Annotated in this window: 51 protein-coding genes and 2 pseudogenes (2 of these 53 cut by a window edge); 20 read left to right on the top strand and 33 right to left on the bottom strand. The window is 72.2% G+C overall.

What is annotated here, in order from left to right:
* Nucleotides 1–1,036 carry the 3' portion of a S66 peptidase family protein gene (locus ACIBBD_RS22390; protein WP_399421236.1) on the top strand. Its footprint begins 11 nt before the window's first position, so only the last 1,036 of its 1,047 coding nucleotides appear in the window; the start codon falls outside the window, past its left edge; its stop codon occupies nt 1,034–1,036.
* Between the two features lie 69 nt (nt 1,037–1,105).
* Nucleotides 1,106–2,422, top strand: coding sequence for an MFS transporter (locus ACIBBD_RS22395; protein ID WP_399421237.1), 1,317 nt, complete (start codon nt 1,106–1,108; stop codon nt 2,420–2,422).
* A gap of 29 nt (nt 2,423–2,451) precedes the next feature.
* Here ACIBBD_RS22395 and ACIBBD_RS22400 read toward each other — a convergent pair whose 3' ends face one another.
* From ACIBBD_RS22400 to ACIBBD_RS22430, 7 genes are all read right to left on the bottom strand, one after another.
* The gene (locus ACIBBD_RS22400) at nt 2,452–3,552 is read right to left on the bottom strand and encodes a calcium:proton antiporter (RefSeq protein WP_399421238.1); all 1,101 of its coding nucleotides are present in this window, start codon (nt 3,550–3,552) and stop codon (nt 2,452–2,454) included.
* A 90-nt stretch (nt 3,553–3,642) separates the two neighbouring features.
* Nucleotides 3,643–3,957 (bottom strand): hypothetical protein, encoded by a 315-nt coding sequence (locus ACIBBD_RS22405; RefSeq protein WP_399421239.1) that lies wholly within the window; start codon nt 3,955–3,957, stop codon nt 3,643–3,645.
* Between the two features lie 126 nt (nt 3,958–4,083).
* A complete protein-coding gene (locus ACIBBD_RS22410; protein ID WP_399421240.1) occupies nt 4,084–5,073 on the bottom strand; it encodes a TerC family protein in 990 nt (329 codons plus the stop codon).
* A gap of 302 nt (nt 5,074–5,375) precedes the next feature.
* Nucleotides 5,376–7,430 carry a TerD family protein gene (locus ACIBBD_RS22415; RefSeq protein WP_399421241.1) on the bottom strand — a complete coding sequence of 685 codons (2,055 nt, stop codon included), beginning with the start codon at nt 7,428–7,430 and terminating at the stop codon, nt 5,376–5,378.
* A gap of 55 nt (nt 7,431–7,485) precedes the next feature.
* Nucleotides 7,486–8,064 (bottom strand): TerD family protein, encoded by a 579-nt coding sequence (locus tag ACIBBD_RS22420; RefSeq protein WP_399421242.1) that lies wholly within the window; start codon nt 8,062–8,064, stop codon nt 7,486–7,488.
* A 153-nt stretch (nt 8,065–8,217) separates the two neighbouring features.
* Nucleotides 8,218–10,368, bottom strand: coding sequence for an excinuclease ABC subunit UvrB (uvrB, locus tag ACIBBD_RS22425; protein WP_399421243.1), 2,151 nt, complete (start codon nt 10,366–10,368; stop codon nt 8,218–8,220).
* Nucleotides 10,369–10,408: 40 nt separating this feature from the next.
* A complete protein-coding gene (locus ACIBBD_RS22430) occupies nt 10,409–11,275 on the bottom strand; it encodes an MHYT domain-containing protein (protein ID WP_399421244.1) in 867 nt (288 codons plus the stop codon).
* Nucleotides 11,276–11,549: 274 nt separating this feature from the next.
* Here ACIBBD_RS22430 and ACIBBD_RS22435 point away from each other — a divergent pair, with 274 nt between their 5' ends.
* Together ACIBBD_RS22435 and ACIBBD_RS22440 are read left to right on the top strand one after the other, a co-directional pair.
* The gene (locus ACIBBD_RS22435) at nt 11,550–12,419 is read left to right on the top strand and encodes a glycerophosphodiester phosphodiesterase (RefSeq protein ID WP_399421245.1); all 870 of its coding nucleotides are present in this window, start codon (nt 11,550–11,552) and stop codon (nt 12,417–12,419) included.
* A 72-nt stretch (nt 12,420–12,491) separates the two neighbouring features.
* Complete coding sequence (locus ACIBBD_RS22440) at nt 12,492–13,046, top strand: methylated-DNA--[protein]-cysteine S-methyltransferase (protein ID WP_399421246.1); 555 nt, start codon at nt 12,492–12,494, stop codon at nt 13,044–13,046.
* Nucleotides 13,047–13,251: 205 nt separating this feature from the next.
* On the opposite strand, the gene ACIBBD_RS22445 is transcribed toward ACIBBD_RS22440, so the two are convergent.
* Nucleotides 13,252–13,680: a VOC family protein gene (locus ACIBBD_RS22445; protein WP_399421247.1), complete on the bottom strand. Its 429-nt coding sequence runs from the start codon at nt 13,678–13,680 to the stop codon at nt 13,252–13,254.
* 99 nt (nt 13,681–13,779) lie between these two features.
* Between ACIBBD_RS22445 and ACIBBD_RS22450 the strand changes: the two genes are divergently transcribed.
* The 3 genes from ACIBBD_RS22450 to ACIBBD_RS22460 all read left to right on the top strand — a co-directional run bounded on the left by ACIBBD_RS22450 (nt 13,780) and on the right by ACIBBD_RS22460 (nt 16,137).
* A complete protein-coding gene (locus tag ACIBBD_RS22450) occupies nt 13,780–14,688 on the top strand; it encodes a pseudouridine-5'-phosphate glycosidase (RefSeq protein WP_399421248.1) in 909 nt (302 codons plus the stop codon).
* A gap of 17 nt (nt 14,689–14,705) precedes the next feature.
* Nucleotides 14,706–15,731 carry a carbohydrate kinase family protein gene (locus tag ACIBBD_RS22455; protein ID WP_399421249.1) on the top strand — a complete coding sequence of 342 codons (1,026 nt, stop codon included), beginning with the start codon at nt 14,706–14,708 and terminating at the stop codon, nt 15,729–15,731.
* 181 nt (nt 15,732–15,912) lie between these two features.
* The gene (locus tag ACIBBD_RS22460) at nt 15,913–16,137 is read left to right on the top strand and encodes a hypothetical protein (RefSeq protein ID WP_399421251.1); all 225 of its coding nucleotides are present in this window, start codon (nt 15,913–15,915) and stop codon (nt 16,135–16,137) included.
* A gap of 85 nt (nt 16,138–16,222) precedes the next feature.
* On the opposite strand, the gene ACIBBD_RS22465 is transcribed toward ACIBBD_RS22460, so the two are convergent.
* Nucleotides 16,223–17,017 (bottom strand): methyltransferase domain-containing protein, encoded by a 795-nt coding sequence (locus ACIBBD_RS22465; protein ID WP_399421252.1) that lies wholly within the window; start codon nt 17,015–17,017, stop codon nt 16,223–16,225.
* A gap of 314 nt (nt 17,018–17,331) precedes the next feature.
* Here ACIBBD_RS22465 and ACIBBD_RS22470 point away from each other — a divergent pair, with 314 nt between their 5' ends.
* Nucleotides 17,332–18,459, top strand: a complete 1,128-nt coding sequence (locus ACIBBD_RS22470) for a magnesium and cobalt transport protein CorA (protein ID WP_399421253.1) — start codon at nt 17,332–17,334, stop codon at nt 18,457–18,459.
* 10 nt (nt 18,460–18,469) lie between these two features.
* Here ACIBBD_RS22470 and ACIBBD_RS22475 read toward each other — a convergent pair whose 3' ends face one another.
* The 3 genes from ACIBBD_RS22475 to ACIBBD_RS22485 form a co-directional block, all read right to left on the bottom strand.
* Nucleotides 18,470–18,904: a CBS domain-containing protein gene (locus ACIBBD_RS22475; RefSeq protein ID WP_399421254.1), complete on the bottom strand. Its 435-nt coding sequence runs from the start codon at nt 18,902–18,904 to the stop codon at nt 18,470–18,472.
* A 125-nt stretch (nt 18,905–19,029) separates the two neighbouring features.
* Complete coding sequence (locus tag ACIBBD_RS22480) at nt 19,030–19,443, bottom strand: PPOX class F420-dependent oxidoreductase (protein ID WP_399421255.1); 414 nt, start codon at nt 19,441–19,443, stop codon at nt 19,030–19,032.
* 65 nt (nt 19,444–19,508) lie between these two features.
* Nucleotides 19,509–20,150: a uridine kinase gene (locus ACIBBD_RS22485; protein WP_399421256.1), complete on the bottom strand. Its 642-nt coding sequence runs from the start codon at nt 20,148–20,150 to the stop codon at nt 19,509–19,511.
* Between the two features lie 435 nt (nt 20,151–20,585).
* Between ACIBBD_RS22485 and ACIBBD_RS22490 the strand changes: the two genes are divergently transcribed.
* The 3 genes from ACIBBD_RS22490 (at nt 20,586) to ACIBBD_RS22500 (ending at nt 23,603) form a co-directional block, all read left to right on the top strand.
* On the top strand, nt 20,586–21,290 hold the full coding sequence (locus ACIBBD_RS22490) for a DUF2293 domain-containing protein (RefSeq protein ID WP_399421257.1): 705 nt from the start codon (nt 20,586–20,588) through the stop codon (nt 21,288–21,290).
* 190 nt (nt 21,291–21,480) lie between these two features.
* A complete protein-coding gene (locus ACIBBD_RS22495; RefSeq protein ID WP_399421258.1) occupies nt 21,481–21,963 on the top strand; it encodes a DUF1772 domain-containing protein in 483 nt (160 codons plus the stop codon).
* A gap of 152 nt (nt 21,964–22,115) precedes the next feature.
* On the top strand, nt 22,116–23,603 hold the full coding sequence (locus tag ACIBBD_RS22500) for a glutamate synthase subunit beta (protein ID WP_399421259.1): 1,488 nt from the start codon (nt 22,116–22,118) through the stop codon (nt 23,601–23,603).
* 284 nt (nt 23,604–23,887) lie between these two features.
* Here the strand turns inward: ACIBBD_RS22500 and ACIBBD_RS22505 are convergent, their stop codons facing one another.
* Entirely contained in the window at nt 23,888–24,499 is a 612-nt protein-coding gene (locus ACIBBD_RS22505) for a carboxymuconolactone decarboxylase family protein (RefSeq protein ID WP_399421260.1), read from the bottom strand.
* Between the two features lie 47 nt (nt 24,500–24,546).
* On the opposite strand from ACIBBD_RS22505, the gene ACIBBD_RS22510 reads away from it, so the two are divergent.
* The gene (locus ACIBBD_RS22510) at nt 24,547–25,998 is read left to right on the top strand and encodes a PLP-dependent aminotransferase family protein (protein WP_399421261.1); all 1,452 of its coding nucleotides are present in this window, start codon (nt 24,547–24,549) and stop codon (nt 25,996–25,998) included.
* Between the two features lie 88 nt (nt 25,999–26,086).
* On the opposite strand, the gene ACIBBD_RS22515 is transcribed toward ACIBBD_RS22510, so the two are convergent.
* The 3 genes from ACIBBD_RS22515 to ACIBBD_RS22525 form a co-directional block, all read right to left on the bottom strand.
* On the bottom strand, nt 26,087–26,899 hold the full coding sequence (locus tag ACIBBD_RS22515; RefSeq protein ID WP_399421262.1) for an SAM-dependent methyltransferase: 813 nt from the start codon (nt 26,897–26,899) through the stop codon (nt 26,087–26,089).
* Nucleotides 26,900–27,004: 105 nt separating this feature from the next.
* Nucleotides 27,005–27,259 carry a DUF397 domain-containing protein gene (locus ACIBBD_RS22520; protein WP_057580268.1) on the bottom strand — a complete coding sequence of 85 codons (255 nt, stop codon included), beginning with the start codon at nt 27,257–27,259 and terminating at the stop codon, nt 27,005–27,007.
* Complete coding sequence (locus ACIBBD_RS22525; RefSeq protein WP_399421263.1) at nt 27,260–28,120, bottom strand: helix-turn-helix transcriptional regulator; 861 nt, start codon at nt 28,118–28,120, stop codon at nt 27,260–27,262. It abuts the gene before it with no gap.
* 230 nt (nt 28,121–28,350) lie between these two features.
* Between ACIBBD_RS22525 and ACIBBD_RS22530 the strand changes: the two are divergent.
* The 3 genes and pseudogenes from ACIBBD_RS22530 to ACIBBD_RS22540 all read left to right on the top strand — a co-directional run.
* Nucleotides 28,351–29,157, top strand: a pseudogene (locus ACIBBD_RS22530) (ATP-binding protein); the annotation flags it as partial.
* Between the two features lie 434 nt (nt 29,158–29,591).
* Nucleotides 29,592–30,029 (top strand): hypothetical protein, encoded by a 438-nt coding sequence (locus ACIBBD_RS22535; RefSeq protein WP_399421264.1) that lies wholly within the window; start codon nt 29,592–29,594, stop codon nt 30,027–30,029.
* 304 nt (nt 30,030–30,333) lie between these two features.
* Nucleotides 30,334–32,256, top strand: a complete 1,923-nt coding sequence (locus tag ACIBBD_RS22540; protein ID WP_399421311.1) for an ABC transporter ATP-binding protein — start codon at nt 30,334–30,336, stop codon at nt 32,254–32,256.
* Nucleotides 32,257–32,410: 154 nt separating this feature from the next.
* Here ACIBBD_RS22540 and ACIBBD_RS22545 read toward each other — a convergent pair whose 3' ends face one another.
* The 4 genes from ACIBBD_RS22545 to ACIBBD_RS22560 form a co-directional block, all read right to left on the bottom strand.
* The gene (locus ACIBBD_RS22545) at nt 32,411–32,584 is read right to left on the bottom strand and encodes a hypothetical protein (protein ID WP_399421314.1); all 174 of its coding nucleotides are present in this window, start codon (nt 32,582–32,584) and stop codon (nt 32,411–32,413) included.
* A gap of 323 nt (nt 32,585–32,907) precedes the next feature.
* On the bottom strand, nt 32,908–34,296 hold the full coding sequence (locus ACIBBD_RS22550; protein WP_399421265.1) for an amidohydrolase: 1,389 nt from the start codon (nt 34,294–34,296) through the stop codon (nt 32,908–32,910).
* Nucleotides 34,297–34,484: 188 nt separating this feature from the next.
* Nucleotides 34,485–36,365, bottom strand: coding sequence for an FUSC family protein (locus ACIBBD_RS22555; protein ID WP_399421266.1), 1,881 nt, complete (start codon nt 36,363–36,365; stop codon nt 34,485–34,487).
* Between the two features lie 235 nt (nt 36,366–36,600).
* Nucleotides 36,601–37,377, bottom strand: coding sequence for a nucleotidyltransferase domain-containing protein (locus ACIBBD_RS22560; protein ID WP_399421267.1), 777 nt, complete (start codon nt 37,375–37,377; stop codon nt 36,601–36,603).
* A gap of 384 nt (nt 37,378–37,761) precedes the next feature.
* On the opposite strand from ACIBBD_RS22560, the gene ACIBBD_RS22565 reads away from it, so the two are divergent.
* Nucleotides 37,762–38,538, top strand: a complete 777-nt coding sequence (locus ACIBBD_RS22565; protein ID WP_399421268.1) for a hypothetical protein — start codon at nt 37,762–37,764, stop codon at nt 38,536–38,538.
* 111 nt (nt 38,539–38,649) lie between these two features.
* Here the strand turns inward: ACIBBD_RS22565 and ACIBBD_RS22570 are convergent.
* Nucleotides 38,650–38,814, bottom strand: a pseudogene (locus ACIBBD_RS22570) (Asp/Glu/hydantoin racemase); the annotation flags it as partial.
* A gap of 282 nt (nt 38,815–39,096) precedes the next feature.
* Here ACIBBD_RS22570 and ACIBBD_RS22575 point away from each other — a divergent pair.
* A complete protein-coding gene (locus tag ACIBBD_RS22575) occupies nt 39,097–40,575 on the top strand; it encodes a LamG domain-containing protein (protein WP_399421269.1) in 1,479 nt (492 codons plus the stop codon).
* A 216-nt stretch (nt 40,576–40,791) separates the two neighbouring features.
* Here ACIBBD_RS22575 and ACIBBD_RS22580 read toward each other — a convergent pair whose 3' ends face one another.
* From ACIBBD_RS22580 to ACIBBD_RS22595, 4 genes are all read right to left on the bottom strand, one after another.
* A complete protein-coding gene (locus tag ACIBBD_RS22580) occupies nt 40,792–41,487 on the bottom strand; it encodes a uracil-DNA glycosylase (RefSeq protein ID WP_399421270.1) in 696 nt (231 codons plus the stop codon).
* A 149-nt stretch (nt 41,488–41,636) separates the two neighbouring features.
* The gene (locus ACIBBD_RS22585; protein WP_399421271.1) at nt 41,637–42,119 is read right to left on the bottom strand and encodes a DoxX family protein; all 483 of its coding nucleotides are present in this window, start codon (nt 42,117–42,119) and stop codon (nt 41,637–41,639) included.
* 157 nt (nt 42,120–42,276) lie between these two features.
* Entirely contained in the window at nt 42,277–42,960 is a 684-nt protein-coding gene (locus ACIBBD_RS22590) for a class I SAM-dependent methyltransferase (protein ID WP_399421272.1), read from the bottom strand.
* A gap of 229 nt (nt 42,961–43,189) precedes the next feature.
* Nucleotides 43,190–44,089 (bottom strand): acyltransferase domain-containing protein, encoded by a 900-nt coding sequence (locus ACIBBD_RS22595; RefSeq protein ID WP_399421273.1) that lies wholly within the window; start codon nt 44,087–44,089, stop codon nt 43,190–43,192.
* Nucleotides 44,090–44,186: 97 nt separating this feature from the next.
* Between ACIBBD_RS22595 and ACIBBD_RS22600 the strand changes: the two genes are divergently transcribed.
* Nucleotides 44,187–44,450 (top strand): DUF6343 family protein, encoded by a 264-nt coding sequence (locus tag ACIBBD_RS22600; RefSeq protein WP_399421274.1) that lies wholly within the window; start codon nt 44,187–44,189, stop codon nt 44,448–44,450.
* Nucleotides 44,451–44,467: 17 nt separating this feature from the next.
* Here the strand turns inward: ACIBBD_RS22600 and ACIBBD_RS22605 are convergent, their stop codons facing one another.
* The 5 genes from ACIBBD_RS22605 to rpsA form a co-directional block, all read right to left on the bottom strand.
* On the bottom strand, nt 44,468–44,848 hold the full coding sequence (locus ACIBBD_RS22605; RefSeq protein WP_399421275.1) for a tetratricopeptide repeat protein: 381 nt from the start codon (nt 44,846–44,848) through the stop codon (nt 44,468–44,470).
* Nucleotides 44,849–44,898: 50 nt separating this feature from the next.
* Complete coding sequence (gene coaE / locus ACIBBD_RS22610; protein WP_399421276.1) at nt 44,899–45,573, bottom strand: dephospho-CoA kinase; 675 nt, start codon at nt 45,571–45,573, stop codon at nt 44,899–44,901.
* A 155-nt stretch (nt 45,574–45,728) separates the two neighbouring features.
* Entirely contained in the window at nt 45,729–46,667 is a 939-nt protein-coding gene (locus ACIBBD_RS22615) for a PAC2 family protein (protein ID WP_399421277.1), read from the bottom strand.
* A 134-nt stretch (nt 46,668–46,801) separates the two neighbouring features.
* The gene (locus ACIBBD_RS22620; protein ID WP_399421312.1) at nt 46,802–48,328 is read right to left on the bottom strand and encodes a flavin monoamine oxidase family protein; all 1,527 of its coding nucleotides are present in this window, start codon (nt 48,326–48,328) and stop codon (nt 46,802–46,804) included.
* Between the two features lie 661 nt (nt 48,329–48,989).
* Complete coding sequence (gene rpsA / locus ACIBBD_RS22625; RefSeq protein WP_062142840.1) at nt 48,990–50,486, bottom strand: 30S ribosomal protein S1; 1,497 nt, start codon at nt 50,484–50,486, stop codon at nt 48,990–48,992.
* A 296-nt stretch (nt 50,487–50,782) separates the two neighbouring features.
* Here rpsA and ACIBBD_RS22630 point away from each other — a divergent pair, with 296 nt between their 5' ends.
* The gene (locus ACIBBD_RS22630; RefSeq protein ID WP_399421278.1) at nt 50,783–51,709 is read left to right on the top strand and encodes a class I SAM-dependent methyltransferase; all 927 of its coding nucleotides are present in this window, start codon (nt 50,783–50,785) and stop codon (nt 51,707–51,709) included.
* An 81-nt stretch (nt 51,710–51,790) separates the two neighbouring features.
* Nucleotides 51,791–54,367: an ATP-dependent helicase HrpB gene (gene hrpB / locus ACIBBD_RS22635; RefSeq protein ID WP_399421279.1), complete on the top strand. Its 2,577-nt coding sequence runs from the start codon at nt 51,791–51,793 to the stop codon at nt 54,365–54,367.
* Here the strand turns inward: hrpB and ACIBBD_RS22640 are convergent.
* The 3 genes from ACIBBD_RS22640 to ACIBBD_RS22650 form a co-directional block, all read right to left on the bottom strand.
* A complete protein-coding gene (locus ACIBBD_RS22640; protein ID WP_399421280.1) occupies nt 54,357–55,349 on the bottom strand; it encodes a DUF3068 domain-containing protein in 993 nt (330 codons plus the stop codon). The genes hrpB and ACIBBD_RS22640 overlap by 11 nt on opposite strands.
* Before the next feature lie 21 nt (nt 55,350–55,370).
* Entirely contained in the window at nt 55,371–55,505 is a 135-nt protein-coding gene (locus tag ACIBBD_RS22645; protein ID WP_399421281.1) for an SPW_0924 family protein, read from the bottom strand.
* Between the two features lie 148 nt (nt 55,506–55,653).
* A protein-coding gene (locus tag ACIBBD_RS22650) for a lytic transglycosylase domain-containing protein (protein ID WP_399421282.1) crosses the window boundary here: on the bottom strand, nt 55,654–56,180 show its 3' end. The gene runs 1,243 nt beyond the window's last position; 527 of the gene's 1,770 nt are visible here — the last part of the coding sequence; its start codon lies beyond the right edge, outside the window; it ends in the stop codon at nt 55,654–55,656.

Raw genomic sequence — 56,180 nt, forward strand, 5'->3', positions numbered from 1 at the left:
TTCGTACCCTCCCAAGCCCTCGCCCGGTGACCGCATAGCCGTCATCTCGCCCTCCGCGGGTCTGCCCGAGCTGTTCCCGCGCCCCTACGAACTGGGCCTGCGACGGCTGCGCGAGGAGTACGGCCTCGAACCGGTCGAGTATCCGACCACGCGGAAGATGGGCACGACACCGCAGGAGCGGGCCGACGACATCCACGCGGCCTTCTCCGACCCGGACGTGAAGGCGGTCATCGCGTCGATCGGCGGTGACGACCAGATCACCGTCCTGCCGTTGCTGGACCGTGAGGTGATCCGGGCCAACCCGAAGCCCTTCTTCGGAATGAGCGACAACACGAACCTCCTCGCCTACCTGTACAACACCGGCATCGTCGGCTACCACGGCGCGACGGTGATGGTCCAGCTCGGACGACCCGTGGCCATGGACCGGCTCACCGCCGACTCCCTGCGGGCGGCGCTGTTCACCTCGGGCGAGTACGAGCTGAAGCCCGCCGAGCGCTGGAACGACGTCGACCGCGACTGGGCCGATCCGGCGACCTTCGAGGCGGAGCCGGAGACCCGGCCCGGCACCGGATGGAGCTGGCTCAACGCCGACCGTGTGGTGGAGGGCCGCAGCTGGGGCGGCGAACTGGAGATCCTCTCCTGGCTGCTGATGGCCGACCGCGAGATCTCGCACGACCTGTCCGTGTACGACGGCGGCGTGCTGATCCTGGAGACCTCCGAGGAACTGCCCAGCGCCACGCAGGTCTTCCGGATCCTGCGCAGCATGGGCGAGCGCGGCCTGCTGCAGCGTTTCCCGGCGCTGCTGATGGGGCGTGCCAAGACCTGGTCCTTCGAACGCCCCCACAGCCCGCGGGAAGCCGCCCGTCACGCCTCCGAACAGCGTGAGGCGGTGCAGCGCGCGCTGCGGACGTACGCCCCCGACACCCTGGCCGTCTTCGACGTGGACTTCGGCCACACGGACCCCCAGCTCGTCCTTCCCTACGGCGGGACGATCCGCGTCGACGGCCCGGCACGGCGCATCACCGTCACCTACTGAGCCGACCGGCGCGACGCGCGCTGCCGCGCGCCCCCGTAACCGGTGGTCATGGTGGGTGGTTGAGGCGTCATGCACGACGCACACACCGTGAAGGCTCCCTCCATGCCACGGCTCGCGGCCGCCTCGCTCGCCGGCACCGCCATCGAGTTCTACGACTTCTTCGTCTACGGGACCGCGGCGGCGCTGGTCCTGGGGCCGCTGTTCTTCCCGACGTTCTCGCCTCTGGCGGGGACGCTGGCGGCCTTCGCGACGTTCGGCGTGGGGTTCGTCGCACGGCCGCTGGGGTCGGTGCTGTTCGGGCACATCGGGGACAGGCGCGGACGCCGGCCGGTCCTCGTCGTCTCCCTGCTGCTGACCGGCGCCTCGACGGTCGCCGTCGGATGCGTGCCGACGTACGACTCGATCGGGGTGACCGCTCCCCTGCTGCTGCTCGTGCTGCGGTTCCTGCAGGGGCTGGGGCTGGGCGGGGAGTGGGGCGGCGCGGTGTTGCTGACCGCGGAACACGCGCCCGCCGAGCGGCGCGGGCTGTGGTCGAGCTTCCCCCAGGTGGGGCCCTCGGTGGGCTTCGTCCTCGCCAACGGGGTGGTGCTGGCCCTCTCGGCGACGCTCACCGAGGCGCAGTTCGCGCAGTGGGGGTGGCGGGTGCCCTTCTGGGCGGCCGGGGTGCTGGCGGTGCTCGGACTGTGGCTGAGGTCGTCGCTTCCCGAGAGCCCGCGTTTCCTGGAGCTCGACGACCACGCGCGCGTGCCGCTCGCCGAGGTCGTGCGCTCCCACTGGCGGCTCGTCCTGCTGACCGCGGGCGCTCTCGCCGTCGGGTACGCGATCTTCTACGCCGTGACGACGTGGTCCCTGGCCTACGCCACGGAACGGCTCGGGGTGAACCGTACCGTCATGCTGACCTGCATCCTGGCCGCGGTGGTGGTGAAGGGGGCGCTGACGCCGCTGGCGGCCCTGCTCGGCGACCGGTTCGGCCGGCGGCCGCTGTGCCTCACCGGGTGCGCGGCGGCCGCCCTGTGGATGTTCCCGATGGTCGCGCTCCTGGCGACCGGCGAGCCGTTGCCGATGTTCGTGGGCTTCCTGGGAGCACTGGTCGCGTTCGTCACGATGTTCGCCGTGATCGCCGCGTACCTGCCCGAGCTGTACGAGCCGCGCGTGCGCTGCACGGGCGCGGCGGTCGGTTACAACCTCGGTGGTGTGCTCGGGGGCGCGCTGACGCCCATCGTGGCGACGGCCCTCGCGGAAGGCGCTGGGCGTGTGCCGTGGGGGGTGGGCGCCTATCTGACCGGCATCGCGCTGCTCAGCCTCGGGTGCTTCGCCCTGCTGCCGGAGACCTGCCCGGTGCCGGTGCCGGCAACGCAGGCCGAGGCGGAGACCGCCGCGGGGTGAGCACACTCGCGTAAGCGTTCACGCCGCCGCTAGGGATTGATCGCCAGCTCCAGATACGCCGCGAACAGCACCAGATGCACCCCACCCTGGAGCGGCGTGGCCCTCCCGGGCACCACCGTCAGCGAACTCACCACGACGGTCAGCGCGAGCAGCACCATGTGGGTGGGGCCGAGGCCGAGGACGAGGGGGCCGGAGAGCCAGAGGGAAGCCAGGGCGACGGCGGGAATGGTCAGGCCGATGCTGGCCATGGCGGAGCCCAGCGCGAGGTTGAGGCTGGTCTGCACCCGGTCACGGCGAGCGGAGCGCAGCGCGGCGATGGTCTCGGGGAGCAGCACCAGCAGCGCGATGACCACACCGACGACGGCATGGTGCAGCCCGGCCGCTTCCACGCCGGACTCGATCGTGGGTGAGACGCCCTTGGCGAGGCCGACCACGCCGATCAGGGCCAGGCCGAGCAGCCCGAGGCTGATCAGGGCGGTCCGGGAGGGCGGTGCGTCGGCGTGGATGTCCGCGGTGATCACCTCGCCCTGCCGGGTGATCGGCAGGAAGTAGTCACGGTGGCGGATGGTCTGTGTCGTCACGAACAAGCCGTAGAGGATCAGCGAGGACAGCGCGGCGAAGGTGAGTTGGACGGCGGAGAACTCCGGTCCCGGCTTGCTGGTGGTGAAGGTCGGCAGGACCAGGCTGAGCGTGGCCAGCGTCGCCACGGTCGCCAGGGCGGCGCCGGTGCCCTCCGGGTTGAAGATCGCCGTGCCGTGGCGCAGTGAGGCGACGAGGAGGCACAGGCCGACGATGCCGTTGCAGGTGATCATCACGGCGGCGAAGACCGTGTCCCTGGCGAGTGTCGAGCTCTTGGCGCCGCCGTCCGCCATCAGGGTGACGATCAGGGCGACCTCGATGATCGTCACGGCCACCGCGAGCACCAGGGAGCCGAACGGTTCGCCGACCCGGTGGGCGACGACCTCCGCGTGGTGGACGGCGGCGAGCACGGCCCCGGCGAGGACGACCGTCACCACGGCGACGACCACGCCGGGTAGGTCGCGCCCCCAGGTGAGAGCCAGCAGGACGACCGCGAACACCGGCACGAGGGACGTCCACCGGTTCGTGAGCGGCCTGAGCCGAGCGACCATGCAGCGATCGTCGCAGAGCGGCACGGACCGCGCATTTCGGTGTGCCCCGCCGTTCTCTCACCTGAGTCGGGGGCCTCGGCGCCGGGCCGCCTATCGGAGCCGGGTCGTCTCCTGGATGTCGCAGTCGGTGAAGGACGGCGGCCGGGTGCACAGCGCGGCCATCCGCTGCGCGAACTTGCCCGTCTCCGGATCGGCGCTGTTGCGCATGGCCTCCTCGTAGGAGTCGAACTCGACGAGCACGAGGTAGCGGTTCGGGTGGTTCCGGTCCTTGAGGACCATGCGGTGAGTGGGGCCGCCCTGGCGGTCCGCGAGACGCTGGTCCGTCTCCTCCGAGAGCGCCCGCAACTCCTCGATGCGGTCGGTTTCGAAATCGATGATCTGCACGAACTTCGTGGATGCGACCATGCTGAGCCTCCACCCGGTGACGGCGCCCCCGGCGGGAACGCTCAGCACCCAAGGAAGCACCGGAAGCGGTGACCGGCAATTCGCCGAGCACCGCTTCCGGGGAGGGCTGTCGCTACGTCGTCCGTGTCAGACGTCGATGCTGTCCTTCGGAGCGCCTTCGCTCTGCGACTGCGCCGCCTCGGCCTCCGCCTGCTTCCGAGAGGCCCGCAGGCTGGTGATCGTGGTGACGATCAGCACGGAGCAGATGACGCCGAGCGAGACCGGGATGCTGATCTCGGGGACGTGGACACCGGACTCGTGCAGCGCGTGCAGCACCAGCTTCACACCGATGAAGCCCAGGATGATCGACAGGCCGTAGCTCAGGTGGACCAGCCTCTTCAGCAGACCACCGATGAGGAAGTACAGCTGCCGCAGGCCCATCAGGGCGAACGCGTTGGCCGTGAAGACGATGTACGGGTCCTGCGTCAGGCCGAAGATCGCGGGGATCGAGTCGAGGGCGAAGAGCACGTCGGTGGTGCCGATCGCGAGCATCACGACCAGCATCGGGGTCATGACCCGCTTGCCGTTCTGCTGGATCCACAGCTTGGTGCCGTGGTAGCGGTCAGCGACACCGAACTTGCTCTCGACGGCCTTGAGCAGCTTGTTCTCCTCGTACTCCTCGTCCTCTTCGTGGGCCCGTGCCTCCTGGATGAGCTTCCAGGCGGTCCAGATCAAGAAGGCGCCAAAGAGGTAGAACACCCACGAGAAGCTGGCGAGGATCGCGGCGCCCGCGGCGATGAACACGGCCCGCAGGACCAGGGCTATGAGGACGCCGATGAGCAGGACCCGCTGCTGGTACTGCGACGGGACCGCGAACTTCGCCATGATCAGCACGAAGACGAAGAGGTTGTCGACACTGAGCGACTTCTCGGTGATGAAGCCCGCGAAGAACTCGCCGGCGGGCTGACCGCCGCCGAAGATCAACAGGCCGAGTCCGAAGAGTCCGGCGAGCACGATCCAGACGACGGTCCAGATACCGGCTTCCTTGATCGACACGTCGTGCGGCTTGCGGCCGATGAAGAAGTCGACCGCGATGAGGGCGGCAAGGCCCAAGACAGTCAGGACCCACAGGGTCATGGAAACATCCACTGCGCCTCCGGCAGTACGTAACGGCAGGTAATCAGCGTCGTCGCGCTGCCGGAGGTCTCTTCCACCCCGGGCCCCGGCACGCAGTACGCGCGTGGGGCCACACGGGCCGACGCCCCGGGATCTGGCCTGATCCGTATTGACGGGTACGCCGCAGCAGACAGGGAGTACTCCCCTCCGTACGAAAGACAGTACCCCAATCACCAAGGATTGGTAAAGAGGTTGGCAAAAGAAATGCCAAGTTACCTGGTCAGGGCCGCTTTACGTGTGCTTGGTGGAGGCTCGGGAGTGGGTCACCCGCGCCAAGGCCGACGGGCCGCGGCGACCTGGGTGAGGACCTGCTGGAGCACCTGGCTGCCGGGCGGCACGAGCCCCGGTTCGTAGGTCCAGGCATGTCCGACCCAGGGGTCGGCGAGGTGGTCGTCGGGCACCGGCGTGAGGCGCATCAGACCCCGCCAGAGCGGGTCCAGCAACGGTCCGTAACCGTCGGCGTCCTCGCGGTCGGCGACCATCATCAGGTGGACGCCGACGGCGGGGCCCTCGTCCGCCAGGTACCGCAGTTGGTTCACCGCGCGGTCGTCGAAGCCGTGCGGGAAGTCGTTGACGACCAGGAGTTGCTGGGAGGTGTCGAAGCCGGGCGGGAGCGAGTCGGCCGCGCCGCCACGCACGGCCATCTGCACGAGGTCGACGCGCTGGGTGAGCCGGCCCAGGACGTCGGCCACGCCGGCAGCGCCGACGGCGGGCGGGGCCGCGAGCACGCCGGTCTGCACCAGCGGTACGAGGGCCTGCGCACCCGAGCCCGCCGGGTCGATGACATGCACGGTGAACTCGCCCGCCGGATGCACCGCCAGCAGCCGGGCCGTGTGCGCCACGGCCGACTCCATGGCGAGGCGCCGCAGTTCGTGGGAGTCGGCGAAGGAGCCGTCGGACGACCCCGTCCGTCCGCTGTCGATCCACAGGCCGCGCTCCAGCGGGAGGCGGACCAGCAGTGGTATGCGCAGCCGGTCGCTCTCAGGCAGGTGCAGGTCGCCCAGGCGCAGGGCCATGGGCATCTCCATGGGAACGCGGTAGGCGTGCCAGGCGGGGTTGTCCCAGCGGGCGTACGCCGGCGGCAGAGCCGGCTCGACGACGTCGGCCTCGGCCGTGAGCTGGTCCAGGTCCCGGTCCAGGGCCTGCCGGGCCTGGTCGACGAGCTGGGTGTGCTTGGCGCGGGCCGACTCACGGGCGGCGTCGCCCTGGCCGCCGATACGGCTGCGCGGGTCGGACAGGACCTCGTCGAGCTCCCTCTCCATACGCGTGTCGGCGAAGTCCACGGCGCTGCGGTACGCGGCCGTGGTGCGGGCCAGGTCCTCGAACATGCCCCAGACCTGGTTGTAGAGCCGCTCCTCCATGGACCAACCGGTCGCGTCCCCGGCGACGGGCCGCGCGGGCTGCCCCGGCTGGGCCGGGGGTGCCGTGGGCGGGGGCGGGGGCGGCGGGGCCGTGTTCCGCCGGCGCGGGTGGCTGTAGTCGACCGGGCCGCCGGTGGCGGGCGCCGTCGGTACCGTCGGCTGAGTGGTGGCCGACGGGTCCGTCGGCGCGGAAGTCGAGGGGAAGCCCGCCCCGGAGTCCGGGGAGCCCGGCATGTGCGCCGCGGGGTCCTGCGCTCCCGCGTACGGGCCGGTGGCGGCCTGCGTGCCCTGTCCGCCGTACGGGGAGCCGCTCTGGTCCTGGCCGAGGGTGGACGCGGCCGCCTGCCGGGAGCGGTCCCCGTCCGCGTCCGTCGTACGGGGCGGTGGGGCGGGCACGGAGCGGGCCAGGCCCTGGGCCACGGCCTCGTTGACGCCGGCCGCGAGCTGGTGGGCCTGCGGCAGGCCCTGGTCGGTGAGGAGGGCGGCGAGGCCGTCGGCGTAGCCCTGGCCGACCGCACGCACCTTCCAGGCGCCCTGGCGCCGGTACAGCTCCAGGGCGACGACGGCTGACTCGGCGTCCAGGCCGGTGATGGTGTAGCTGGCGACCTCGGCGCCGTCGAGGCCGGTGACCGCGACGAAGGGGGCGGCGAGGGAGCCGAAGCCGGCCGGTCCCCCGACGCCCGTGGGCAGGGCCAGCAGGATGCTGACCCGGTGCACGGCCGCGGCGACGGCGTCCAGGTCCACCGCGAGGCGGTGCTCGGCGGCCGCCTGCCGCGAGACCTCGAGGCCGGGCAGGGTGGGTGCGCCCGGGTGGGCCACCCATTCCACGCCGGGGATCGTGCCGTTCTCGTCGCTGAGCGTGGCACCGGCCACGACCGGCGTGCCGGCCGAGATCCTGATCTCGAGGCGGACCTGGGAGAGCGGGTGGTTCTGCCCCCGCACCAGCTCGGCCGTCATCGCCTGTCGTCCCCCTGTGTCGCGTGTGGTGTCTGTGGCTATCCTCCGGCAGGCGTTACAGCGCCGGCAGGATGGCGGGCATCAGGTCCTGGAAGGTGCGGCCGTTGGCCGCGGTGCCCAGGGCCGTCATGTTCCAGCCGCTGCCCACGCGGTGCACCTTGGCCATGATCTGGGCCGTGTACGCGCCGCCACCCGCGAGCGTGTAGCGGGCGAGCTCCTGGCCGTTGGTCTCGTCGACCAGGCGGCAGAACGCGTTCTGCACCTCCTGGAACGTCTGGCCCGTGAAGGAGTTCACGGTGAAGACGATCTGGTCGATGTGGACCGGGACGCGGGCCAGGTCGACGAGGATCGCCTCGTCGTCGCCGCCCTGCCCGACGCCGCCGACGAGGTTGTCACCGGTGTGGCGGACGGACCCGTCGTCGCTCACCAGGTGGCGGAAGAAGACGACGTCGACCGGCTGCTTGTCCGCGAACAGGACGGCGGAGGCGTCGAGGTCGATCTCCCGGGTGCGGGAGCCGAACAGGCCGCGCCGGGGGGCCGCCTGCCAGCCGAGACCCATGCGCACCGCGGTCAGGCTGCCTCCGTCGTTCTTCTGCAGACTGATGGCCTGACCCTTGGTCATGTTGACGGTCACGCGCTGATTCCCCTCTCGAGCTGTCCCCTGTTGCCGCGGACCCCGCGGTTGACGAAAACCCTACGCAAGGGCACTGACAACGCCGTACCCGAGCCCGCACTTTGTGTCGTTCTTGCAACACAGTGCGTACGGCGCCTTGGCCCGCGTGGGCCGTCAGGCCAGGCCGGCCTCCTTCATCTGGCGCAGTTCCTTCTTCATCTCGGAGACCTCGTCGCGCAGCCGGGCGGCGACCTCGAACTGGAGGTCCGCCGCGGCGGCCCGCATGCGCGCCGTCATCTCCTCGATCTGCTCGGCGAGCTCGGCCGCGGGGCGATCGGTCGGGACGGCCTCCTTCGCCGCCTTCGCCTTCGCGGACTTGGCGGGCTTGACGCTCCTGGCCGCCTTGTCGCCGAGGGAGGGCACGGGCGCCTTGGTGCCGCGGCCGTCCTTCTTGGCACGGTAGCCCGAACCGAGGAGCTGCTCGGTGTCGACGTCCTCGCGGGCGATCTGCGCGACGATGTCGTTGATCTTCTTGCGCAGGGGCTGCGGGTCGATGCCGTTCGCCTTGTTGTAGGCGATCTGCTTCTCCCGGCGCCGGTTGGTCTCCTCGATGGCCCGCTCCATGCCCGGGGTGATCTTGTCCGCGTACATGTGGACCTGGCCGGAGACGTTGCGTGCGGCACGGCCGATGGTCTGGATCAGGGAGGTGCCGGAGCGCAGGAAGCCCTCCTTGTCGGCGTCGAGGATCGCCACCAGGGACACCTCGGGCAGGTCGAGGCCCTCGCGCAGCAGGTTGATGCCGACCAGCACGTCGAACTCGCCGGCGCGCAGCTCGCGCAGCAGCTCGATACGGCGCAGCGTGTCCACGTCGCTGTGCAGGTAGCGGACCTGGATGCCGAGTTCCAGGAAGTAGTCCGTGAGGTCCTCGGCCATCTTCTTGGTGAGCGTGGTGACCAGGACGCGCTCGTCCTTCTCGACCCGCTCACGGATCTCGTGCACAAGGTCGTCGATCTGGCCCTCGGTGGGCTTGACGACGACCTCGGGGTCGACCAGGCCGGTGGGCCGGATGATCTGCTCGACGACGCCGTCCCCGCGCGAGAGCTCGTACTTGCCGGGTGTTGCCGACAGGTAGACGGTCTGCCCGATGCGCTCCTGGAACTCCTCCCACTTCAGGGGGCGGTTGTCGAGGGCGGAGGGCAGGCGGAAGCCGTGGTCGACGAGGGTGCGCTTGCGGGAGGCATCGCCCTCGTACATGGCGCCGATCTGCGGCACCGTGACGTGCGACTCGTCGATGACGAGCAGGAAGTCGTCCGGGAAGTAGTCGAGCAGGGTGTTCGGCGGGGAGCCGGGCAGGCGGCCGTCGAAGTGCATCGAGTAGTTCTCCACACCGGAGCAGGTGCCGATCTGGCGGAGCATCTCGATGTCGTACGTGGTGCGCATGCGCAGGCGCTGGGCCTCCAGGAGCTTGCCCTGCTTCTCCAGCTCGGCCAGGCGCTCGCCCAGTTCCTTCTCGATGTCGTTGACGGCCCGCTCCATGCGCTCGGGGCCCGCGACGTAGTGGGAGGCCGGGAAGACGTACAGCTGCTCGTCGTCGCTGATGATCTCGCCGGTGAGCGGGTGGAGGGTGGACAGTGCCTCGATCTCGTCGCCGAACATCTCGATGCGGACGGCGAGCTCCTCGTAGACCGGGAAGATCTCGATGGTGTCGCCGCGCACCCGGAAGGTACCGCGGGTGAACGCCATGTCGTTGCGCGTGTACTGGATGTCCACGAAGCGGCGCAGCAGCTCGTCCCGGTCGATCTCCTCGCCGACCTTGAGGGGGACCATGCGGTCCACGTACTCCTGCGGAGTGCCGAGGCCGTAGATGCAGGAGACGGAGGCGACCACGACGACGTCGCGGCGGGTGAGCAGCGAGTTGGTCGCGGAGTGACGCAGACGCTCGACCTCCTCGTTGATCGAGGAGTCCTTCTCGATGTAGGTGTCCGACTGCGGGACGTACGCCTCGGGCTGGTAGTAGTCGTAGTACGAGACGAAGTACTCGACCGCGTTGTTCGGCAGCAGCTCGCGGAACTCGTTCGCCAGCTGGGCGGCCAGGGTCTTGTTCGGCGCCATCACGAGCGTGGGGCGCTGGAGCTTCTCGATCATCCACGCGGTGGTGGCGGACTTGCCGGTGCCGGTCGCGCCCAGGAGGACGACGTCCTTCTCACCGGCCTCGACGCGCTTGGCCAGCTCGGCGATGGCCGCCGGCTGGTCGCCGCTGGGCTGGTAGGGGCTGACGACCTCGAAGGGCGCCACCGTGCGTTCGATGTGGGAAACGGGCCGCATGCCATCCACCGTACGACCCCCCACTGACAACGGGGTCCGATCAGCGGTTCTGCGGGGTCCTGGTCTCGGGGTCGGCCACCTTGCGGCGGGTGCGCAGCGCGACCCGGCGGGCGGGCTGCGGGGCGTGGTGGTGGGCGGGGACGCCCGGTTTGTGCTGGTCGGGCGTCCAGTCGGGCTTGCCCATCACCATCAGCGGGTCGAACAGGACGACGACGCCGGCGAGGCAGAGGAAGGCGAGGGGGCCGATCAGCATCGGCGCGAGCAGGCCGGCGGGAGAGTCGCCCTGGGTCGGCGTGCCGGTGGCGTGCAGGTGGACGCTCACGGCGGCCATGCCCGTGTAGTGCATGCCGGACACGGCGAGGCCCATGATCAGACTCGCGCCGACGCTCCAGAGGAATCCCCTGACCTGTCCCGCGGCCCACAGGGCGGCGGTGGCGGCGGCCATGGCTATGGCGACGGACACGGCCACGGTGAGCGTGTTGTACTCCAGGTCGCCGTCGAGACGCAGCCCGGCCATGCCCAGGTAGTGCATGGAGGCGATGCCCAGGCCGGTGATGGTGCCCCCGGTGAACAGCGCGGTGCCGGTCGCTCCCCGGTAACCGACTATGAAGATCCCTACGCCCACCATGACGATGGCGACGCCCAGGCTGGCGTAGGTGGTCGGTTTGTCGTAGTGGATGGGGGCCCCTGCGACCGAGAAGCCCATCATCGCGATGAAGTGCATGGTCCAGATGCCGGAGCCGATGGCCGCGGAACCGAGGGCCAGCCATCCGGGGCGCCACGAGTGGGCGACGAGCAGGGCTCTGGTGGTGCATCGCAGGCCCAGGGCACCGCCGAGGCAGGCCATGAGGTAGGCCACCAGCGGGGTGACGATTCCGTAACTGAATCCGTCGACCGTGCCGTGCATGCGCGGTTGCCCTTCCGCCCTGTTGCTGGATTTCCCTGTAGCGCGCCCCCTCCCAGGACGGCGTGAGCGGCCAGGGGTGACGCAGAGAGTATGACTCCCACCGGAATGGTCGAACGATTTTCCGGCAAAGAAACACGCCCTTGCCCCACATGTGCGGCACTGGTGCGCGGCGCGGGTGCCTCCTTTCATTCTGTGGTCATCCCGCACTCCTCCGGTGGTGACGCTCTGCTGTCACAGTGGAGCCGTACGTAACCGTTCGATGCGAGGAGTACGCATGCACGCGCGCGCAGTTGCCGCCACGACCACCGCGCTTCTGGGCGCCTTCGCCCTTCTGCTTCTCGTCCACGACGCGCGGGGCATGGGTGCCCGTCCTGAGGTGATCGCCCATCGGGGTGCTTCGGCGCGAGCTCCCGAGAACACGCTGGCCGCAGTCGACGCGGCGGCCGACCTGGGCGTTCGTTGGGTGGAGACCGACGTCCAGCGCACCAGGGACGGCGAGCTCGTGGTGATCCACGACGACAGCCTCCGCCGGACGACCGACGTGGAGGAGGTCTTCCCCGGGCGTGCTCCCTGGCAGGTGAAGGACTTCACCGCGGCCGAGATCGCGCGGCTCGACGCGGGGAGCTGGTTCGGCTCCGCGTACGCGGGCGCGCGCGTGCCGACACTGAAGGAGTACCTCCGTCGTGTCGGGCATCACCATCAGAAGCTGCTTCTGGAGATCAAGAATCCCCAGCTGTATCCGCGGATCGAGGGGGAAACCCTGAAGGTGCTGAGCAACGAGGGCTGGCTCGACCGGCGGCACCTGGCGGGCCGGCTGATCGTGCAGAGTTTCAGCGCCGACAGCCTGCGGGCCGTCCACGATCTGCGGCCGGCGGTCACGACCGGGCTGCTGGGCAAGCCGTCCGAGGCGGACCTTCCCCGGTACGCGCGCTTCGCCGACCTGATCAACCCCTCGCACACGTCCGCCTCCCAGAGCTACGTCTCCGCCGTGCACGCGGTCCCGGGGCCGCACGGGAAACCGCTGAAGGTCTTCGTCTGGACCGTCGACGACGCCCCCGTCGCCTGCACTGTGGCCGGGTACGGCGTCGACGGCATCATCACCAACAGGCCCGACGTGGTGCGGCAGGCCCTGCTCCGCCCCTGACGTCCGGCCGCCCTCGGGCCGGTGTCCCCGCTGTCCGGGGGCGCTGTCAGTGGCAGGCCGTACGGTGGGCGCATGGACAGCCATGGGCAGAACGAGCAGCAGGTCGTGTGGACCGTCGTCGGCACCGACATTGGTCCGCTGCTGCTGGCCGCGACCCGCGAGGGTCTGGTCAACGTCGTGTTCCACGCCACCGCCGAGGTGCGCGACAAGGCACTCGGCCGCCTCGCGGACCGGCTGGGCGCGGTGCCGGTGGAGGCGCCCGGCTCCCCCTTGCTGGCCGAGGCGATACGTCAGGTCGAGGCCTACTTCTCGGGGACGCGGCGCGACTTCGAACTGCCCCTGGACTGGTCGCTGATCTCCGGCTTCAACCGGCAGGTCCTGCGCGAGCTCGCCTCCGGTGTCCCGTTCGGGGCGGTCGTCGGTTACGGCGATCTCGCGAAGCGGGTGGGGCAGCCGGGGGCCGCGCAGGCCGTGGGGATGGCGATGGGCGCCAATCCCCTGCCGGTGGTCGTGCCCTGCCATCGGGTCGTGGAGAGCGACGGCGGGATCGGCGGCTTCGGCGGCGGTCTGGAGGCCAAGCGGAAGCTGCTCGCCCTGGAAGGCGTCCTGCCCGAGCCGCTGTTCTGAACCGCTGCCCCGGGCCGCGGGTCCGCGGTCCGGGGCGGCGGCGCACCGGACCGCGGCCGCGGGGGACGGTTGGAGACGCCGAGCAGCAGCGCCCGGGCCCAGGTGCCGCTGGCGGGCTGCTCGAAGAGGTCCGGCCCCGGCATGAGCGGCAGCGTGGCCGGCCTGCTCACCTCGGACGAGCGGGCCGGGGCGCCGGTCCGGTGCGTCAGTCGTAGTGCCGTGCCTCGATGACATTGCCGTCGGGGTCGCGGAAGTAGAAGCTGCGGGTGGCCTTGCCACGGGCGCCGAAGGAGCCGTGCGAGACGTCCGAGACGGGGACGGAGCGGTCGCCCAGGCGAGCGATGAGCGCGTCGAAGGCCGTCTGGGGCAGGGCAAGACAGATGTGGTTCACGGGGTGTCCCGCGCTGTCCGCGGCGCCGGGGAGCACGGTCATGTGTTCCGCCGTGCTCAGCGGCATGAGGTCGAGAAGTGCCTCGTCGTTGACGCGTACGGAGGGGAACGGCACCTCGCCCGCCGCGAACTCGGCGACCCGTACGGCTTCCAGGCCGACCGTGTTCTCGTAGAAGTGGGCGGCGGCGAGCGGGTCGCGCACCCACAGGACGACGTGGTCGAGGCGTGTCGTGTTGTCCGTCATGCGTTCAAGGCTCGTGTCCTCCCCCACAGGCCGCAAGGGTTTGACCGGGTGCGCGGCCCGCCAGAGATGAGGGAGGACCGACGGACAGGAGGCGGGCACGTGGTGCTGGTGGTGTCGGAAGAGGTGCGGGAGGCGGTCGACGCGCGTCGCCCCGTGGTGGCCCTGGAGTCCACGATCATCGCCCATGGGTTGCCGCGCCCGCGCAACCTGCAGGTGGCGCTGGAGCTGGAGGCGGTCGTACGCGCGGAGGGCGCCGTACCGGCGACGATCGCCGTGCTGGACGGGCGGCCCCACGTCGGCCTGGACAAGGAGCAACTGGAGCGGATCGCCAACGAGGACGGGATCCGCAAGCTGGGCCACCGCGACCTGCCGCTCGCGGTCGCCGCGGGGGCGAGCGGGGCGACCACGGTCTCCGCGACCGCGCTGCTGGCGGCGTCGGCGGGGGTACGGGTGTTCGCGACGGGCGGGCTCGGCGGGGTGCACCGGGAGTGGACGGTGACCCAGGACGAGTCGGCCGACCTGGGTCTGCTGGCGCGCACCCGGATCACCGTGGTGTGCGCCGGGGTGAAGTCGATCCTGGACGTGCCGGCCACCCTGCAGCGGCTGGAGACACTGGGCGTCGCCGTGGCCGGGTACGGCACGGACCGCTTCCCCGGCTTCTACCTGTCAGACTCCGGGCATCCGGTGGACTGGACGCTCGACAGCCCGCAGCAGGTGGCGGACGTGATGCGCGCGCAGGACGCGCTGGGGGCGCCGGAGTCGGCACTGATCGTCGCCCATCCGGTCGCGGAGACGGAGCAGCTGGATCCGGAGCTGCACGCGCGCGTGCTCGCCGAAGCGCTGCACGCGTGCGAGGCGGAGGGGGTGACCGGTCAGGCCGTGACGCCGTTCCTGCTCGACTACCTGGTGCGGCACACCGACGGCGCGTCCCTGAGCGCCAATCTCGCGGCGGTGCGCGGCAACGTGCGGCTGGCGGGGCGGATCGCCGCGGCCTGGGCCGGGGCGTGACCGGGAGGCCGGGCGGGGTGGGTCGGCGTCGCGGCCCGGCGGCCGGTGGGTCCGGGGACGAGCGTCCAGGTGGTGGGGCGTTGCTGGTCGTCGGGGACGTCGTGACGGACGTCGTCGCGCGGCATCGAGGACCACTGGCTCCGGGGACGGACACGGCTGCCGTGATCCGCACCGTGCCGGGCGGGGCCGGCGCCAACGTGGCGTGCTGGGCGGCACGTTGGGGGTGTGCGGACGTGCGGCTGCTGGGCCGGGTGGGCGCGGACGCGGTGGCCTGGCACGAACGGGAGCTGATCGACTGCGGGGTGCGGCCCCGGCTCGTCGTCGATCCCGAGGCGACGACCGCGACGGTGATCTGCCTGGTCGACACGGCGGCGGCGGCCGAGCGGACGTTCCTCACCGACAGCGGCGCCTCCCTGAGGCTCGATCCCGGCGACTGGTCGGACACCCTGCTCAACGGGGTGGACCGGCTGCACCTGTCGGGGTACCTGCTGTTCTCCGCGTCCGGACGCGCGCTGGTGCGGACGGCGTTGACGTCGGCACGCGCGCGTGGGGTGCCGGTGAGCCTTGACCCGGCGTCGGCGGGGTTCCTGGCCGAGCTGGGGGCGGACCGCTTCCTGGCGCTCGTTCAGGGAGTGGACGTCCTGCTGCCCAGCCGTGACGAGGCCTGTCTGCTGACCGGGCTGGCCGACGGGGCGGACGCGGCGGTCGAACTGAGCCGTCACGTCCCGCTGGTGGTGGCCAAGCAGGGGGCGGACGGCGCGCTGGTGGCCCGGAACGGTGCCGTGACCGCCCGCGTCCCCGCCGTCCCCGCGACGCCCCGGGACACCACGGGTGCGGGCGACGCCTTCACGGGCGCTTTCCTCGCCGCCCTGCTGGCGGGTGCCGCGCCCGGCGACGCGGCGGCCGAGGGATGCAGAGCGGGCGCGCGTGCGGTGGAACGCGTGGGCGGCAGGCCTCCCTCACCCGGAGACGAATCGGCGGCGGACCCGTCCGCGCCGACCGGGATGACGGCGACCCGTCCGGCGACGTCCGGCGGCAGATGACGGTCCGCCACCGACGGTGAGCGGTGGCCGGACCGGATACGGATGCGGATGAACCGACGGTGAGCACCGGCCGGAACGGACCCGGATCAGGCGTGCCCCTGCCGGCACCGGCCAGGGTGGAAGAGCGGGCCACCGGCGGCCCGCCCACGCGGTCACCGAACAGCGCGGCGTCGGCCGCACGATGGACACCGGGTACGAGCCGACCGCACCACGGACACCGGGTATCGATGCCGCCGCACCACGGACACCGGACATCGACGCCGACCGCACCATGAGCGCCGGGTTCGGGCCGGCCGCGTGCCAGGCACCTGGTATCGACACCGACCGCACCACAAACACCGCGTTCGAGTCGGCCGCGTGCCAGGCACCTGGTATCGACACCGACCGCACCAAGGCCACCAGGTGACGGTGGCGGCCGCACGACGGACATCGGGCGTAGCGCGCCGCCCGGCAAGGGAAAGGCCCCAGCGCATGCTCCTGAGGCGGCCGGCCTATCCCTTCCGCCCCCACGCCGAGATCATCGGCGCCGTCGCCAGGTCCATGGCCCCGGAGGCGACGTTGGCCAAGTGCCGGTCGATGTCGTCGTCGGTGGCGAGGCCGGCGGTGACGAGGTCGTCGCGGATCTGACGGACCGTCGCGGACTCCAGGGCGGCGCAGGCGGCTGAGGTGAGCGGGAAGTAGGCGTCGGCCTCGACGCGGCGCAGCCCTGCCTCGCGGAACAGGCGCGGGAGTGTGCGGCCGTAGGAGAGGTCGGCGCCCCGGTCGGCGAGGAGCTTGCGGAAGCCGTGCCGGATCCGGTTCGCCAGTTGCTGTTCGGGGCCGTGTTCGTCGGGACAGACCAGGGGTTGCAGGGCGGGATCCGCGTCCTCGACCAGCAGCCGCCCGCCGGGGCGCAGGGCCCTGACCATCGACTGCAACGCCCGCTCCCTCTGCGGCACATGAACCAGGACCAGCCGGGCGTGCACCAGGTCGAAGCCCTCCGCCGGCGGCTGCTCGGCGCCTACGTCGTGGACACGTACCTCGACCGGCGGGCGGGCGGCCGGGGTCAGCCGCGAGGTGTCGATGTCGGTCGCGACCACCTTGCCGGTCGGCCCGACCTTCTTCGCCAGCCAGGAGACCACGGAAGTGCCGCCCGCCCCGACCTCCCAGCAGCGCCAGCCGGGTCCGACGCCCAGGTCCTCGAGGTGCCGGAACGTCGTGGGATCGAAGAGGGTGGCGAAGGCGTCGAAGCGTTCTCCCGCCTCGGTCCGCTGGTTGTCGAGGAGGTACCGGTCGGTTGGCGTCATGCGACGATCATCCCAGTTGTCCCGGTCGCCCGAGGGGGTCGACGCGGCCGGTATGCCCTGGCCGGCGGTGGCCGACAGTGGGCTTGAACGGGATGGGGAGGGCATACGGAGGGGGGCGGGGCAGGGGTGGGACATCCTGCCGCGGGCAGACCCTCAAGGGGCCGTCCACAGGATCCTCAAGGGGCCGTCCACAGGCGGGAACAAAGCGGAACCTCCCCTGTCCACAGGCTTACCCACGGCCCGCGCGGGCCTGGCAAACTGGCGCGCCAGGGCGCAGGAACGCGCCACGGGGAGATCCATGCGAGGAGATCCAGATGACCATGGCAGGGAATCTGCGGAAGGTCACCGGCCTGGGCACGGTCGGCGGCCTGCGGAAGATGGCACGGCTGGCCCGGCGGCGTACGCGGGTCGACCTGAGCCACCCCGCCCGGTCCCCGCTGGGCTCCTCGGTGGTGAACTGCGTGTCGTACCAGGACGGCGCTCGGGCGCCGGTCGCGGGCGACCTCGTCGACACCGTGGAGCGGGTGCGCAAGAGCGGCCACGGCTTCGTCTGGCTCGGCCTCCACGAGCCGACGAACGACGAGTTCGCGGGCATCGCCGAGCTGTTCGACCTGCATCCGCTGGCGGTCGAGGACGCGGTCGAGGCCCACCAGCGCCCGAAGGTGGAGCGGTACGACGAGACCCTGTTCGCGGTGTTCAAGACGGTCTGCTACGTGGAGCACGAGCAGCTCACGGCCACCAGTGAGGTGGTCGACACCGGCGAGATCATGGTGTTCGTCGGCCGTGACTTCGTCATCACCGTGCGGCACGGGCGGCACGGCTCGCTCGGTCCGCTGCGTGAGGAGCTGGAGTCCGACCCCGTCCAGCTCGCGAAGGGACCGTCGGCTGTCCTGCACGCGGTCGCGGACCATGTCGTCGACGAATATCTCAACGTCATCGACGCCGTGCAGGCGGACATCGACCATGTCGAGATGGACGTGTTCGCGGAGAACGGCGCGCGGGCCGACCCGGGGCGCATCTACCAGCTCAAGCGCGAACTCCTGGAGCTGAAGCGGGCGGTGGTGCCCCTCGGCCGGCCCCTGATGGACCTCTCGGACCGGCCGGTGCGGGTGGTGGACCCGGAGATACAGGCCTACTTCCGGGACGTCTCCGACCATCTCATGCGGGCCACGGAACAGATCGCCGCCTTCGACGAACTGCTCAACTCGATCCTCCAGGCGCACCTCGCGCAGGTCACGGTCGCGCAGAACGAGGACATGCGGAAGATCACCGCCTGGGCCGCGATCGTCGCCGTGCCGACGATGGTCTGCGGGATGTACGGCATGAACTTCGACCACATGCCGGAGCTGCACTGGAGGTACGGCTACGGCATGGTCATCGGGGTGATATCCCTCGCCTGTCTGGTGTTGTACCGCGGCTTCCGGCGCAACGGCTGGCTGTGAACGGCCGGCGTCAGTGCCGGGCGGGGCCGGTCCGGGCGTAGACGCTCTCGGCCCACGCGGCCATCTGATCCTCGGTCAGGTGCTCGGCGAGGTCGGCCTCGCTGATCATGCCCACCAGGCGCTTGTTCTCGATCACCGGCAGGCGGCGGATCTGGTGCTCCCGCATCTCCTGGAGCACCTCGCCGACGTCGGCTCCGGCGTCGATCCAGCGCGGGGTGCCCTGGGCCATCTGGCCGGCGGTGACCTTGGCGGGGTCGTGCCCCATGGCCACACAGCCCACGACGATGTCGCGGTCGGTGAGGATGCCGCAGAGCCGCTCGTTCTCGTCGCTGATGGGCAGCGCTCCGACGTTGAGCTCGCGCATCAGCTGGGCGGCGCGGTCGAGGGTCTCGTGGGCGGGGATCCACTGCGCTCCCCGGTGCATGATCTCTCCGGCGGTGGTCATGAGGTACCTCCCGGTGCCGGACGGCCGGCGCGACGCGGAACCGCGCCACTGTCCGGCGGTCTGCGATCTCGTATCCCGGCGCCCTCAATTTTCGCCGGGACGGAGGGTGGGCGCACCTTCGGCCCTCAGACCGAGAACCCCACGACCTTCCGCGGTACGACACGGACGATCACGCGCACCTCGTCGTCCCGCTCCGCCGGCGGATCGATGCCGAGGTACTTGTGGGAGAGCTCGTGCGGGAGCCGCTTGTCCACGTCCGGGAGGATCTCGGCGGTGCCGCGGATCTCGGCCGAGGTGTAGGGGTCGGCGAGGTCGAAGACCGTCAGGCTGATACGGGGGTCACGGCGGAGGTTGCGTACCTTCTGACGGCCGTCGGTGGAGGAGAAGAGGACGGTGTCGCCCTCCCGTTTGATCCAGACCACCGAGTTCTGCGGGGAGCCGTCGGGGCCGAGGGTGGCGACGGAGGCGAAGTTCCTGCCGTCGAGGAGGGCACGGACGGGGGCGTCGAAGGAGACGGGGGTCTGCGAGGAGATCGTCATGATGGCAGCCTAGTTACATGCACGTGCATTGAAAAGGGATTGGCCCGATCATCCTTGCGCGCGGCTCACCCGTTCCACGCCGGATGCCGGGGGTCGTCGGCCCGGACGAGGACGTCGGCCGTGGCCGCCGGGTCGGTCTCCTGGGCGTAACGCTCGAAGGCGGGCAGCGTCCAGTGGTCGCCCTCGGGGGTGCGACGGCGCAGGGCGGCCGGGGAGAGGAGGACGTGGACGGTCAGGTCGAAGGGGAACCAGTGACGCAGCAGGAGGGGGCCGTGGAGCAAGAGGACACCACCGGGCGGGAGTTGGACGTAGGGGCTGCGGGTTGCGCGGTCGGTGACGGGGTCGCGGAGGTCGGGGAGGATCCGGCCGTCGCCTCCGGGTTCGAGGGGGCCGAAGACCTCGCGCCACAGGGCGCCGGTGTCGAACCAGCCGTTGTAGTAGGCCTCGACGTCGTGGTGGCCGTACTCCAGGCGGAGCGAGGCGGGACGCAGGAAGCCGTGGGTGTCGACGACCCGGGAAGGGCGGCCACGTATGCGCAGGGCATCGGCGACGCGTTGGGCGAGGTCACCGGGGCGGGCCGCCGGAGCGCCGTCGAGGGCGACGCGCGGCCAGGGACTGCCGTCGTCGGGCGTCAGGTCGCGCAGCCGGTCGGCGAGGAGGTCGCCGAGCCGTTCCCAGGTGATCGCTTCGAGTCGCACACGGCCCATGATGCGCCAGACACCGATCCGGACGCGTCGCGCTCCCGGACAGGGCGGGCGGCGGACGGCCAGACGCCAGACGACGGACCGACGACCCCAGACCGACGACCGGACCGACAACCGCAGACCGCAGACCGCAGACCGCAGACCGACACCCGGGGCGTTCTCGGTTCGGCAGGCAGTGCGGCGAGGAGATACGGGGGCGAATCCCACCCCGGGCACGCGCGGCGACGAGCACATTCAGGAGGCGGACTTCACCCCGGGCACGCGCGTCGGCGCGGTCGGCGGGGAAGGACGGGTGGACAGAGAAGGGCAGGTAGGCAGAGACGAGCAGGTGGGCAGGGTGCGGAGGGGGAGACGTGGCGGGACGCGCGGTTCGGACAGTTCGTCGGCGGACGGGAAGGAGTACGTGGTGCCGGGCTCACCAGGGGGAATGAAGCCACTATGCCGGGCCTCGCAACTCCCCCGCCCCGTACCGGGCTTCTCGTCGTCCAGCCGCTGCGGCGCAGGCACTGTGCCGGGTGCCGCCGCGGGCCGCTGCCGATGCTCGTCCTGGAGGACGGCGCACCGCGCTGCCTCGACTGTGCCGACCTGGATCACCTGGTGTTCCTGCCGCGCGGCGACACGGCACTGACGCGCAGGTCACGGGAGGAGAGCACGCTGTCCGTGGTCGTCGTCCGGTTCAACCGGCGCAAGGGGCGTTACGAGCGGCAGGGCGTCCTCGTCGAGGAGGCGGGGCTGGCCCGCGCCGAGGCGCGGTGCCTGGTGGACGCCGAGGCGAGACGGCGGCGCCGGGCGCGGGACGCGCGGCGGCGGGCGACTCAGGACGCGCGGTTCACGGAAGCCTTCGCGGCGGAGATCCTCCGGCTGTTCCCCGGCTGCCCCGCGGAACGGGCCCGCGTGATCGCCGCGCACGCGTCGGAGCGGGGCAGCGGGCGGGTGGGGCGCAGCGCGGCCGGCCGGGCGTTGTCCGAGGGGGCCGTCGTCTCCGCGGTCGTGGCGTCCGTACGGCATAGGGACACGCCGTACGACCGGTTGCTGATGAGCGGGGTGCCGCGGCGTGAGGCACGTCTGCGGATCATGGCGGGGGTGGAGACGGTGCTGCGGGAGTGGGGGTGGGGGGCGCGGATCGGTTCCGTCGCGTCGTGAGGTGCCGAGCCTCCGGCGGAGTCGCCGTCTGGACGCTCGCGTATGTTTCCGAGGCTTGTGGCGATGGCCTCCGTCCGCGCCCGGGAATTCACTGGTGATGTCGTCCGGTGCCGGGCGGTCCCCTTGATCGACGCGGGACTCGGCAGGGGACGCGTAGGACTCGGCGCAGAACTCGACGTGGGAGTTGACCTTGACGATCGATGGACCGTACTTCGCGCTGACGGTGCTTGGGGTGCTCGGGACCGGGCTGGTCGCGGGTACCTTCTGCGGGTTCTCGACCTTCGTGATGAGGGGGCTGGCCTCGCTGCCGCCCGCCCAGGGTGTGGCGGCGATGAACGCGATCAATGTGAGCGCGGTGACTCCGGCGTTCATGATCGTGTTCCTCGGCTCGGCGGTGGTGTGCGCGGTGATCGCTGTGGTGACGTTCGTGCTGTGGCCGGACGAGGGAACGGTGGAACTGCTGCTGGGCAGCGCGCTGTATCTGTTCGGGTCGTTCGGGGTGACGGCGATCGCGAACGTGCCGCGCAACAACGCCCTGCTCAAGCTGGCCCCGGGCACCGCGGAGGCGGCTTCGTACTGGCCGACGTACGTGCGCGGATGGACGGCGTGGAACCACGTCCGCACGGTCGCGTCGGCCGCCGCCGCCGTCCTGTACGTACTGGCTCTCACCTGACGCCCCCGTCCCACCCAGGTCCCACCCAGGTCCCACCCAGCGAGAATGCGCTGCCCGAGCTCTGCGCAAGTGACCGGCCGGACGTATCGTGGCCGAAAGAGTGCCGCCCGATGACGCACGGCCCGCCGCCCGCGTACGCAAGGAACACGGCCATGGCCGATCCCAAGGGATTCATGACCACCCCCCGCCAGGACTGGCCCCGCCGGCCGGTCGAGGAACGGGTTCGGGACTGGGACGAGGTGTACGTCCCCGGAGCACTGCTGCCGATCATCAGCAAGCAGGCGGACCGCTGTATGGACTGCGGCATCCCCTTCTGTCACGACGCCTGCCCGCTCGGCAACCTGATTCCCGAATGGAACGACCTCGTGTCGCGGGAGGACTGGCGGACGGCGAGCGACCGGCTGCACGCGACCAACAACTTCCCCGAGTTCACCGGCCGGTTGTGTCCGGCGCCCTGTGAGGCCGGGTGCGTGCTCGCCATCAACCAGCCCGCCGTCACCATCAAGAACGTGGAGGCCGCCATCGCCGACCGGGCCTGGGAGGAGGGGTTCACACCGCCGCGGCCGCCGGAGCGGCTGTCCGGGCGGACGGTCGCGGTGATCGGCTCCGGGCCCACCGGCCTGGCCGCGGCGCAGCAGCTCACCCGGGCCGGACACACGGTCGCCGTCTACGAGAAGGACGACCGGATCGGCGGCCTGATGCGGTACGGCATTCCCGAGTTCAAGATGGAGAAGCGCCACCTGGAACGGCGGATCGAGCAGATGCGGGCCGAGGGGACCAAGTTCCGTGCGTCGACGCAGGTCGGGCGGGACGTCATGGCGGCCGATCTGCGGGCACGCTACGACGCCGTGGTGATCGCCACCGGGGCGACGGCGTGGCGTGAACTGCACGTGCCCGGACGGGAGCTGACCGGGATCCATCAGGCGATGGAGTACCTGCCACTGGCCAACCGGGTGTGCGAGGGGGATCTGGAGGCCTCGCCGATGTCCGCCGCCGGCAAGCACGTGGTGATCGTGGGCGGCGGCGACACCGGGGCGGACTGTCTGGGGACGGCCGTACGGGAGGGTGCCGCGTCCGTGACCCAGCTGGACATCTACGCCCAGCCGGGCGCGGAGCGCGACGAGGACACGGATCCCTGGCCGACGTACCCGAAGATCTACCGGCTGTCGGCCGCGCACGAAGAGGCGCGCGATCTTCGGACGGCGCCGGCGGCGGACGCCGACGCGCGGCTCTTCGCGGCGTCCACGCTCCGCTTCACCGGCGACGAGAGCGGCCACGTCCGCGCCCTGCACCTCGTCGAGGTGGACGCGCAGCGGCGGCCGGTCGCGGACACCGGGCGGGCGCTCCCCGCCGACCTCGTCCTGCTCGCCCTCGGCTTCTCCGGACCCGACCGGGAGGACGGGCTCGTCGAGCAGCTGGAGCTGGCGCTGGAGCCGCGCGGCACGATCGCGCGGGACGCGGACTTCGCGACGAACGTGCCGGGCGTGTTCGTCGCGGGGGACGCGGCGCGCGGGCAGTCGCTGATCGTGTGGGCGATCGCGGAGGGACGAGCGGTGGCGGCGGCCGTCGACCGCCATCTGACGGGCAGTTCCCGGCTGCCGGCACCTGTCGGGCCGAACGACCGGCCCATGAGCGCGTAGGGCCGGCTTGCCGCGGGGACTGGGGGTATGGGCAGGCCTCGTGGCAGCCGGTGCGGCAGCCACGGGGCCTGTCACGGTCTCGCGGCCTCAGCGGCGAGTCAACCGGGCAGCCCGGGAACCGAGGAACCCCCGAGACCGCAGGGATCCTAGCGACCGCTGGGACCGCTGAAACCGCAGGGACCGCAGGGGATCGCAGGGGATCACAGGGACCCCAGTGACCAGACCGCAGGGATCGCAGCGACCGCAGAGGCCCCAGAGATCGCAGGGAGGGCAGAGACCGCAGGTCAGCGGCGCACGTCCGTCCCCGCGACCTTGGCCGTCGCGAGGGCCACGCGGTTCCACGTGTTGATCGTGCAGATCAGAGCCAGGACCTGGGCGAGTTCCGCGTCGTCGAAGTGGGCCGCGGCCTCGGCGTAGACCTGGTCCGGGACGCCTCCGTCGGCCACCAGCGTGACCGCCTCCGTCAGGGCCAGGGCGGCCTGCTCCTTCTCGGTGAAGAAGTGCCGGGCCTCGCGCCAGACGGCGACCATGTGCAGGCGGTCCTCGCTCTCGCCGGCCTTGCGGGCGTCGTTGGTGTGCATGTGGAGGCAGTACGCGCAGTGGTTGAGGTGGGAGGCGCGGATCTGGATCAGTTCGACGAGGGCGGGGTCGAGGCCCTCGCGGGCGGCGGCGTCGAAGCCGACGAGGGCGCGGAAGGCCTTGCGGGCGGACCGGGCGAAGTCGAGGCGGGTGCGGGCGGCCCCGGCGGCGGCGATCGCGGCGGAGGAGGCGACGGGGACCGCAGAGGCGCCGGTGGCGTCGCCCGCGCCACCGGCGCCGATGGCCGTCGAGTCGCCGGCCGTCGCGCCGGTGGCCGTAGTGCCGATGGTCGTCGTGTCGATCGTGTGCGTCGTCATGTCACTCAACCTACGGGCCGGAAAGACCCCCGGTAGGGTGCATTTCCATGGGGGAATCGTGGGTCAATTCCGCGGAGCGGATCGGCGCCGACCTGCACCTGGAGCTGTCCGGGCCGGGCGGGCGGCGGGCCGCGCTGATCCGGGCGCTGCGGGAGGCCGTGCGCAGCGGGCGGCTCGCGCCGGGGACCCGGCTGCCGCCGTACCGTTCGCTCGCCGCCGACCTCGGGGTCGCGCGCAACACGGTGGCCGACGCGTACGCGGAGCTGGTGGCGGAGGGCTGGCTGACCGCGCGTCAAGGTTCCGGTACGCGGGTCGCCGAGCGGGCGGAACCGCTGCGACACGCCGTACGCCTCCCCAGAAAGGCACCTCCACGCGCGCGTGGCCCGCTGCACGACCTCAGGCAGGGCACTCCGGACGCGTCGGCGTTCCCGCGCACGGCCTGGCTGGCCTCCTATCGGCGGGCCCTGCAGCAGGCGCCCAACGAGGTGTTCGGGCCCGGTGACCCGGCCGGCCGCCGTGAACTGCGCGAGGCGCTCACCGAGTACCTGGCACGCGCGCGTGGGGTGCGTACCGAGCCCGAACGCATCGTGATCTGCTCGGGTTTCGCGCACGCGGTGCGCCTGCTGTTCGGGCAGGGCGGGGGCGGGGTGCTGCGCGGTCCGCTGGCCGTGGAGGCGTACGGGCTCGGCTTCCACCGCGACCTGCTGGCGGCGGCGGGCGTGCGGACGGTTCCGCTCCCCCTCGACGAGGCCGGCGCGCGGGTCGGCCTGCTGGAGCGGGAGCGGGGCGTACTGCTCACGCCGGCGCACCAGTTCCCGACCGGCGGTCCGCTGCACGCGTCACGCCGGACGGCCGTGATCGACTGGGCACGCGCGCGTGGCGCGGTGGTGCTGGAGGACGACTACGACGGCGAGTTCCGCTACGACCGCAAGCCCGTCGGCGCCCTCCAGGGCCTCGACCCCGAGCGGGTGATCCACATCGGTTCGGTCAGCAAAAGCCTGTCACCGGCCCTGCGGCTGGGCTGGATGGTGCTGCCGGAGCGGTACGTCGACGACGTCCTCGCGGCCAAGGGCGAGCGGGAGGCCTGGGCGAGCGTCCTCGACCAGCTGGGCCTCGCCGACTTCATCGTCAGCGGGGCGTACGACCGTCATGTGCGGCGCATGCGGCAGCGGTACCGCCGGCGCCGGGACCGGCTGGTCGAGGCGCTCGCCGAGCACGCGCCGCACGTCGAGGTCACCGGCGTCGCGGCCGGCCTGCACGCGGTGCTGCGGCTGCCGCCGGGCACCGAGCGCTCCACGCTCAAGGCGGCCGCCTGGCAGGGCATCGCCCTGGACGGCCTGGCCGCCTTCCGCCACCCGGAGACCGCCATGGAGGCGGGGGACGGACTCGTGGTCGGCCAGGCGACCCCGTCGGAGCACGCGTACGGCGCGGCGCTGGAGGCGTTGTGCGGGGTGCTGACACCCCCGCCGGACACCCGGCGCGGCCCGACCGCCGAGTGAGGCACCACGCCGACGGCCGAGGCCGCCGAGTGAGGCACCACGCCGACGGCCGAGGCCGCTGCTTAGATCCCGAGCGCCTGCCGAGGCGTCAGGGCTTCCGTCCCACCGCCCCGTAGCCCGGGATCACGCCGTCGTCCTGGCCCGGGACCGGGTCGCCCAGTTCAGGATGCCAGTCGGGGACGACGGCGACGCCGGGGTCGACCAGGTCCAGGCCGTCGAAGAAGCGCGTGACCTCCTCGCGGGAGCGCAGCGCCAGGGTGACGCCGGCGGCCTTCAGTTTCGCCGTGGCCGCCGCGGACTCCTCCGGGGTGAAGTCGGCGGTGGCGTGAGTCATGACCAGGTAGCTGCCGTACGGGAGTTCGGCGAGCAGCCGGTCCACCAGTTCGTGCGCGCCGTCCTCGTCGGAGATGAAGTGCAGCAGCGCGACCAGTGACAGGGCGACCGGCCGGTCGAAGTCCAGGATCTTCCTGGCCCCTTCGAGGATGGTGGCCGGGTCGCGGACGTCCGCCTGCAGGTACTCCGTGACGCCCTCGGGCGTGCTGCGCAGCAGGGCGGCCGCGTGGGCCAGCACGATCGGGTCGTTGTCGCAGTAGACCACGCGCGCGTCGGGCGCGATCTGCTGGGCGACCTGGTGGAGGTTGGGTTCGGTCGGGATGCCCGTGCCGACGTCGAGGAACTGCCGTACACCGTTGTTGGCGAGCCAGCGGGTGGCCCGGTGCATGAAGGCGCGGTTGACCCTGGCCATCACCGGGACGCGCGGGTCGAGGGCCAGCATCTGCCGGCCCATCTCCTCGTCGACGGGGTAGTTGTCCTTGCCGCCCAGATACCAGTCGTACATCCGCGCGGGATGGGGCTTGCTGGTGTCGATCCCGACGGCGGGAATCGGGTCCTGCCCGGTCATGAGGCACTCCGTAAGACGCAATGGATAGTCAATTCAGCACCAGTAGAAAGAAACGACACAAAGGGGTCGAGCTCAGAGAAGGGCAAGCAGGTCACGACCGTCACGTCATGACAGCAGGAAGTCCGCCTCACCCGCCTTCGCGCCCTCGATGAAGGCCGTCATCTCGTCGGTGGTGTAGATCAGCGCCGGACCGTCCGGGTCGGTCGACTGACGGACGGCGATCCGCCCGTCGGCCAGTTTCATCGCCTCCAGGCAGTTCCCGCCGTTGCCGCCGCTCCACGGCTTGTGCCAGCCTTCGCTGCCCAAGTCCCGCGCGGGCATGCCGTTGTAAACCCGTTTGCGCGGCTTGATGCGATCCATTCACAGCTCCTTGCGGAGATCCCGGAGGATCTCCTTCGTGCGATGTGCCGTAGCGGCCTGCGCCGCCATGCGGTCCATGACCTCGAGGTGGGTCGCCACCTCGGTACGCGCGTCGAGGTAGACGGCGCCGGTCAGGTACTCGCTGTAGACCATGTCCGGAAGCTCCGGCATGGCGAATCGGAACAGCACGAAGGGCCCGTACGTGCCGGGGTGCGGCCCCGAGGAGAACGGGGCGACCTGCAGCGTCACATGGGGCAGCTTCGTGGCTTCGAGCAGTTTGTCGATCTGCGCGCGCATCACCTCCGGGCCGCCGACCGGGCGGCGCAGCACCGTCTCGTCCATCACGACCCACAGGCGGGGCGCGTCCCGCCGGGTGAGCAGTTCCTGACGTCGCATGCGCAGGTCGACGAGGCTCTCGATGTCCTCCGGCCGGGTCTGGCCGATGGCGCCGGACCTCAGGACGCCGCGCGCGTAGTCCTCGGTCTGGAGCAGGCCGGGGACGAAGTGGGGTTCGTACTGGCGGATCAGGGTGGCCGCGCCCTCGAGGCTGACGTGCATCGAGAACCAGCCGGGGAGGACGTCGTGGAAACGCTGCCACCAGCCGGGCTTGTTCGCCTCCTCGGCCAACCGGACGAACCCTTCGGCCTCCTCGTCGCTCACCCCGTACGCCTTCAGCAGCAGCTGGAGGTACGGGATTTTGAGAGAGACCTCGGCCATCTCCATGCGACGGACGGTGGCGGGCGCGACGCGCAGGATGCGGGCGGCCTCCTCGCGCTTGAGCCCGGCGCGTTCCCGCAGGTCCAGCAGGCGCCGACCGAGGACGACCTGGCCGACCGTCGGCGCGGACCGCGGTTCGCTCACGCTCCACCTCCACGAAGAGCCCTGCCGGGCGGGCCTGATGGGCCCGGCCGGCCGGTCACGAAAAGAACCTGACAGCCCTGCGGCGCCATTCGAAGACCGATTCGAAGATCTGTACGACTGGGTACGGATCTTCGGTGATCCCAACTGGCGCCGCTCGACGTGCTGTTGCGAGCAGTGTGCCACGGCGTCCCACCGCGTCACACAGCACTCTGCATTTTTCAGAGTGACACTTGCCAAGTGTTCACGGCGGGGCGATAGTGGCAAGCGTGATTCCGTCCGCGCCCTTAGGAACAGACGCCGCCGCAGGCCTCCCCCAGGGTCTCGGCGCCGATGGCCTCCCCCAAGGTCTCGGTGCCGATGGGGGTTTCCCCGCTCGAGCGCAGTCGAGAGTGGGGGAGGGAGCAGGCCCCGACCAGGCCGCTGCCGAGCGCCGGTTCCGATTCGAACTGGCCGCCCATCCGGGCTCTCCCGCGCAGGCAAGACGCCTGGCACGGGCCCGGCTGACCGGCTGGTCGGTGTGCGAGGACACCTGCGACACAGCTGCCCTGGTCATATCCGAGCTGGTCACCAACGCCATCGTGCACACGGCGAGCGGCACCGTCGTGTGCGAGCTGCACGACCGGGGCGACCTCGTGCGCATAGCCGTGCGTGACGAGGGCTGCGCACCGGGTGAGCCGCACCCGTCCCCGCAGCGCCCCGACGAGGAGCACGGCAGGGGACTGTTCCTCGTCGACGCGCTCTGTCACGCCTGGGGGGCCCACGAGCAGGGTTCCGGCCTGCTCGTCTGGGCCGACCTGGCCCGCGGGGGCGACTTGCGGGATCACGGCGAGGGGTGGGACGGCCTGGCCGTACCCCACGGCGACGCCACCTCCCCCGGCGACGCCCTCTGCCCCTCCGACGCCGGCTCCCTGGAGGATGCCGGATCGCACGGCGACCCGTCCGGGACCTACGGCGGCCTCGCCGCCCCCCGTAACGACCTCGGCTGGGGCTCCCGGCCCAAGCGGGGACCGGCCGACGGTTCGGGTGACGAGGACGACCCCGGCACCCCGGCCGCCCCCGGCACCCCGGCCGACCCCGGCCAATCCGTCGACCCCGCCCACGCCCCTGGCGTCTCCACCCCCGCCGGCCACGGCGAGCAGGGGCGCCGGGGCGTCGAGCCCCGGGGTCGGCTGTACGGCCCGGCACCGCGAGCGCACCGCGCCGCCCCCGCGACCGACGCTCCGCTGCCGCGCGTGGCCCCGCAGCGGCAGCACCGCCCGGAGACCGGCGGCCACCCGGCCGCGCTCACGCCCGGACCCGGGATCAGTGCCGCGACCGGCTCCGGGATCAGTCCGTCCGGGATCAGTCCCGTGTGGTCGGCCGGACCGGCCTTCGGCCCCGACGGCGAGACACCTTCCTGGCGTCCGCACCGCCCGCTCCATCCGCTCCACCCGCGCTCGGGGACCGGACGGGACCTGGACCGGGACACCACGTGAGTGCTGTGCCCGGTCGGGCGTCGGTGCTCAGCCTCGACACGCTCGTACGCCTCGGGCGTGGCCGCGGCCGGGCCACGGCACCCCGCCGGCTCACCGTGCCGCAGGACATGACGGCCCCGCTGGGCTGCGACGCCGTCGCCGTCCCGGCCCGCTTCGGCCCCCTGCTCATGCCCCGCCTGCCCCGCGTGGGCTGCGTCTACGCCGACGACACGCACTGGTGGTGGCTCGTCCCGTCCGACTCGGACTACGCCCTGGAGTGGCCCGCCCCGGCGCACTACGCCACGGGCGCGATCATCCCGGACACCCCGCACGGCCCGGACCTCGTCCACCGACCGGACGGCACGCTTCCGTACACCCCGCCGATCCCCCTCTACCTGGCCGTGTGCCGCCTCACGGGCACGGCACCGACCTGGTCACGCCAGGTCAGCGCGTAAGCCACCCCAGGCACTGGTCACTGACCGCCCCCACCGCACGCGCCGTCCTCGCACCACCGCACACGCCGTCCTCGCACCACCGCAGCACATGAGCCCTGCGATCGTGCTCTCTGGTCGCGCCCAGTGATCGCTCCCCGTGCGAGCGCACCACGGCGTCATCCCGGCGCGCGCCCGCGCGCATCCGCTTCCCCGTCCTGCGCCCTGCCTTCTCGCGGCGCCTGCCGCGATAGTGGCCACTTGTCCACTTTCGGGGAGGTCGCCGGTGCGGAAGGTGCCGAAGCAGCAGGGTCCTGACGGGCGTGAGGTGTCCGAGTCGGAGCGGCTGCTGTTCGGGGGCCCGCTCCGCTACGACACGGGCTGGAACCAGCACCGGGACGCCTTCCTGGAGCTGAACTTCCGCGCCATGCTGATCCGGCTGCCCTCCCTCCTCGCCGTCAGCCTGCGGTTGGCCCGGCAGGCCGACCCGCGGGCCGCCCGGACCGTGATGGCGGCCGAGGTCGGCCGGGGCATGGCCCAGGCGGTGAGCCTGCTCGCGGTGAACAGCGTGCTGGGCCGGCTGATCGGCGGCGGTCCGATCGAGGACGGGCTGCGCGACGCCGCCCCCGCGCTGGCCGCCATGGCCGTGGCACTGTTCGTCGGGGCGGTGCTGCGGGCCGCGTCGACGTATGCCACGGGGCGTCTGGAGCCCAAGGTGGAGCGGGTGGCGACCGAGCTGTACCTGGAGCGGGCGGCCGCCGTGGAACTGGCCGCGATCGAGGACCACGCCTTCCACAAGCTGCTGGACACCGCGCAGTACGGCGCCCAGTCGGCCCGCCGGATGATCATGTACGGCACGCGGGTGGTGAACGCGGTGATCTCGCTGGCCGCGGCGGCCGGTGTGCTGACCGTCCTGCACCCCCTCCTGTTGCCGCTGCTGGTGACGATGACGCTGCCCAGCGCCTGGAGCGCCCTGACGAACGCGCGGCGCCGCTACGAGTCGTTCCACACGTGGGTACAGCACGCGCGCGCGGGTCACCTCATCGCCGGTCTCCTCACCGAGCCGGCGGCGGCGCCGGAGATCCGGGTGCACGGGGTCGGCCCGTTCCTGCTGCGCCACTTCCGCTCGATGTCGGAGACCGCGGAGGCGGAGCAGGCCCGGCTGGCCCGGCTCGCCGCCCGCACCGGTCTGTTCGCGGCGGCCTGGACGGGTCTGGCGACGGTGGCGACGTACGCCACGCTCGGCGGGCTGCTGATCACCGGGACGATGGCGCTGGCGGTGGCGGGCACGGCCGTGATCGCGATCCGCAGCGGCTCGACGAGCCTGAACACGCTGGTCCTGGAGGTCAACCAGCTCCACGAGGAGGCCCTGTTCGTGGGCGACCTGCAACGCCTGTACGTCGAGGCGGCCGAACGGGCGATCCCGGAGGGCGGCACCGTCCTGCCCGAGGACCCCCGGGAGGTCCGCTTCGAGAACGTCACCTTCGGCTATCCGGGGGACTCGGCCCGGCCCGCCCTCGACGACGTCACCCTCACCCTCCCCCTCGGCCGGATCGTCGCGCTGGTCGGCGAGAACGGCTCCGGCAAGACGACCCTGGTGAAGCTGCTGGCGGGGCTCTACACGCCGGAGCGGGGGCGGATCCTGTGGGACGACGTCGACGCGGCGGAGGCCGACCGGCGCCAACTGGCCGAGCGCATCGCGATGGTCGCGCAGGACTTCAAGCGGTGGCCGTTCACGGCCCGGGTCAACGTCGCCGTCGGCCGCTCGTCCGCGCCGCTGACGGAGGAACGGCTGGCGGACGCGATCGGTGAGGCGGGCGCCGAGGAGGTGGTGGCGGATCTGCCGCGCGGCCTGGACACCCTGCTGGCCCGGCACTTCAGCGGCGGACACGAGCTGTCGGGCGGGCAGTGGCAGCGGCTGGGCATCGCGCGGGCGGCGTACCGGCGGGGTCGCATCCTGATCGTGGACGAGCCGACGGCGGCCCTGGACGCCCGGGCCGAGCTGGAGGTCTTCGAGAAGATCCGCGCGCTGGCCGACGGCGGCCAGACGGTCGTACTGATCACGCACCGGCTGGCGTCGGTCCGGCACGCGGACCTGGTGCACGTCCTGGACCAGGGCCGGCTGGTGGAGTCCGGCACCCCGGACGAACTGCTGGCGGGTGGCGGTGTCTACGCGGAGCTGTACGCGCTGCAGGCGGAGCAGTTCACGAGCCCGCCGTCGGCCCAGGTGCCCGCGTCAAAGGCGGGCTGACCCGCGGCCACCCCGGTCCGCGGCGTCGGCACGAACGTCGTCCGCGGCGTCGGCGCGACGTCAGTCAGTCTTGGCGTCGGCACAACACGTCAGTCAGCCCGTGGTGTCGGCGCCACTCCCGTCGGTGGCGTCGGCCCGTGGCGTCGGCGCGACGTCAGTCCGTGGCGTCGGCGCCCCGGACGATCACCAGGAACGTGTCCGTGGCCAGGTCCATGACCACCTCGGCGGGCAGCCCTTCCATGCGTCGCGCGTGCGCGAACTCCTCGGCGGGCCACGACCCGCGGGGACCGCCTGCGGAAAAGCGTTCGAGCACTGTTCGCCCGTTCACCATCTCGCACCTCCAGAAGCGTTGTACTTGTAGGAGTTAACGCTTCCCGGCCGTCGACCGCCTCTCCCGGTGACGGTACTGAGACGTAGTTGACACGGATTCAGTGCGGAGGGTGAGGATCCGGTCACCTCCTGAACATGAAAGCCACGCTCCGCGTCAGAAGTCGTACTCGTCGTGACAGCGGCCGGGCACACTGCCCGCACCCGCCCCGGGACCGGACGCGCGCCCGTTGGGTTCCTCCCCCTCCAGTGCGGCGGTCCGTTCGGGGTGGCTGCCGGGACCCGAGGGGGAACTCATCGCCGTCGTGCGGCTTTCTTCGCGCCTCAGGTGTCGTACTCCTGGATGCGGCGGCCGTGGCCGCGGTCCAGGAGACCGGGCATGCGCTCCCCCATCTCACGGACGACCGCCGGGACATCGACGGTGAGCAGCTCGCGGTCGCGCATGAGGATCCGTCCGTCGACGATCGTGGTGCGTACGTCGCAGGAGCGGGCGCTGTGGACGAGGGTCGCGGCGAGGTCGTGCACGGGCTGGGTGTGCGGGCCGGTGAGGTCGACGAGGATGATGTCGGCGCGCCGGCCGGGCGCGATGCCGCCGATCCGGTCCTCCAGTCCGAGGGCTCGCGCGCTCTGCAGGGTCGCGTGGTGCAGTGCCTGCCGGGAGGTCAGCCAGCGGGGGTCGCCCTCGGTGGACTTCTGGATCAGGGCGGTGAGCGCCATGGACTCCCACACGTCGAGGGAGTTGTTGGAGGCGGCGCCGTCGGTGGCGAGTCCGACGGGGACGCCGATCTCGCGCAGGGCCCGGATCGGGGTGGTGGTGGGCCAGGCGAACTTGAGGTAGCCGCGGGGGGCGCTCGCCACGGCCGTACGGCCACGCGCGCGTGCGAGGACGGGCAGGTCGCGTTCCAGGATCCCGGTGCCGTGGGCGATCAGGACGTCGGTGTCGAGGATTCCGGTGCGTTCCAGGACCTCGATGGGGGTGACGCCGTGCCGGGCGAGGCTGGTGTCGGCCTGGTCGCGGTTCTCGGAGGCGTGCAGGTGGACGGGGAGGCCGTGGGCGAGGGCGAGTTCCGCGGTGGCGGCGAGGTCGGCGTCGGTCACCGTGTAGGGGGCGTGCGGGGCGAGGGCGGTGGTGATACGGCCGTCGGCGCCCCCACGGTGCCGGAGCGCGAACTCCAGCGACGCCTCACGCCCGCGGTCGCCCTGCGAGGAGAAGTAGGCCTGTCCCAGATGGGCCCGGATACCGCACTCCGCCACGACGGCGGCGACCGCGTCCATGGCGAAGTAGTGGTCGGCGAAGCAGGTGACCCCGCCGCGGATCATCTCGGCGCAGGCGAGCCGCGCGCCCAGCTCGACGTCCCTGTCGGTGAGGTTGGACTCGACCGGCCAGACGACGTCGTTGAACCACTCCTCGGTGGGCAGGTCCTCGGCGAGGCCGCGCAGGGCGACCATCGGCGCGTGCGTGTGGCAGTTGACCAGTCCGGGCATCGCGACCTGGCCGCGGGCGTCGAGCCGTTCGGCCGCCGGGAGGCCGGCGGCCTCGGCGGCACGGGTGACGGCGTCGACACGTCCGTCGCGTACGACGACGGCGGCGTCCTCCAGGAAGCCGACGCGCCCGTCGCCGCCGACGACGTCGTGCACGAGCACGGTGCAGCCGGTGATGACCAGGTCGGCGGCCGGAGCAGACGTCGGGGCGGGCGTCCGGGAGGGCGTCATCACGTCACCGTACGACGCGGTGGCCGGGTCGCGTGGGCCGTGGCGCGGATCGAACCCGCGGGACCTGTCGGCCCGGTCGGCCCCGTCGGCCTTCTCGACTCCGGCGGCTCCTCCGGCTCCTTCTGCCGTCGGCTCCTTCAGTCCTGTTCTGCCGTCGGCTCCTTCAGTCCTGTCGGCACCCGCGGGCGCTACACGGCGACGGCTCCCCGGGGCAGCTGTCTCGGGAGTTCCACCAGCTCCTGGTGTGCGGCCAGTTCCTCGAGCAGCTCGGTGAGGCGCCGGCTGTGCCGGTGGCCGAGCCGTCCGGTGTCGTCGAGGTGGACGGCGCAGGCGGTGGTGGTGTCGACGAGGCGTTCGAGGAGGGTGGCGACCTCGTCGGTGCCCTCGGTGTGCCGGGCGAGGGCGGGCAGTTCGGCGGCGGCGAGGGAGATGGCGGTACGGGCCTCGGCGAGGGTCCGGTAGGCCTCGCGGCGCAGGGTCCAGCGGGCGGCACGGTCCTCGGAGCCGTCGAGGACGTGGACAAGGTAGGCGTGCGCGGCGGTCACGGCCGCGGCGAGCCGGGCGCGCACGTGCCCGCCGCGCTCCCCCGGCATCGGCAGATGCCCGACGATCAGCACGATCGCGCAGGCCAGCAGCGTCTCCCCGATCCGGCTGACGGAGGCCTGCGGCTCCCCGCCGACCATCACGAGGGCCAGGACGAGGACGGTGACGACGGCGGTCTGGGCGGCGAAGTGCCGGGTGGAGACGGGGATGAGCGCCCCGCACACGGCGACCAGTGCCACGAGCCCTTCCGGCCGGGGCAGCACGGCGGCGAAGCCCGCGAAGATCAGCGCCCCGAGCACGGTCCCCGCGGCCCGGCACAACACCCGGGACACCAGTGGCCCGAGGTCGGGCTTGACCAGGAACACGGCGGTGGCGGGCAGCCAGTACCAGTGCGTGTGCTGCCCGTACCAGTGGGAGTGGTGCAGGGCCTGCGCGATGGCGGCGCTGGCCCCGAAGCAGAGGCCGACCCGCATCCCGTACTCCCGGCCGCCGACCCCGAGGGCCCTGCGCAGTACGTCCCCGGCGCTGCGCCGACGTGTGTGCAGGTCGCCCCCGCCGCCGTGGTCGAAGGCGTCGGCGGCCCGCAACAGCGCGTCGTCGAGGGCGCGCAGCGCGGGCGCCGACCGCGAGGGCGCGGGCAGCGGCCCGGTGCGCGCGTTCTCCCGTACGGCGGCGGCGAGTCGCCGGGGCCCTTCGGACGCCCGCTCCGAGACGGGCTCCCCGGCCCAGGCGAGGGCGGTCGCGGCCTCGGCGAGGGGCAGCGCGGCGGCGTACTGCGCGTGCAGCCGCCGTTCGGCCGTGGAACTGGCGTAGCGCCGCAGGCGCGGCCCGGCGAGGGCGTCCTGCGCGTGGTCGAGGGCGGCGGTAAGGGCCGCGCGGCGGGCGGTCGCGTCATCGGTGCCCACGGCGTCGAGCAGACGGGCGACGGCTTCGTACACGTCGGCGACGGCGGCCCGTTCCCCGTCGAAGCGGAAGTCGCCGGCCAGTGCGCCGGGCGTGGGCAGGGCGAGCCGCAGGACGAGGAGCCAGCCGGCCCCGGCGAGGAAGGCGAGGGCGCGCACCCAGCCGCTCTCGGGAAGCGGCATGCCGGCCCCGACCGCCGCGGCGACGAGCAGTTGCGTCCCGGCGCCCGAGGCGACGGGTCCGATGGCGCTCATACCGCCGGCGAGCAGCCCGAGCCCGGTGAGCACGAGGCTCAGCGCCACGGCTCCCAGGTGGTCCCCCGCGTAGGTGCCGACGAGCAGACCGCCCGCTCCCGCGAGGGCGGGCGCCCCGAGCCTCCTGACGGAGGCCCGTCGGCTGCCGGGCCGGTCATTGATGCCGGCGAGCATGGCGGCGATCGCGGCGAGGACTCCCAGGGAGACGCGGTCGACGAGCACGGCGAGCAGCAGCAGCGGCCCGGCGGCCAGCGCCCCGCGCACGACCGCACTCCACGGAACCGGCCCGCGCTGCGCCCGCAGGGCGTGGGCGAGCCAGGGCGGCAGAGCGGTGGCTGTGCGAACGGCAACGGCGGAACGCGGGGACACGGAGCTCCTGTCGGGACGAGGGCGGGGGTGTGCCTTCGGGCGACGGCGGCCGGGGCTGTGCGGTGCGTGCTGTGACGGTGTGCTGGTGGTGCTGTGATGTGTCTCCACGGTACGGGCGGATCCTGGAGGACTCGGGACGATTGCGTTTCGGCGAGGTGACACTTCGCCGGAATGTCGCGTTCTTTATGAACGCAACTTCTCGGGTGCCCGAAAGCGGCACCGGGGAACGCTCCGCCTACGGCGCGGTGCCCGCCGCCTCCACCGTCTCCTCGAAGAGCACCCGGGCGCGTTCGAGGGCCTGCGTCACGCTCCCGCGGCCGAGCTCCGCGAGGATGTCGTCGACGCCCCTCAGACCGGCCCGTTCCAGGAGCCGCTTCTCGTTCGTCACCCACTCGCCGCGCGCGGCGAGCACGGCGTGCCCGGTCTGCGCGGCGGCGACGGCCAGGGCGCCCGCGGCCTCCGTGCGCCGGTCGTGAGGCGCGTGGTGGGCGGCGGCGTAGGCGAGGGTGGTGCCGGCGGTGCCGTACCAGCGTTCGCAGGCGGTCCGGCGCAGCTTGCCGGGGTAGGAGGACGGTCGGGGCAGGTCGCCGCGCAGGACGCGGTTGATCGCCAGCTCGGCGACGACGAGGTAGCTCGGGATCCCCGCGAGGTGGAACATCAGCGGCTCCACCCGGAAGCGTCCTTCCTGCGCCTCCGCCCACTCGTGCTCCACCACGTCGAGGTCGCGGTAGTGGACGTCGACGCGCCGCCCGTCGATCGTCAGCCAGGCGCCCCCGTTGAAGACGCCGCCGCCCCAGCCGCCGACCTCGGAGACCTCACCCTGCCAGCCGAGGGCGCGCAGATCGGCGGGGTCGAAGGGGCCGCGATAGTACACGGCCAGGTCCCAGTCGCTGCCGTCCTGCTCCGTGCCCTGGGCCCGGGAGCCGCCGAGGGCGACGGCTCGGACGGTGGGCAGGGCCGCGAGGCGGTCGGCGGTGGCGGCGAGGAAGTCGGCGTCGGTGAGGGCGGGCACGGTCGCAGCGTACGGAGCCGTGGGGGCGCGCCTCCACGTGATTTCGGACCGGCGCGGGGCGATTGTCAGTGGTGCGCGTTATCAATGAACTTGTCACGCAGCGTAACGACGGGGGAGGTCGTGATGACGGCGCGGAAGAGGCGGCGCGAGAGGGAGCACGAGGACGAGGACGAGGACGAACTCGAGGTCAGGGGCGGGGCGGGACGCGGGAAGGAGCCCAGGAGGAAGAGCGCGACGGAACGCGGGAAAGAGCCCAGGGGCAAGAACGCGACCGGACGCGGGAAAGAGCCCAGGGGCAAGAACGCGACCGGACGCGGGAAAGAGCCCGACGGGAAGTCCCCGACAGGGCGCGGGAAAGAACACCGGAAGAAGCAGGAGGGCCGGATGAGGGCCGGAGTCGGAGCTGAGCAGGCGGTCCGCGAGGGCGGTGACGACGCGCAGGCGTCCCGCACGCACCTGTCCGCGGCCGGTCTGCGCGCCCGGGGATGGACCGCCGGCATGGTGCGGCAGCTGCTCGGCGAGCCCGACCTGCTCGGCGTCAACCCGCATGTCGGCTCGGCCCCGCGGACCCGCCTCTACCGGGTCGAACGGGTCGAGGCCGCCGAGCGCAGTGACGAGTTCCGGGCTGTGGCCGCGGCTGCCGCGCGTCGGTCCGGTGCGGCGAAGGAGGCCGACCGGCGCAGACGGCGGGAGGTGCTGGCACGCATCGCGGCGGAGCCCGTCGACGTGCCGCGGCTGGCACCGGACAGACTGGCGGCCCTGGCGGCCGAGCACCGCCGCCGCCAGGACGCGGAACGGGGACAGCAAGGGCGATGGGACCCTCCCGCGACGGACCCTGCCGTCACGGTCGAGGGAGCCGGCGCCGATGTCGACACCGGCACGCTCCAGCGGTGGAAGGTCGACTATCTGCGTCATCGTCTGGCCCGCTACGACGACGTCCTCGAGGAGTGGTACGGGCGCACGGGGCGGGCGGCGGCGGAGGAACTGCTGCGGCGCAGGGTCTACGCGGCCATCGCCGAGGCGTACCCCGATCTGGCACAGGAGTGCGCACGCCAGCTCGGTGCACGGGAGGGGGGTTCACCGCAGGCGGGACAGCGCGGGACGGGAGTCCGGCAGGACCAGGCCGGCCACCCCTCCGCGTCCCTACGCTCCGCCCACTGAAGGACGAACAAGCTCTGTGGTGGAGCCCCGTACAGCCGCCCGAGCGGGTGACTGCGGATTTCACCGGGCCCGGCGGCGGTGCGCACGGGGGGCCCGGGCGCGGGGGACGCATCACCCCGCCGGAGGACTCCAGTCCCGCCGCTTCGGCACCGGTCGCGCGAAGCTGCCCACGCGGCTGGTCCGCAGCCCCAATCCCACCAGCGCCTCCGCCGGCTTCACCGCCGCCCCCACCCCGTCGACCACCGGAAGCCCCAGCTTCTCCCCCACCGCCCGCTCTCCGTCATGGAACCGGTCGACGGCCGTCTGCGCCGGCTCACCCGACAGAACGAGGAGCGGACCCAACCATTCACCGAGCAGCGCGAGTTGTACGAGGCGATCACCTCGGGCGACCGCGATCGGGCCCGCGCCCACGCCCTGCGCCACAATCCAGGCCAACTACCGCTCCACCGTGCGCCACCTTTTCGGGGAGCCTTCCGACCACCCGTCCGCCTAGACTCTCCCGACCCTTCGGACACCTGTCCGATGGCACGGCCGAGAACCAGGACGGAGAAGACCAACATGGTCAGCAGACGTGGGCTGTTGGGCGGAGCGGCACTCGTGGGGGCGGGCGCGATGACCGGGGTGCTGGGCGGCGCGGGTGCCGCCGCGGCCGACGCCCCGCTGGACACCCCGTTCACACCCGTCGGCGCACCGCACCTCGCGGAAGCCGAACGCATGGTGCAGTACCAGCGGCTGCTCGCGGCCGGCTACCTGACCGGCGGCCTGGCCGGACACTGGCCGCTGGACGGATCCGGCGCCGACCGCTCCGGGCGGGGCCGGCCCGTCACCCTCGGCTCCGGCACCACCTGGACGACCCTGCGGGCCGGCGGCGAACTGAGTCTCGACGGCACCTCCGGCGCCTACGCCACCACCGCCTCCGTCCTGGACACCACGGCCCCCTTCACCGTCTCCGCCTGGGTACGGCTGTCCGACAGCACCACCAGCCCGGCCGACCCGGCCACCATGTACACCGCCGTCAGCCAGGACGGCACCACCTGCAGCCGCTTCCTGCTGCAGTACGACGACACTGCCGGCACCTGGGCGTTCAAGGTCCGCAGCGAGGACCAGAGCGTCAAGATCTCCGCCCTCGCCACCACCACCCCCACGAGGGGCCGCTGGACCCACCTGACCGGCGTGTGGGACGGCACCCGCATCCACCTCTACGTCGACGGCGCACTGGAAGGCAGCGCCGACGCCACCCTGTCGTGGGCCGCCACCCAGGGCTTCAACATAGGCCGCGCACGCTGGGACGGCGCCTACGTCAACCGCTTCAAGGGCGCCATCGACGACGTCCGCGCCTACGCCCGCGCCCTCACCGCGGACGAGGTCTCCCTGATCAGCGGTCTGACGGCCCGGCTCAACAACGTCTACCTGATCGGCTCCCCGTCGACCGTCACCTGGGGCACGCCCGACGACCCGGCGAGCTGGATCGCGCAGGCCCGCTGCTCGTCCTTCCTCACCTGGGTGCTGAAGCACACCTACGGCTGGGCCACCGACGCCTACTTCACCCAGTACTTCCAGGACCGCATCCCCGAGGCCGCCGACTACCGGCAGGCCTTCACCAACGGCACCGCCGGCCCGCACTTCCAGCGGATCCACAAGGTCACCGACCTCCAGCCGGGCGACCTGATCTCCGTGGACTACATGGGCCAGGTCGAGAACAACACCGGCCACATCGTCATGGTCCGCGAGGTCAAGGGCGTCTTCAGCGGCGTCGCGGACTTCACCGGCGAAACCCAGTACGCCGTCGAGGTCGTCGACTGCACCGCCGAACCGCACGGCGTGTACGCGCTGACCAACTACCCCAAGTATCCCGACACCCGCATGGTCAGCCTCGTGAAGGAAGAGAACCTCGAAGGCGTCGGCATCGGCCACATGATGTTCTACGCCTCCGACACCACCGGCGAGTTCTCCCGCTACCGGTGGAGCGTCAACACCGCCAAGACCGCCGCCCACCCCGTGGCGGACCGGCCGATCGCCGCGGCCCGGATCGTCTGAGGGTCAGCGGTCAGGACGGGGCGGCGGGACGGCGGCGACGGGCGGCGGGACGGCGGCGACCGGCCGGCGGCAGGACGGTGACAGCGGCGGTCCGGCGGCGACGGCGGGACTCGGCACCTGACCGTGGCAGCGGCAGGACGCGGCAACCGTACGATGGCAGCGGCGGACGGCGACGGCGACCGGGCACCTACCAGGTCGGCGGCAGCGACCGGGCGGTCACGGCAGTCCCGCCGCTGCCGCCGCCGTCCGCAGCACCTCCCGCAGCATCTCGGGCGTGAGCCGCCCGGTGAAGGTGTTGCGCTGACTGACGTGGAAGCAGCCGAAGAGGTCGAGGCCGTCGAGCGGCACCCGCACCCCGTGCGCGAAGACGGGCCGCGGACGGGGAACCGCCCAGCCGGCCTCGGCGAGCGCGGGCAGCGCCGCCTGCCAGCCGAAGGCGCCCAGCACGACGACCGCCCGCAGCGTCGGCCGCAGCAGCCGCAACTCCTGGACGAGCCAGGGACGGCAGGTGTCCCGCTCCTGCGGGGTGGGCTTGTTGGCCGGCGGCGCGCAGTGGACGGGCGCGGTGACCCGCACGCCGTGCAGGACGAGACCGTCGTCGGCCGACACCGCGGTCGGCTGCGAGGCCAGCCCCACGTCGTACAACGCCTGGTACAGCACGTCACCGGAACGGTCGCCGGTGAACATACGGCCGGTCCGGTTGCCGCCGTGCGCGGCCGGCGCGAGCCCGACGATCAGCAGACGTGCGTCGGACGGACCGAAGCCGGGCACCGGCCGCCCCCAGTACGTCCAGTCGGCGAAGGCCGCCCGCTTCGTCCGGGCCACCTCCTCACGCCAGGCCACCAGCCGGGGACAGGCCCGGCAGCCCGCGACACGCCGGTCGAGGGCGGTGAGGGCATGTGCGGCGTCCATGGGTCCACCGTAAGGCCGGGCGGGGCCGGTGCGGGGCTGCACGGGAGGACGTCGGCCCCCCGCACAACCCCGCACCGGCCCCGCGGCGCCTGCCCGGCATGACGGCCCTGTACGGCGACCCGAACCGTCACGGTACGGCCGCCGACCGGTCACGCCCGTCGCCGCACCAGCCGCAGCAGCTCCGCCGTGGAGCCCCGCCGCGCCCAGGCGATCAGAGTCAGCGGGACGATCAGGATGAGCGGTGTCGCCGCGTTCTGCCCGTCGAAGACGACGACCTGGACCACGAACGCGCCGACCATCAGCGCGCCCAGCCCCACCGCCGCCACCGACTGCAGCACCGGCACCAGCAGGGCGATCGCGCCGGCCAGTTCGAGGACGCCGATCGCGTACATGCCGGCGCTGCCCCAGCCCATCCTGTCGAAGCCCTCGGACGCCGACGGGTGCGCGATCAGCTTCGGCAGCGCGCTCGCGATCCCGTAGAACAGGGCCAGCACGATCTGCAGCCCCCGCAGGGCGATCCGGGCGCGGCGCCCCCGAACGGTCGCGGACTCGGCGACGACCGCGCCGGAGGACGAGAGGGAAGCGGAGGCACCGGAAGCGGCGGGGGCGACGGAAGCCGTGGTCTCGGACATGGAGGTCTCCTGGGCGATGTGGTCCGGGATGGTGTCGAAGAGGTAGACCGCGCCCCGGCGCCGAACTCATCGACTCACGACCGCATTTCTCACGCCTCCCCCACCGCCTTCGGGGGCCCTCCCCCCCTCCCCCGCCCCCTCCCTCCCCAACCCCCGCCTACTCCCCCACCGCCACCGCCCGCACCCACGTCCGGTCTTCCGTCAGATACCGGTCCACGCTCAGGCCCGCCTCCGCCAGTGCCTGCTCGAACTGTTCCTCGGTCAGCGGCCGGGCGCGGAACGTGTGGGTCCACACTGCGTCGGGGAACTCGTACTCCGCGCGCACCGCGTTGACCCCGTCGCCGACCGGGGTCGCGGACACGATCCGTACTGTGTGGCCGCTCGGGTCGACGCGCTCGCGCGGCACGTTGGTGTGGTAGTCCTCCCCTTCTCGCTGGATGAGCACGCACCCGTCCTTCGTGACGTGCCGGGCGCATGCGCGCAGCATGCGCTGCCGGACGCCGATGTCCCCGGTGTGCACGAGGAACGACGCGAGCATCACCACGTCGAAGGTCTCGCCCAGGTCGAGGTCCTCGATGGGGCTGCGTATCGTGCGCGCTCCGCGTATGCGCTCGAGCATCTCGGCGGACTCGTCCACGGCGGTGACCGTGAACCCGCGGGCCAGGAGGGCGTGGGTGACGCGGCCCACGCCGCTGCCCAGCTCCAGGATGTGTGCGCCGGCGGGCACCGCGGCGGAGATGACGTCCGGCTCGGTGCCCACCGGCAGGCGGGCGTAGAGCTCGACGGCGCAGCCGTCGGGGGTGATCGCGCCGGGTCCCGTGCCGTCGTAGCCCTCTCGCATGTCTGGTGTCATGTCCGTCCAACGGGCGGGCTGGGGAGGGGCGTTCCGTGTCGCTGTCGGTTCACTCGTTCGAGCTATGCCATGGGCGTTCGACCGGTGTCGTGATCCGGCCCGCGGTGTCGAGGTCGACCTCGAGCGCGTTGCCGCCGGGCAGGTCGGCGGTGTTTCCCTGGCCGGGCTGTTTCCCTGTTACGGGCCGCTGTTCCGGCCGCGGCCCACGCGCCGGCGGCTACAAGGCGAACCAGCCGCTCCTGACGTACCAGTGGCCGCCGGCCCGCAGGTGGTCCACGACGGCGCGTTCCAGGACGGTGCGGCGCGGCAGCCGGTCCAGTGGGACGTCGGTGGTGCCGAAGACGAAGCGCACGGGCGTCATGTCCTCCGGTTCGTCGGGGACGTGGCTGATGGTGAACCGGTCCTGGAAGCGGATGATGTTGGAGTCGTCCGGCAGGTACCGCTTCAGCTGCGGGTCGAGCAGCCACGAGCCGCAGGTGGCCACCGTGTAGGGCTCCTCGGGGTAGTGCCGGGCGAAGAAGTCCCGTGCCCGCGCGAGCGAGCGGTCGCAGGCGTCCGGTGACAGGGGTCCCATGAAGTCGGGGATGTGCAGGGCGAGGGCTGGATCACCGGGTGCGGGGGTGTGCCCGGCCGCCGTGGAGGAGTCACTCGTCCGGCGTCCGACGTGGCCCCGCTGGAACTGCAGTCGGCCCAGTTGGTAGAGCTCCCCGTGGAGGTGCAGCGACAGCCATCGCGGGGAGAGCAGTCCGCCCGTGCCGTGCCAGCGGCGGTGCCAGGCGACGCCCCGCCCGATGTCGGCGAGGGTGCGCCGGGAGATGTCGTCGGGGATGCCCCGCTCCCGGTGGTGGGCCCGCACGTACGGCAGGGCGGCGACGCAGACGTAGAGCGGGAAGTAGCGCTCGAGTACGGCCGAGGCCCCCGGGGGCTGCGGGATGTCGACCGTCCCGCGGATCTCGCCCATTCCGTCGACGAGGTCCGCCACGGTCTCTTCGAGGAACCGCCGTGTGTGCGGATCGCCCGCCACGTGGCGGCTGAGCCGTACGGGTTCGTCGATGTCCTGGTGCGGTACTCCGAGGTCAAGGAGCACCTCGGCCAGTTCGTCACGGTCCGGCAGCACGGGTTCGAACCTCTCTTCGGTCGACGGCTCTGGTGAGGAACGTCCAGTCGAGGAACGTCCGGGCCGGAGAGTACGTTTCAGGTGGGAGTGATGTCCGATGCGTACGGGCAGTGAGCCGAGGACAGCGCGCAGTGCTCTGAGGATGCGTCTCTGGCTGAGCGTGTGGGGGCTGGCCTGGGCGGTTTTCGGGACGGTAGCGTTCGCGCTCGCCGGGCGGCCGGGCTGGGCCGTGGCCTGTGGGGTGCTGTGGCTGGTGATCACCGTGGATGTGGTGGTGGTGCTTCGGCACATCCGGCAGGGGCCTCACTATCAGCCCGGCCGGGACGTTCCGCCGTACCGGCCGCCCGACCGCGGCCCGTGAGCCGGGGGCGTGCTTCGTCAGGCGTCGAAGCGCGCCGCTTTGAGGTACTGCGGGTTCGGGTCCAGCGCGGCCGCCAGGCGGAAGTGGCGTTTGGCCTGGTCGCCGCGGCCCTGCCGCTCGTAGGTGCGGGCCAGTGCGAAGTGCGCGAACGCGTTGTCCGGTTCGCGCTCCAGGACGATGGTGAATTCCAGCTCGGCGGGCCGCAGTTGCGCGGCGGCGAAGAAGGCACGGGCGCGCAGCAGGCGGGCGGCGGTGTTCTCGGGGTGTGCGGCGATGACACCGTCGAGGAGTTTCACCGCGCCCCGCGGGTCCCGTGCGGCGAGCAGCTGCTCCGCGGCACGGAAGTCGATGACGTGCGTCTCCGGAGTGCGTCCGGTCGGACCGCTGGTATCGGGCACGGAAAATTCCTTCCCTCGCTGCACGCGTTCAACGCGCGAAGCGGGGGCCGCTATTCCTGGGGCCGTCCGCCGGGCTCCCCCCGTGGCGGCTCCTGGGCCTCCGGCGACGGCTGGGGGGACTGCCGTCGCGCGGCCGCCCGGCGTGCCAGGTCGGCCCATACGTCCTTGACGCGTCTGTGCAGGTCCGCCAGGGGTACGTCGTTGTCGATCACGATGTCCGCGATCTCCCGGCGTTGCTCTCGGGTCGCCTGGGCGGCCATGCGGGCGCGCGCGTCCTCCTCGGTCATGCCGCGCAGTCGGACGAGCCGGTCCAGCTGGGTCTCGGGCGGGGCGTCGACGACGACCACGACGTCGTACAGGGGGGCGAGGCCGTTCTCGGTGAGGAGGGGGACGTCGTGGACGACGACGGCGTCCTCGGGCGCGGCGGCCTCCAGCTCACGGGAGCGGGCGCCGACGAGGGGGTGCACGATCGCGTTGAGGGCGGCGAGTCTCTCGGGGTCGGCGAAGACGATCGAGCCCAGCCGGGGCCGGTCGAGGCTGCCGTCCTCGGTGAGGACGTCGGGGCCGAAGGCGTCGGCGATCGCCGCGAGGCCGGGGGTTCCGGGTGCGACGACCTCGCGTGCGATGCGGTCCGCGTCGATCAGCACGGCGCCGCATTCGACGAGCAGCCGCGACACCTCGCTCTTGCCGGCGCCGATCCCGCCGGTCAGGCCCACCTTCAGCATGACGGGAAGCTTAGGGCCTGCCGGTGACAGCGCACCCGGCAGGCCCGCCGTCTCGCGGTGGCGGACCGGTGACCACCGTCCCCGAAGGGCTGCCCCCGGAGGGCTGCTCCACAGGCCTGCCTGGAGGGCTTCTCCCACAGGCCTGCCCGAAAGGCTCAGCCCTCTCCCTCCCGCTCCGCCAGGAACTTCTCGAACTCCCGGCCGATCTCGTCCGCCGACGGAATGTCCACCGGCTCGGCGAGCATGTTGCCGCGGGTCTCGGCGCCCGCGGCGGCGTCGTACTGGTGCTCCAGGCCCTGGACGAGGGCGGTGAGCTCCTCGTCACCCTCCTGGATCTGGCGGTCGATCTCGGTCTGCGTGCGGTGCGCGTCCGTGCGCAGGGCGTGCGCGATGCCGGGCAGGACGAGTCCGGTGGCGGCCGTGATGGCCTCCAGGACGGTCAGGGCCGCGTCCGGGTACGGGGAGCGGGCGATGTAGTGCGGGACGTGCGCGGCGACGCCCAGGACGTCGTGGCCGGCGTCCATGAGGCGGTATTCGACGAGTGCCTCGGCGCTGCCGGGGACCTGTGCCTCGTCGAAGGGGCTGCGGTGGCCGGGGACGAGGTCGGTGCGGTTGCCGTGCGGGGTGAGGCCCACGGGCCGGGTGTGCGGGACGCCCATGGGGATGCCGTGGAAGTTGACGGACAGGCGCACGCCGAGCCGCTCGACGATCTGCTGCACGGCCGCGGCGAAGCGCTCCCACTCCACGTCGGGCTCGGGTCCGGACAGCAGCAGGAAGGGTGCTCCGGTGGTGTCCTGGACGAGCCGTACCTCGAGGGCCGGATCCTCGTAGTCGGTCCATCGGTCGCGCTTGAACGTCAGCAGCGGGCGGCGGGCGCGGTAGTCCACCAGCCGGTCGTGGTCGAAGCGGGCGACGACCTGGTGGGGCAGCGCGTCGAGGAGCCGGTCGACGATCTGGTCGCCGGTTTCCCCCGCGTCGATGTATCCGTCGAAGTGGTAGAGCATGACAAGTCCGGCCGACTCCTGGGCGAGCGCCATGTCGACGACGGCCAGCCCCTTCGGCTCCCATGCGTACAAACCCTGCGGATCAAGCACTTGGACCGCTCCTCCTCGTGTTCGTACTGGACAACGCGCCGCGGGGCGTGGGCATTCCCGTGCCCACGCCCCTGATCAGGTGACTTCTCACGGCCTTCTGGTGGCTGCGGTCTCTTCTTAGGTGGCGGGTGATCTCAGGAGGCCAGCACGCGCGTGTGGAGCGCGGTGACCGCCTTGCGGGCGGAGGTGAACGCGCCGTGCTGCCAGGCGTCGGTGTAGCTGAGCCAGTCGCCGGCGAAGTGGACGCGTCCGGTGGGTTCGTTGAGCGGTTGGTAGCGCGGGGCGTCGGGTCCGCCCGGGGTGTTGTGCCAGGCCGCCTCGAGGTGGGGTGTCTGGCGCCAGTGGTGCGAGAAGGAGGAGGCCAGTTCGGTGCGGTACTTCTCGCCGTAGATCTTCACGCTGGCGGCCACCGCCCGTTCCTCGCGTCCCCTCGGTGTGAGTCCGGCGTAGGCGTCGGCGTCGGCGCCGTAGTTGTAGTAGCCGATGAGGATGCCGCGTTCGCCGTGGAAGCCGTGCGACGGGTGCCAGATGTGGGTGACGTCCTGGTCGGTCTCGGTGATGCCGCCGTAGACGCGGTGATCGGTCTCCCACCAGCGGGACCTGTACTCCAGGCCGATCTTGGCCGCGGAGGACGGGGTGATCGCCTCCAGCGCGCTCTGGACGCCGGGGCCCAGGTTGTGCGGGATCCTGGCGAGGATGTTGGGCGGGAGCGCGGCGACGCAGTAGTCGGCCTCGGCCTTCTTCGTGCGACCGCCCTGGGTGTAGGTGACGGTGACTCCGGTCCCCGTGTCGGTGATGCGGTCGACGACCGCTCCGGTGCGGATGCGGCGGGCGCCGACGGCGCGCGTGAGGGCCTGCGGTATCCGGTCCATGCCGCCGACGGGCTGGAACATCAGCATGGCCTGGTCGAATCCGAACTCGAAGGAGAAGTAGCGTCCGACGCCGCTGGCGAAGACCTCGGAGGCGGTGGGGACGTCGCCGAGCGGGACGCCCGGTGTGCCGGCGGCGGCGGGGACGGTGGTGTAGCCGCGGCGCTCGCCGCCCTCGTAGGCGAGGGTGTCGCCGAGTTCGCCCCAGTCCTTGAGGAACTCGATGAGCCGTTCCCGGTCCTCGGCCGTCAGCTCCTCGTCCAGGGCGCCCTTGTCGGTGGCTTTGGCGAGCAGCTCGGAGACGTGGCCGTAGACGTCGGCCTTGGCGGTGCGGTAACGCTGGGGGGCGGTCATGCCGGCCGATTCGTTGTAGAGGTACGCGTCGGCGTTGACGTTGGTGAAGACCTCGACGGGGACACCGAGTTCGCGGCAGTAGTCGAGGGTGACCATCCACTGGGGGATGCGTGCGGGGCCGGCGTTCATGTACTGGCCGTCGGCGAAACGGGCCGTCTGCCGGGTGCCGTGGAGGTCGGTGAGGGTGTCCCCGCCGCGCACGGTGAGGTTGCGTCCGCCGGTGCGGTCCCTGGCTTCGAGGACCGTACAGTCGTATCCGGCCTTGCCGAGTTCGTACGCGGCGGTGAGGCCGGCGATGCCGCCGCCGACGATGACGACCGTGGCGGCGGCGCGGCCGGTGAGGTGGAGGTCGCCGGCGCCAGGGGCGCGGAAGGGCTGCTCGCGTGGGGCCGCCTGGGCGGTGGGGGCGAGACCGAGGGCGCCCATGGTGGCGAACATCGTGCCGGCGCCGCCGGTGAGACCGACGTTGCGCAGAAACGTCCGCCGACTCGTTCCCGACCCGTACTGAGGCTGTGCCATGGCTGGACTCCCCTTTCGATCTTGAACGAAGACCGGGGAAGCCTGCCAGTGCCGCGTTACGGCCCGTCAGGTACTCGTGTATCCCACACGTTTCCACCGAGGTGACAGCGGTCCACTCGCGGGCTGGACACCCCTCTCTCGGGGGCGCGGGCCCCTGCCTAGGGGCGGCAGGCCGACCGGTCCAGGGACGCACACCCTTCTTCCAGAGCGGCAGACCGACCGACTCACAGACGCGGAACCCTCGCCCAGGGCAGCAGACCCACCGACTCACAGACGCGGAACCCTCGCCCAGAGCGGCAGACCGACCGACTCACGGAGGCGGAACCCTCTTCGAGGACGGCAAGGCGACCGACTCAGGGGCGCGGGGAACTGCGCGACCAGCCCCGACCGGCCCGCACCGGACGAACGGAGGACCGGAGGAACGGACAGCGGAGGGACGGACGAACGGAGCAACGGACGAACGGAGGAAGGCGAAGGGTCGAACGGTCGAACGGTCGAACGGGCCCAGGGCAACACCGAGGGCCCGCACCTCGAAAGGTGCGGGCCCTCAGGACTACCGGCTAAGCCTCAGCGGCAGCGATCAGCTCTGGCCGCCGGCCAGCTTCTCGCGCAGCGCGGCAAGCGCCTCGTCCGAGGCCAGCGCGCCGGAGGTGTCCGCACCCTCGGAGGAGTACGAGCCACCGCCCGCGGCCGGAGCCGCACCCGCAGCGTCCCCGCCCTCGGCCGCGGCAGCGGCGTCGGCCTCGCGGGACTTGATGACCTGCTGCTGGTGCTGCTCGAAGCGGGACTGCGCCTCGGCGTACTGGCGCTCCCACTCCTCGCGCTGCTTCTCGTAGCCCTCGAGCCAGTCGTTGGTCTCGGGGTCGAAGCCCTCGGGGTAGATGTAGTTGCCCTGGTCGTCGTAGGACGCGGCCATGCCGTACAGGGTCGGGTCGAACTCGACCGAGGCCGGGTCGGCACCGAAGGACTCGTTGGCCTGCTTCAGCGAGAGGCTGATGCGACGGCGCTCGAGGTCGATGTCGATGACCTTGACGAAGATCTCGTCGTTGACCTGGACGACCTGCTCCGGGATCTCCACGTGGCGCTCGGCCAGCTCGGAGATGTGGACCAGACCCTCGATGCCCTCGTCCACGCGGACGAACGCACCGAACGGAACCAGCTTCGTGACCTTGCCGGGCACGACCTGGCCGATCTGGTGGGTGCGGGCGAACTGCTGCCACGGGTCTTCCTGGGTCGCCTTCAGCGACAGGGAGACACGCTCGCGGTCCATGTCGACGTCGAGGACCTCGACCGTGACCTCCTGGCCGACCTCGACGACCTCGGAGGGGTGGTCGATGTGCTTCCAGGAGAGCTCGGAGACGTGGACCAGACCGTCGACGCCACCCAGGTCCACGAAGGCACCGAAGTTGACGATCGAGGAGACCACACCAGAGCGGACCTGACCCTTCTGCAGGGTCGTGAGGAACGTCTGGCGGACCTCGGACTGGGTCTGCTCCAGCCAGGCACGGCGGGACAGGACCACGTTGTTGCGGTTCTTGTCCAGCTCGATGATCTTCGCCTCGAGCTCCTTGCCCACGTAGGGCTGGAGGTCGCGGACACGACGCATCTCGACGAGAGAAGCCGGCAGGAAGCCACGGAGGCCGATGTCGAGGATGAGACCACCCTTGACGACCTCGATGACGGTACCGGTGACGATGCCGTCCTCTTCCTTGATCTTCTCGATGGTGCCCCAGGCACGCTCGTACTGGGCGCGCTTCTTCGAGAGGATCAGGCGGCCTTCCTTGTCCTCCTTCTGGAGGACCAGGGCCTCGATCTCGTCGCCGACGGCGACGACCTCGTTGGGGTCGACGTCGTGCTTGATCGAGAGCTCGCGGCTCGGGATGACACCTTCGGTCTTGTAACCGATGTCGAGCAGGACCTCGTCCCGGTCGACCTTCACGATGACGCCGTCGACGATGTCGCCGTCGTTGAAGTACTTGATCGTCTCGTCGATCGCTGCGAGGAATGCTTCCTCGTTACCGATGTCGTTGACCGCTACCTGCGGGGTGGTGGCGGTGGTCTCGGTGCTGCTCGTCATGTGGGAAAGGGCTCCGGTACGGACATTGAAGTCGTAGGTACTGCTTACGCCGGGAGCCCGTTTCGCTCTGCAGAAGCCGGACAGCCAAGGAAGCGCCCCACCGGCCGAAACCGGTATGGCGCCTCGACAACCGAGGGGACATACAACAGATGCGAGCGCAGCCTGCTACGTCTGAGGTGCGCAGGCCCGCAGCGCAACTTGTAGCATACGGGGGCAGCCGGGCAGGGTCAATGCGCGAAGGCGCACACCCGGGGCGGATCGCCGCAATCCCGGCACAAAACCTGCCTCCTGAGGCCATGCGGACCGCGGGAAGACCCGCGCGTGTCGCCTCGGTGGCACCGCCGGGGCGGGTTGCACGGAAGAGTACGACGAGGGAGCCCGTCATCCAAGAGCCCGTATCGACCCAGCCGGAGACCCAGCCGCAGGCCCAGCCGGAGCCGGAGGCCACCCGCCGCGACGCCGGCGTCACGGAGAGCGCCCGGGCCAACCGGGGCTGGTGGGACCGCAACGCGGACGAGTACCAGATCGAGCACGGCACGTTCCTCGGCGACGACCGCTTCGTGTGGTGTCCCGAGGGGCTGGACGAGGTGGAGGCCGAGCTGCTCGGCCCGGCGGAGGAGCTGAAGGGCCGGGACGTCCTGGAGATCGGCGCCGGCGCGGCCCAGTGCTCGCGCTGGCTGGCCGCCCAGGGCGCGCGCCCGGTCGCCCTGGACCTCTCCCACCGCCAGCTCCAGCACGCGCTGCGCATCGGCGGAACGTTTCCGCTGGTGTGCGCCGACGCGGCCGCGCTGCCCTTCGCGGACGCCTCCTTCGACCTGGCCTGCTCGGCGTACGGGGCGCTGCCCTTCGTCGCCGACCCGGTGCTGGTCCTGAAGGAGGTGCGGCGGGTGCTGCGCCCGGGCGGTCGTTTCGTCTTCTCGGTGACCCATCCGATCCGCTGGGCCTTCCCTGACGAGCCCGGGCCCGAGGGCCTGTCGGTCTCCGCCTCCTACTTCGACCGCACGCCCTACGTCGAGCAGGACGAGGAGGGCCGAGCGGTCTACGTCGAGCACCACCGCACCCTCGGCGACCGCGTCCGCGACGTCGTGGCGGCGGGTTTCCGCCTGATGGACCTGGTCGAGCCGGAGTGGCCGTCCTGGAACTCCGCGGAGTGGGGCGGCTGGTCCCCCCTGCGCGGGAACCTGATCCCGGGGACGGCGATCTTCGTGTGCGAGCGGGACTAGTCTCCGCTCCTTCCCGCCCGCGCCCACCCGCGCCCGCACGCGCGTGTGGGCGCGGTTTCGCGGGCGTACGACACTAGGGGCGTGATCCGTTACGACGCCCTGGACGCGCTGCCCGTGCGGGCCGCCCTGCCCGCCCTGAACGAGGCCCTGGACGGGCACGGGACCGCCGTCCTGGCCGCGCCGCCCGGCACGGGCAAGACGACACTGGTGCCGTTGGCGCTGGCAGGGCTGCTGGGCGACGGGCCCGTCCGGCGGGTGGTCGTGGCCGAGCCGCGGCGGATCGCGGCCCGGGCGGCGGCCCGGCGGATGGCGTGGCTGCTGGGTGAGAAGGCCGGCGACCGTGTCGGGTACACGGTGCGCGGGGAGCGGGTCGTCGGGCGGCACACGCGCGTGGAGGTCGTCACGACCGGTGTGCTGCTGCAACGCCTCCAGCGCGACCAGGAGCTGGCCGGCGTCGACGTGGTGGTCCTCGACGAGTGCCACGAACGGCATCTGGACGCGGACACGGCGGCCGCCTTCCTGTGGGACGTGCGGGAGGCGCTGCGGCCCGGGCTGCGGCTGGTGGCGGCTTCGGCGACGACCGACACGGAGGGCTGGTCGCGGCTGCTGGGCGGCGCGCCGGTCGTCGAGGCCCGGGGGACCGCGTTCGACGTGGAGGTGGTCTGGACGCCGCCGGCCCGTCCGGTACGGCCGCCGCACGGCACGTGGGTCGATCCGGCGCTGCTGGCGCACGTGGCGTCGGTGGTGCGGCGGGCGCTGGCCGAGCGGTCGGGGGACGTGCTGTGCTTCCTGCCGGGCGTCGGGGAGATCGCGCGGGTCGCGGGGCGGCTCGGCGGGCTGGACGGGGTGGATGTGCTCCAGGTGCACGGGCGGGCGCCGACGGCCGTGCAGGACGCGGTGCTGGCGCCCGGCGGGCGGCGCCGGGTGGTGCTGGCCACGTCCGTGGCCGAGTCGTCGCTGACGGTTCCCGGGGTGCGGGTGGTCGTCGACTCGGGGCTCGCGCGGGAGCCCCGGGTGGACCACGCGCGCGGGCTGAGCGCGCTCGCCACGGTGCGGGCCTCCCACGCGGCGGCGCGGCAGCGGGCGGGGCGGGCCGGGCGTGAGGCGCCGGGTGTGGTGTACCGGTGCTGGGCGGAGGCGGAGGACGCCCGTCTGCCGCGTTTCCCGGCCCCGGAGATCAAGGTGGCCGACCTCACCGCGTTCGCCCTGCAGGCGGCCTGCTGGGGGGATCCGGACGCCTCGGGGCTGGCGTTGCTGGACCCGCCGCCGGGCGGGGCGATGGCGGCGGCGAGGAGTCTGCTGGCGGCGATCGGTGCGGTGGACGCCGCCGGCCGGGCCACGGAACGGGGGGTGCGGCTGGCCGGGCTGGGGGTGCACCCCCGGATGGGGCGGGCTCTGCTGGACGGGGCCGCGCTGGTGGGGGTCGAGCGGGCCGCCGAGGTGGTCGCCCTGCTGAGCGAGGAGGCCCCGCGGGAGTACGGGGACGATCTGGCCGCCGCGCTGCGGCGTGCCCGGCAGGGGGGTGACGCCTACGCGGGGCGGTGGCGGGCGGAGGCGCGGCGGCTGCGGACCGTCGCGGCGACGGCCCTGTCCCACCCGCCCACCGGAAACCCTCCCGCGGCGAAGGCGGACCTGGATGCGTTCGCGTCGCCGGTCACCGTGGCCGGCGACGCGACCGGCGCCGGGGAGGACGGCCTCGTCGGGCTCGTCGCCGCCCTCGCCTTCCCCGAGCGCGTCGCCAGGGCCGACGGTGGCTCCCACCTCATGGTCTCGGGGACCCGCGCCGAGATCCCGGAGGGTTCCGCGCTGCGCGGTGCTCCCTGGCTCGCCGTCGCCGTCGCCGACCGTCCGGTGGGCCGGGGCCACGCGCGCGTGCAGCTCGCGGCGGTCGTCGACGAGGAGGTCGCCCGGCTCGCGGCCGGCCCGTTGCTCGACGAGCGCGACGAGGTCCACTGGTCGGACGGTGACGTCGTGGCCCGGCGGGTCGAGCGGCTCGGCGCGGTGGAGCTGGCGGCGCGGCCGCTCCGGGACCCCGACCCCGCGCTCGTACGGGAGGCGGTGCTCGAAGGGCTGCGGCAGGAGGGGCTGACGCTGCTGCGGTGGTCGCCGGAGGCGCAGGTGCTGCGGCAGCGGCTGGCCTTTCTGCGGCTGCGCCTCGGGGAGCCGTGGCCGGACGTGTCCGACGCGTCGCTGCACGCGCGCGTGGACGACTGGCTGGAGCCCGAGCTGGGCCGGGCCCGGCGGCGCGCCGATCTCGCGCGGATCGACGCCGGGCAGGCGCTGGCGCGGCTGCTGCCCTGGGCGTCGGGTGAGGCGGCCCGGCTGGAGGAGCTGGCGCCGGAGCGGATCACCGTACCGAGTGGGTCCAGGATCCGGATCGACTACGCGCGTCCCGAGCAACCCGTGCTGGCGGTGAAGGTGCAGGAGATGTTCGGGCTGCAGGAGTCGCCGCGGGTCGCGGGGGTGCCGCTGCTCGTGCATCTGCTCTCCCCCGCCGGCCGTCCCGCGGCCGTGACGGCCGACCTCGCCTCCTTCTGGCGGGACGGTTACCAGGGCGTGCGGGCGGAGCTGCGGGGCCGGTATCCGAAGCATCCGTGGCCGGAGGACCCGGCCGGTGCCGAGCCGACCCGGTTCACCAACGCGCGGCTCAGGCGGTGACCGGTCCGGGGTCGGCGGGCTCGGCGGGTGCGGGTTCGCCGGGGCGGCGGCCGCGGGCCTCCAGGCAGAGGGAGAGGGACAGCAGGAGGCCGCCGAGGAGCAGGCAGCCCCAGGGCAGGTGGGACGTCATCAGCAGGACCAGGGTGCGGTGGGACGTGACCTGGGCGACGGTGTGGTCGATGTAGTCCTCGCGCATCTTCACGTGTCCGGCGAACGCGGTCACCTTGTCGCGGTCGCCGAGGAGGGTGCCGCCGCGCAGTTCCTCCCGGTGGATCTCCTCGCCGTAGACGGGTGCTCCGGTGAGCGGTTCGACCCAGAATCTGCGGACGGTGGTGTACCAGCGGGTGGTGCCGGTCCGGGCGACGGTCTCGGGGGTGATGCCGGTGACGGGCATGGTCTTCGGCATCGGGACCCGGGTCCAGGGGATGGTCTGCTCGAAGTAGTAGACCGTCACACCGCGGAAGGTCCGGGTGCCCTCGTAGTGGATGGGGGCGGTGAGGCGGGCCTGGGCGTCGAAGTACTCGTAGTCCCGCTTCTGTGTCAGGAACGGCCACTTGAACTCCAGGCCCTCCCGGCGGACGGGGTCGCCGTCGACCGTCTCGCCGGTGGCGTGGACGGGTTCCTGGGTGTGGGCGTCGAAGATGTACCGCTCGGGGACCTTGGAGACCATCGTGCCGTCGGGGCCCTGGACGTAGGACAGGCCGTCCCAGACGACGACGTCCCGGCCCGCCGTCCGCTCGATCTCCTCGGAGGCCTCCACGTTGCCGCGGAGGGTCTGGACGATGGTGACCTGGGGGACGGTGCGGGCGGTCATCGTGCCGTAGTCGAGGAGGGTGGCGTTCTTCGCCTCGAGGACCATGGCCTGGTACGCGTTCGCCGGGACCTTGGCCAGGCGGGGGAAGGCGTACCAGCGCAGCAGGGGGGACAGCGCCGCGAAGAACACGGCGAGGGCGAGCAGGATCAGACTGGCCTTGCGGCGCATCTCGGCCTCCCTCCCGGGCGGTCACGGGTGTGCGGGCACCGTCGTCAGCAGCGGTTTCGGGGAGGTCCTGCCCGTGGGGGTGCCCAGGGCGGTGAGCGTGAGGACCAGGACGAGCGCGGCGGCGAGACCGGTCGCGGCGGCGATGAGGGCGCGCATACGAGTCCTCCCGGTGCGGGACGGCACGGAACCTGACAGGTTGTCAGGTCGGGCACCGTAGCAACGGGCGGGCGGGATGAGAACACGTCGCACACGACGGCGGCGCCCCGCTCGGGTGGAGGGGGCGCCGCCGTGGTGCGGACGTGCGTCACGCGCCGGTCGTCGTCGACTCCGAGGGGCTCGGGGACGCGCTGTCGGAGGTGCTCTCCGACGGGCTCGGCGAGGGCGACACGGCGGCCGTGACGGTCAGTTCGACCGTGAGGGTGGCCCCGCCCGTGGTGGTGATGCGCAGCAGGAACGTGCCGGCGGTGTCGTCGGCGTAGAGCTTCGGCAGCTTCAGCAGGCCGGCCGAGTCGGTCTGCAGGTCCGTCAGGGCGCGGACGGGGTTGCCGGCGGCGTCCTTGAAGTAGGGGCCCTTGCCGTTCGCGGTGGTGTCGCCCGCCGACGCGACGAGCGTGGCGGTGGCGGCGACCTTGTCGGCCACGGCGCCCTTGTAGGTGGCCTTGACCTCGACCTGGTCGGTGAACTCGCCACCCGCGGCGCAGGTCAGCGCGGTGCCGCTGATGGCGGTGAGGGCGTCGGCGGCGCGGGCGGTGACGGTGGCCCGGTAGTCCAGGACGGGCAGCACGCGGCCCACGAGCGTGGCGCGGACGGTGAACGTGCCGGTCTTCTCCC

The organism is Streptomyces sp. NPDC051315 (genome assembly GCF_044455165.1).
In the GTDB taxonomy this organism is placed as follows: Bacteria; Actinomycetota; Actinomycetes; order Streptomycetales; family Streptomycetaceae; genus Streptomyces.

Bases quoted from the DNA above. Each gene is read 5' to 3' on its own strand.
- ACIBBD_RS22395 (WP_399421237.1), top strand. From the start codon at position 1,106: ATGCACGACGCACACACCGTGAAGGCTCCCTCCATGCCACGGCTCGCG.
- ACIBBD_RS22400 (WP_399421238.1), bottom strand. From the start codon at position 3,552: ATGGTCGCTCGGCTCAGGCCGCTCACGAACCGGTGGACGTCCCTCGTG.
- ACIBBD_RS22405 (WP_399421239.1), bottom strand. From the start codon at position 3,957: ATGGTCGCATCCACGAAGTTCGTGCAGATCATCGATTTCGAAACCGAC.
- ACIBBD_RS22410 (WP_399421240.1), bottom strand. From the start codon at position 5,073: ATGACCCTGTGGGTCCTGACTGTCTTGGGCCTTGCCGCCCTCATCGCG.
- ACIBBD_RS22415 (WP_399421241.1), bottom strand. From the start codon at position 7,430: ATGACGGCCGAGCTGGTGCGGGGGCAGAACCACCCGCTCTCCCAGGTC.
- uvrB (WP_399421243.1), bottom strand. From the start codon at position 10,368: ATGCGGCCCGTTTCCCACATCGAACGCACGGTGGCGCCCTTCGAGGTC.
- ACIBBD_RS22430 (WP_399421244.1), bottom strand. From the start codon at position 11,275: ATGCACGGCACGGTCGACGGATTCAGTTACGGAATCGTCACCCCGCTG.
- ACIBBD_RS22435 (WP_399421245.1), top strand. From the start codon at position 11,550: ATGCACGCGCGCGCAGTTGCCGCCACGACCACCGCGCTTCTGGGCGCC.
- ACIBBD_RS22440 (WP_399421246.1), top strand. From the start codon at position 12,492: ATGGACAGCCATGGGCAGAACGAGCAGCAGGTCGTGTGGACCGTCGTC.
- ACIBBD_RS22445 (WP_399421247.1), bottom strand. From the start codon at position 13,680: ATGACGGACAACACGACACGCCTCGACCACGTCGTCCTGTGGGTGCGC.
- ACIBBD_RS22460 (WP_399421251.1), top strand. From the start codon at position 15,913: ATGGACACCGGGTACGAGCCGACCGCACCACGGACACCGGGTATCGAT.
- ACIBBD_RS22465 (WP_399421252.1), bottom strand. From the start codon at position 17,017: ATGACGCCAACCGACCGGTACCTCCTCGACAACCAGCGGACCGAGGCG.
- ACIBBD_RS22470 (WP_399421253.1), top strand. From the start codon at position 17,332: ATGACCATGGCAGGGAATCTGCGGAAGGTCACCGGCCTGGGCACGGTC.
- ACIBBD_RS22475 (WP_399421254.1), bottom strand. From the start codon at position 18,904: ATGACCACCGCCGGAGAGATCATGCACCGGGGAGCGCAGTGGATCCCC.
- ACIBBD_RS22480 (WP_399421255.1), bottom strand. From the start codon at position 19,443: ATGACGATCTCCTCGCAGACCCCCGTCTCCTTCGACGCCCCCGTCCGT.
- ACIBBD_RS22485 (WP_399421256.1), bottom strand. From the start codon at position 20,150: ATGGGCCGTGTGCGACTCGAAGCGATCACCTGGGAACGGCTCGGCGAC.
- ACIBBD_RS22490 (WP_399421257.1), top strand. From the start codon at position 20,586: ATGCCGGGCCTCGCAACTCCCCCGCCCCGTACCGGGCTTCTCGTCGTC.
- ACIBBD_RS22500 (WP_399421259.1), top strand. From the start codon at position 22,116: ATGGCCGATCCCAAGGGATTCATGACCACCCCCCGCCAGGACTGGCCC.
- ACIBBD_RS22505 (WP_399421260.1), bottom strand. From the start codon at position 24,499: ATGACGACGCACACGATCGACACGACGACCATCGGCACTACGGCCACC.
- ACIBBD_RS22510 (WP_399421261.1), top strand. From the start codon at position 24,547: ATGGGGGAATCGTGGGTCAATTCCGCGGAGCGGATCGGCGCCGACCTG.
- ACIBBD_RS22515 (WP_399421262.1), bottom strand. From the start codon at position 26,899: ATGACCGGGCAGGACCCGATTCCCGCCGTCGGGATCGACACCAGCAAG.
- ACIBBD_RS22520 (WP_057580268.1), bottom strand. From the start codon at position 27,259: ATGGATCGCATCAAGCCGCGCAAACGGGTTTACAACGGCATGCCCGCG.
- ACIBBD_RS22550 (WP_399421265.1), bottom strand. From the start codon at position 34,296: ATGACGCCCTCCCGGACGCCCGCCCCGACGTCTGCTCCGGCCGCCGAC.
- ACIBBD_RS22565 (WP_399421268.1), top strand. From the start codon at position 37,762: ATGAGGGCCGGAGTCGGAGCTGAGCAGGCGGTCCGCGAGGGCGGTGAC.
- ACIBBD_RS22575 (WP_399421269.1), top strand. From the start codon at position 39,097: ATGGTCAGCAGACGTGGGCTGTTGGGCGGAGCGGCACTCGTGGGGGCG.
- ACIBBD_RS22580 (WP_399421270.1), bottom strand. From the start codon at position 41,487: ATGGACGCCGCACATGCCCTCACCGCCCTCGACCGGCGTGTCGCGGGC.
- ACIBBD_RS22585 (WP_399421271.1), bottom strand. From the start codon at position 42,119: ATGTCCGAGACCACGGCTTCCGTCGCCCCCGCCGCTTCCGGTGCCTCC.
- ACIBBD_RS22590 (WP_399421272.1), bottom strand. From the start codon at position 42,960: ATGCGAGAGGGCTACGACGGCACGGGACCCGGCGCGATCACCCCCGAC.
- ACIBBD_RS22600 (WP_399421274.1), top strand. From the start codon at position 44,187: ATGCGTACGGGCAGTGAGCCGAGGACAGCGCGCAGTGCTCTGAGGATG.
- coaE (WP_399421276.1), bottom strand. From the start codon at position 45,573: ATGCTGAAGGTGGGCCTGACCGGCGGGATCGGCGCCGGCAAGAGCGAG.
- ACIBBD_RS22620 (WP_399421312.1), bottom strand. From the start codon at position 48,328: ATGTTCGCCACCATGGGCGCCCTCGGTCTCGCCCCCACCGCCCAGGCG.
- rpsA (WP_062142840.1), bottom strand. From the start codon at position 50,486: ATGACGAGCAGCACCGAGACCACCGCCACCACCCCGCAGGTAGCGGTC.
- ACIBBD_RS22630 (WP_399421278.1), top strand. From the start codon at position 50,783: ATGCGGACCGCGGGAAGACCCGCGCGTGTCGCCTCGGTGGCACCGCCG.
- ACIBBD_RS22640 (WP_399421280.1), bottom strand. From the start codon at position 55,349: ATGCGCCGCAAGGCCAGTCTGATCCTGCTCGCCCTCGCCGTGTTCTTC.
- ACIBBD_RS22645 (WP_399421281.1), bottom strand. From the start codon at position 55,505: ATGCGCGCCCTCATCGCCGCCGCGACCGGTCTCGCCGCCGCGCTCGTC.